Annotated in this window: 54 protein-coding genes and 6 tRNA genes (2 of these 60 only partly in view); 27 read left to right on the forward strand and 33 right to left on the reverse strand. The window is 58.0% G+C overall.

The window, feature by feature from the left end; all coding sequences use genetic code 11:
• The 5 genes in view from RSQ48_RS03000 to RSQ48_RS03020 are tightly spaced (at most 1 nt apart) and all read left to right on the forward strand, a layout consistent with a single transcriptional unit that may run on beyond the window.
• Window positions 1-534, forward strand: the 3' end of a protein-coding gene (locus RSQ48_RS03000) for a heme lyase CcmF/NrfE family subunit (protein WP_003803787.1). Its footprint begins 1,434 nt before the window's first position; only the last 534 of its 1,968 coding nucleotides appear in the window; the start codon falls outside the window, past its left edge; the stop codon is at window positions 532-534.
• Entirely contained in the window at window positions 531-1,061 is a 531-nt protein-coding gene (locus RSQ48_RS03005) for a DsbE family thiol:disulfide interchange protein (protein ID WP_003803786.1), read from the forward strand. The genes RSQ48_RS03000 and RSQ48_RS03005 overlap by 4 nt, the downstream gene beginning before the upstream one ends.
• Window positions 1,058-1,531: a cytochrome c-type biogenesis protein CcmH gene (locus RSQ48_RS03010; RefSeq protein ID WP_415302153.1), complete on the forward strand. Its 474-nt coding sequence runs from the start codon at window positions 1,058-1,060 to the stop codon at window positions 1,529-1,531. The genes RSQ48_RS03005 and RSQ48_RS03010 overlap by 4 nt, the downstream gene beginning before the upstream one ends.
• Window positions 1,528-2,403, forward strand: a complete 876-nt coding sequence (gene ccmI / locus RSQ48_RS03015; protein WP_003803784.1) for a c-type cytochrome biogenesis protein CcmI — start codon at window positions 1,528-1,530, stop codon at window positions 2,401-2,403. The genes RSQ48_RS03010 and ccmI overlap by 4 nt, the downstream gene beginning before the upstream one ends.
• Window position 2,404: 1 nt before the next feature.
• Complete coding sequence (locus tag RSQ48_RS03020; protein ID WP_003803783.1) at window positions 2,405-3,142, forward strand: cytochrome c biogenesis CcdA family protein; 738 nt, start codon at window positions 2,405-2,407, stop codon at window positions 3,140-3,142.
• 59 nt (window positions 3,143-3,201) lie between these two features.
• Here the strand turns inward: RSQ48_RS03020 and RSQ48_RS03025 are convergent, their stop codons facing one another.
• The 4 genes from RSQ48_RS03025 to RSQ48_RS03040 all read right to left on the reverse strand — a co-directional run bounded on the left by RSQ48_RS03025 (window position 3,202) and on the right by RSQ48_RS03040 (window position 6,164).
• On the reverse strand, window positions 3,202-3,951 hold the full coding sequence (locus tag RSQ48_RS03025) for an SDR family oxidoreductase (protein WP_131071289.1): 750 nt from the start codon (window positions 3,949-3,951) through the stop codon (window positions 3,202-3,204).
• 224 nt (window positions 3,952-4,175) lie between these two features.
• Window positions 4,176-5,240, reverse strand: a complete 1,065-nt coding sequence (ada, locus tag RSQ48_RS03030; protein ID WP_059318801.1) for a bifunctional DNA-binding transcriptional regulator/O6-methylguanine-DNA methyltransferase Ada — start codon at window positions 5,238-5,240, stop codon at window positions 4,176-4,178.
• A gap of 219 nt (window positions 5,241-5,459) precedes the next feature.
• Window positions 5,460-5,654: a heavy-metal-associated domain-containing protein gene (locus RSQ48_RS03035; protein WP_003803780.1), complete on the reverse strand. Its 195-nt coding sequence runs from the start codon at window positions 5,652-5,654 to the stop codon at window positions 5,460-5,462.
• 72 nt (window positions 5,655-5,726) lie between these two features.
• Entirely contained in the window at window positions 5,727-6,164 is a 438-nt protein-coding gene (locus RSQ48_RS03040; RefSeq protein WP_003803779.1) for an Ivy family c-type lysozyme inhibitor, read from the reverse strand.
• Between the two features lie 325 nt (window positions 6,165-6,489).
• On the opposite strand from RSQ48_RS03040, the gene RSQ48_RS03045 reads away from it, so the two are divergent.
• The 7 genes from RSQ48_RS03045 (at window position 6,490) to serA (ending at window position 13,786) form a co-directional block, all read left to right on the forward strand.
• Entirely contained in the window at window positions 6,490-7,659 is a 1,170-nt protein-coding gene (locus tag RSQ48_RS03045) for an ABC transporter substrate-binding protein (RefSeq protein WP_003803778.1), read from the forward strand.
• Between the two features lie 20 nt (window positions 7,660-7,679).
• The gene (locus tag RSQ48_RS03050; RefSeq protein ID WP_003803777.1) at window positions 7,680-8,600 is read left to right on the forward strand and encodes a branched-chain amino acid ABC transporter permease; all 921 of its coding nucleotides are present in this window, start codon (window positions 7,680-7,682) and stop codon (window positions 8,598-8,600) included.
• Window positions 8,601-8,603: 3 nt separating this feature from the next.
• Complete coding sequence (locus RSQ48_RS03055; protein ID WP_003803776.1) at window positions 8,604-9,566, forward strand: branched-chain amino acid ABC transporter permease; 963 nt, start codon at window positions 8,604-8,606, stop codon at window positions 9,564-9,566.
• Complete coding sequence (locus RSQ48_RS03060; protein ID WP_003803775.1) at window positions 9,563-10,381, forward strand: ABC transporter ATP-binding protein; 819 nt, start codon at window positions 9,563-9,565, stop codon at window positions 10,379-10,381. Before RSQ48_RS03055 ends, RSQ48_RS03060 begins: the two co-directional genes overlap by 4 nt.
• Entirely contained in the window at window positions 10,374-11,078 is a 705-nt protein-coding gene (locus RSQ48_RS03065) for an ABC transporter ATP-binding protein (RefSeq protein ID WP_059318648.1), read from the forward strand. Before RSQ48_RS03060 ends, RSQ48_RS03065 begins: the two co-directional genes overlap by 8 nt.
• A 274-nt stretch (window positions 11,079-11,352) precedes the next feature.
• Window positions 11,353-12,354 carry a cytochrome-c peroxidase gene (locus tag RSQ48_RS03070; RefSeq protein WP_003803773.1) on the forward strand — a complete coding sequence of 334 codons (1,002 nt, stop codon included), beginning with the start codon at window positions 11,353-11,355 and terminating at the stop codon, window positions 12,352-12,354.
• A 223-nt stretch (window positions 12,355-12,577) separates the two neighbouring features.
• Window positions 12,578-13,786, forward strand: coding sequence for a phosphoglycerate dehydrogenase (serA, locus tag RSQ48_RS03075; protein ID WP_003803772.1), 1,209 nt, complete (start codon window positions 12,578-12,580; stop codon window positions 13,784-13,786).
• Window positions 13,787-13,892: 106 nt separating this feature from the next.
• Here the strand turns inward: serA and RSQ48_RS03080 are convergent, their stop codons facing one another.
• A complete protein-coding gene (locus tag RSQ48_RS03080) occupies window positions 13,893-14,345 on the reverse strand; it encodes an RrF2 family transcriptional regulator (protein ID WP_003803771.1) in 453 nt (150 codons plus the stop codon).
• A 2-nt stretch (window positions 14,346-14,347) separates the two neighbouring features.
• On the reverse strand, window positions 14,348-14,752 hold the full coding sequence (locus RSQ48_RS03085; protein ID WP_003803768.1) for a group III truncated hemoglobin: 405 nt from the start codon (window positions 14,750-14,752) through the stop codon (window positions 14,348-14,350).
• A 344-nt stretch (window positions 14,753-15,096) separates the two neighbouring features.
• On the opposite strand from RSQ48_RS03085, the gene RSQ48_RS03090 reads away from it, so the two are divergent.
• A complete protein-coding gene (locus tag RSQ48_RS03090; RefSeq protein ID WP_003803766.1) occupies window positions 15,097-16,116 on the forward strand; it encodes a glycosyltransferase family 2 protein in 1,020 nt (339 codons plus the stop codon).
• 124 nt (window positions 16,117-16,240) lie between these two features.
• Window positions 16,241-17,911 carry an ArnT family glycosyltransferase gene (locus RSQ48_RS03095; protein WP_230406252.1) on the forward strand — a complete coding sequence of 557 codons (1,671 nt, stop codon included), beginning with the start codon at window positions 16,241-16,243 and terminating at the stop codon, window positions 17,909-17,911.
• Here RSQ48_RS03095 and RSQ48_RS03100 read toward each other — a convergent pair.
• A complete protein-coding gene (locus tag RSQ48_RS03100) occupies window positions 17,850-18,227 on the reverse strand; it encodes a GtrA family protein (RefSeq protein ID WP_039943765.1) in 378 nt (125 codons plus the stop codon). The genes RSQ48_RS03095 and RSQ48_RS03100 overlap by 62 nt on opposite strands.
• 66 nt (window positions 18,228-18,293) lie before the next feature.
• Between RSQ48_RS03100 and RSQ48_RS03105 the strand changes: the two genes are divergently transcribed.
• The gene (locus RSQ48_RS03105) at window positions 18,294-19,052 is read left to right on the forward strand and encodes a ChbG/HpnK family deacetylase (protein WP_100214885.1); all 759 of its coding nucleotides are present in this window, start codon (window positions 18,294-18,296) and stop codon (window positions 19,050-19,052) included.
• A gap of 9 nt (window positions 19,053-19,061) precedes the next feature.
• Here the strand turns inward: RSQ48_RS03105 and RSQ48_RS03110 are convergent, their stop codons facing one another.
• Entirely contained in the window at window positions 19,062-19,658 is a 597-nt protein-coding gene (locus RSQ48_RS03110; RefSeq protein ID WP_059318651.1) for a GNAT family N-acetyltransferase, read from the reverse strand.
• A gap of 50 nt (window positions 19,659-19,708) precedes the next feature.
• Between RSQ48_RS03110 and RSQ48_RS03115 the strand changes: the two genes are divergently transcribed.
• On the forward strand, window positions 19,709-20,050 hold the full coding sequence (locus RSQ48_RS03115) for a TIGR01244 family sulfur transferase (RefSeq protein ID WP_003803759.1): 342 nt from the start codon (window positions 19,709-19,711) through the stop codon (window positions 20,048-20,050).
• An 87-nt stretch (window positions 20,051-20,137) separates the two neighbouring features.
• Window positions 20,138-20,599 (forward strand): universal stress protein, encoded by a 462-nt coding sequence (locus tag RSQ48_RS03120; protein ID WP_003803758.1) that lies wholly within the window; start codon window positions 20,138-20,140, stop codon window positions 20,597-20,599.
• Window positions 20,600-20,764: 165 nt separating this feature from the next.
• On the opposite strand, the gene RSQ48_RS03125 is transcribed toward RSQ48_RS03120, so the two are convergent.
• The 5 genes from RSQ48_RS03125 to RSQ48_RS03145 are packed head-to-tail and all read right to left on the reverse strand — an operon-like array spanning window position 20,765 to window position 26,920.
• Window positions 20,765-21,016 carry a formate dehydrogenase subunit delta gene (locus RSQ48_RS03125; RefSeq protein WP_301606728.1) on the reverse strand — a complete coding sequence of 84 codons (252 nt, stop codon included), beginning with the start codon at window positions 21,014-21,016 and terminating at the stop codon, window positions 20,765-20,767.
• A complete protein-coding gene (gene fdhD / locus RSQ48_RS03130; protein WP_003803754.1) occupies window positions 21,013-21,879 on the reverse strand; it encodes a formate dehydrogenase accessory sulfurtransferase FdhD in 867 nt (288 codons plus the stop codon). Before fdhD ends, RSQ48_RS03125 begins: the two co-directional genes overlap by 4 nt.
• A gap of 31 nt (window positions 21,880-21,910) precedes the next feature.
• Entirely contained in the window at window positions 21,911-24,835 is a 2,925-nt protein-coding gene (gene fdhF / locus RSQ48_RS03135; protein WP_219235659.1) for a formate dehydrogenase subunit alpha, read from the reverse strand.
• Window positions 24,836-24,848: 13 nt separating this feature from the next.
• Entirely contained in the window at window positions 24,849-26,417 is a 1,569-nt protein-coding gene (locus tag RSQ48_RS03140; RefSeq protein WP_003803749.1) for a formate dehydrogenase beta subunit, read from the reverse strand.
• Window positions 26,414-26,920 (reverse strand): formate dehydrogenase subunit gamma, encoded by a 507-nt coding sequence (locus tag RSQ48_RS03145; RefSeq protein ID WP_003803748.1) that lies wholly within the window; start codon window positions 26,918-26,920, stop codon window positions 26,414-26,416. Before RSQ48_RS03145 ends, RSQ48_RS03140 begins: the two co-directional genes overlap by 4 nt.
• Before the next feature lie 201 nt (window positions 26,921-27,121).
• On the opposite strand from RSQ48_RS03145, the gene RSQ48_RS03150 reads away from it, so the two are divergent.
• The 3 genes from RSQ48_RS03150 to mobA all read left to right on the forward strand — a co-directional run bounded on the left by RSQ48_RS03150 (window position 27,122) and on the right by mobA (window position 30,147).
• The gene (locus RSQ48_RS03150; RefSeq protein WP_039943870.1) at window positions 27,122-28,228 is read left to right on the forward strand and encodes a substrate-binding domain-containing protein; all 1,107 of its coding nucleotides are present in this window, start codon (window positions 27,122-27,124) and stop codon (window positions 28,226-28,228) included.
• Between the two features lie 69 nt (window positions 28,229-28,297).
• Window positions 28,298-29,551, forward strand: coding sequence for a GTP 3',8-cyclase MoaA (gene moaA, locus RSQ48_RS03155; protein WP_131071296.1), 1,254 nt, complete (start codon window positions 28,298-28,300; stop codon window positions 29,549-29,551).
• Window positions 29,552-29,565: 14 nt separating this feature from the next.
• Window positions 29,566-30,147 (forward strand): molybdenum cofactor guanylyltransferase MobA, encoded by a 582-nt coding sequence (gene mobA, locus RSQ48_RS03160; protein ID WP_081050097.1) that lies wholly within the window; start codon window positions 29,566-29,568, stop codon window positions 30,145-30,147.
• A gap of 218 nt (window positions 30,148-30,365) precedes the next feature.
• Here mobA and glp read toward each other — a convergent pair whose 3' ends face one another.
• The 7 genes from glp to RSQ48_RS03195 form a co-directional block, all read right to left on the reverse strand.
• Window positions 30,366-31,571, reverse strand: a complete 1,206-nt coding sequence (glp, locus tag RSQ48_RS03165) for a gephyrin-like molybdotransferase Glp (protein WP_131071297.1) — start codon at window positions 31,569-31,571, stop codon at window positions 30,366-30,368.
• A 103-nt stretch (window positions 31,572-31,674) separates the two neighbouring features.
• The gene (gene moaB / locus RSQ48_RS03170; RefSeq protein ID WP_059318656.1) at window positions 31,675-32,205 is read right to left on the reverse strand and encodes a molybdenum cofactor biosynthesis protein B; all 531 of its coding nucleotides are present in this window, start codon (window positions 32,203-32,205) and stop codon (window positions 31,675-31,677) included.
• Window positions 32,198-32,677, reverse strand: coding sequence for a molybdenum cofactor biosynthesis protein MoaE (locus RSQ48_RS03175; RefSeq protein WP_059318657.1), 480 nt, complete (start codon window positions 32,675-32,677; stop codon window positions 32,198-32,200). Before RSQ48_RS03175 ends, moaB begins: the two co-directional genes overlap by 8 nt.
• Window position 32,678: 1 nt before the next feature.
• Complete coding sequence (gene moaD, locus RSQ48_RS03180) at window positions 32,679-32,963, reverse strand: molybdopterin converting factor subunit 1 (RefSeq protein ID WP_003803738.1); 285 nt, start codon at window positions 32,961-32,963, stop codon at window positions 32,679-32,681.
• Between the two features lie 35 nt (window positions 32,964-32,998).
• The gene (gene moaC / locus RSQ48_RS03185; protein WP_003803737.1) at window positions 32,999-33,502 is read right to left on the reverse strand and encodes a cyclic pyranopterin monophosphate synthase MoaC; all 504 of its coding nucleotides are present in this window, start codon (window positions 33,500-33,502) and stop codon (window positions 32,999-33,001) included.
• 80 nt (window positions 33,503-33,582) lie between these two features.
• Window positions 33,583-34,221 carry a response regulator transcription factor gene (locus RSQ48_RS03190; protein ID WP_003803736.1) on the reverse strand — a complete coding sequence of 213 codons (639 nt, stop codon included), beginning with the start codon at window positions 34,219-34,221 and terminating at the stop codon, window positions 33,583-33,585.
• Window positions 34,218-36,185, reverse strand: a complete 1,968-nt coding sequence (locus tag RSQ48_RS03195) for a PAS domain S-box protein (RefSeq protein WP_131071299.1) — start codon at window positions 36,183-36,185, stop codon at window positions 34,218-34,220. The genes RSQ48_RS03190 and RSQ48_RS03195 overlap by 4 nt, the downstream gene beginning before the upstream one ends.
• A gap of 115 nt (window positions 36,186-36,300) precedes the next feature.
• On the opposite strand from RSQ48_RS03195, the gene RSQ48_RS03200 reads away from it, so the two are divergent.
• From RSQ48_RS03200 to RSQ48_RS03220, 5 genes are all read left to right on the forward strand, one after another.
• On the forward strand, window positions 36,301-37,284 hold the full coding sequence (locus tag RSQ48_RS03200) for a TRAP transporter substrate-binding protein (protein ID WP_003803732.1): 984 nt from the start codon (window positions 36,301-36,303) through the stop codon (window positions 37,282-37,284).
• A 118-nt stretch (window positions 37,285-37,402) separates the two neighbouring features.
• Complete coding sequence (locus RSQ48_RS03205) at window positions 37,403-38,038, forward strand: TRAP transporter small permease (protein ID WP_003803728.1); 636 nt, start codon at window positions 37,403-37,405, stop codon at window positions 38,036-38,038.
• A complete protein-coding gene (locus RSQ48_RS03210; RefSeq protein ID WP_415302154.1) occupies window positions 38,035-39,360 on the forward strand; it encodes a TRAP transporter large permease in 1,326 nt (441 codons plus the stop codon). Before RSQ48_RS03205 ends, RSQ48_RS03210 begins: the two co-directional genes overlap by 4 nt.
• Window positions 39,361-39,745: 385 nt before the next feature.
• Window positions 39,746-40,255 (forward strand): peroxiredoxin, encoded by a 510-nt coding sequence (locus RSQ48_RS03215; RefSeq protein ID WP_003803725.1) that lies wholly within the window; start codon window positions 39,746-39,748, stop codon window positions 40,253-40,255.
• Between the two features lie 166 nt (window positions 40,256-40,421).
• Window positions 40,422-41,921: an MFS transporter gene (locus RSQ48_RS03220; RefSeq protein WP_415302155.1), complete on the forward strand. Its 1,500-nt coding sequence runs from the start codon at window positions 40,422-40,424 to the stop codon at window positions 41,919-41,921.
• A 101-nt stretch (window positions 41,922-42,022) separates the two neighbouring features.
• Here RSQ48_RS03220 and RSQ48_RS03225 read toward each other — a convergent pair whose 3' ends face one another.
• The 3 genes from RSQ48_RS03225 to bioB all read right to left on the reverse strand — a co-directional run bounded on the left by RSQ48_RS03225 (window position 42,023) and on the right by bioB (window position 45,078).
• On the reverse strand, window positions 42,023-43,039 hold the full coding sequence (locus RSQ48_RS03225; protein ID WP_415302156.1) for a BMP family protein: 1,017 nt from the start codon (window positions 43,037-43,039) through the stop codon (window positions 42,023-42,025).
• Window positions 43,040-43,208: 169 nt separating this feature from the next.
• Window positions 43,209-44,060 carry an EamA/RhaT family transporter gene (locus RSQ48_RS03230; protein ID WP_415302157.1) on the reverse strand — a complete coding sequence of 284 codons (852 nt, stop codon included), beginning with the start codon at window positions 44,058-44,060 and terminating at the stop codon, window positions 43,209-43,211.
• Window position 44,061: 1 nt separating this feature from the next.
• Complete coding sequence (bioB, locus tag RSQ48_RS03235; RefSeq protein WP_003803719.1) at window positions 44,062-45,078, reverse strand: biotin synthase BioB; 1,017 nt, start codon at window positions 45,076-45,078, stop codon at window positions 44,062-44,064.
• 288 nt (window positions 45,079-45,366) lie between these two features.
• Here bioB and RSQ48_RS03240 point away from each other — a divergent pair, with 288 nt between their 5' ends.
• Complete coding sequence (locus tag RSQ48_RS03240; protein WP_003803716.1) at window positions 45,367-45,789, forward strand: acyl-CoA thioesterase; 423 nt, start codon at window positions 45,367-45,369, stop codon at window positions 45,787-45,789.
• On the opposite strand, the gene RSQ48_RS03245 is transcribed toward RSQ48_RS03240, so the two are convergent.
• The 10 genes from RSQ48_RS03245 to RSQ48_RS03290 form a co-directional block, all read right to left on the reverse strand.
• Window positions 45,766-46,248, reverse strand: coding sequence for a DUF3293 domain-containing protein (locus RSQ48_RS03245; protein ID WP_003803714.1), 483 nt, complete (start codon window positions 46,246-46,248; stop codon window positions 45,766-45,768). The genes RSQ48_RS03240 and RSQ48_RS03245 overlap by 24 nt on opposite strands.
• Window positions 46,249-46,437: 189 nt before the next feature.
• The gene (locus RSQ48_RS03250; protein WP_415302158.1) at window positions 46,438-49,509 is read right to left on the reverse strand and encodes an efflux RND transporter permease subunit; all 3,072 of its coding nucleotides are present in this window, start codon (window positions 49,507-49,509) and stop codon (window positions 46,438-46,440) included.
• The gene (locus RSQ48_RS03255) at window positions 49,506-50,591 is read right to left on the reverse strand and encodes an efflux RND transporter periplasmic adaptor subunit (RefSeq protein WP_131071303.1); all 1,086 of its coding nucleotides are present in this window, start codon (window positions 50,589-50,591) and stop codon (window positions 49,506-49,508) included. The genes RSQ48_RS03250 and RSQ48_RS03255 overlap by 4 nt, the downstream gene beginning before the upstream one ends.
• 52 nt (window positions 50,592-50,643) lie before the next feature.
• Window positions 50,644-51,255 (reverse strand): TetR/AcrR family transcriptional regulator, encoded by a 612-nt coding sequence (locus tag RSQ48_RS03260; RefSeq protein WP_059318664.1) that lies wholly within the window; start codon window positions 51,253-51,255, stop codon window positions 50,644-50,646.
• A gap of 393 nt (window positions 51,256-51,648) precedes the next feature.
• Window positions 51,649-51,725: transfer RNA gene (locus RSQ48_RS03265), tRNA-Asp, on the reverse strand.
• 23 nt (window positions 51,726-51,748) lie between these two features.
• Window positions 51,749-51,824 (reverse strand) — tRNA-Glu (locus RSQ48_RS03270).
• 25 nt (window positions 51,825-51,849) lie between these two features.
• Window positions 51,850-51,925 (reverse strand) — tRNA-Ala (locus tag RSQ48_RS03275).
• A 125-nt stretch (window positions 51,926-52,050) separates the two neighbouring features.
• Window positions 52,051-52,127, reverse strand: a tRNA-Asp gene (locus tag RSQ48_RS03280).
• Window positions 52,128-52,150: 23 nt separating this feature from the next.
• Window positions 52,151-52,226 (reverse strand) — tRNA-Glu (locus RSQ48_RS03285).
• Window positions 52,227-52,252: 26 nt separating this feature from the next.
• Window positions 52,253-52,328 (reverse strand) — tRNA-Ala (locus RSQ48_RS03290).
• A gap of 557 nt (window positions 52,329-52,885) precedes the next feature.
• On the opposite strand from RSQ48_RS03290, the gene RSQ48_RS03295 reads away from it, so the two are divergent.
• Window positions 52,886-55,222, forward strand: partial view of an EAL domain-containing protein gene (locus RSQ48_RS03295; RefSeq protein WP_415302159.1) — the 5' portion only. 486 nt of this gene lie beyond the right edge of the window; only the first 2,337 of its 2,823 coding nucleotides appear in the window; the start codon lies at window positions 52,886-52,888; its stop codon lies off the right edge, out of view.

Genomic DNA, 55,222 nt, shown 5'->3' on the forward strand with positions numbered 1-55,222 from the left:
GTGTTCTCTCAGCCGCGCAGCTGGCTGGGCCAGCATCTGGCTCATATCGGCGTGGCCGTCTTTGTGCTGGGAGTGACCATGGTCAGCCACTACGAGACAGAAACCGATGTCTTGTTGCAGCCTGGCCAGACGGCGCAGGTGGGCGCGTATGACGCGCGCTTTCAGGGCGTGCGTATTGTGCCCGGCCCGAACTACTCGGCCGAGCGTGGCACGGTGGAGCTGCTGCAGGACGGCAAAGTAGTGTCGACCTTGTACCCGGAAAAGCGTACCTATCTGTCCTCGGCTTTGCCCATGACGGAATCGGCGATCAACGCCAATGGCTTGCGCCATATTTACGTGGCGCTGGGCGATAACTTTGAGCAGGGTGGCTGGAGTGTGCGTCTGTACTACAAGCCCCTGGTGGACTTTATCTGGCTAGGCTGTTTGCTGATGGCCCTGGGCGGTGGACTGGCAATAAGTGATCGACGCTATCGCGCCAGGCAAACCCGTGCCGCTGTGCAGAGCAAAGCCATGAATACGCAGGTACAGGCATGAATCGTTTTACTGTTCCTCTGATTGGCTTTGTCCTGTTGCTGGTTTTTCTGGGCATCGGTCTGACGTTAAAGCCGAGCGAAGTGCCTTCACCGTTACTGGACAAACCTGCACCCTCTTTCAGTTTGCCTCAGTTGCACAATCCCGAAGTCAGCTTTTCGGGCGAGCAGATGAAGGGTCGTGTCTGGCTGCTGAATGTGTGGGCGTCCTGGTGCTATCCCTGTCTGACCGAACACCCCTTTATCAAAGAGCTGTCCACTGAGCACAAGGTGCCGGTGGTGGGGTTGAACTACAAGGACGTGCCTGAGGAAAGCCGCGAGTGGCTGCTGCGCAACGGCAATTCTTACGAAGTGTCCGTTATGGACAGGGATGGCCGCGTAGGCATTGATTTTGGCGTGTATGGCGTACCGGAGACCTTTGTCATCGACAAGCAGGGCATTGTGCGCTTCAAGCATATCGGCCCTGTCTCGCGTGAATCCATGGAGGAGACCTTATTGCCCTTAATCCGTCGTTTGGAGCAAGAGCCATGATGATGCGTGTATGGATGGCCGCTTTCCTTGCCAGTATGTGGCTGCTGGTACCCACCGCTCAGGCGCAGTCTGACGCGCAGGGAGTTCAGGAGTCAGTGATGTTGGAAATTGCTGCTGAGCTGCGTTGTCTGGTGTGCCAGAACGAGTCTATTGCGGCTTCGCGTGCCGAGCTGGCTGTGGACTTGCGCCATCAGATCATGGAGCAGTTGGGGCAGGGCCGCAGCCCGGATCAAATCCGCTCGTATATGGTGGACCGCTACGGCGACTTCATCTTGTATCGCCCTCCCTTCAAGTCCACCACGGCACTGCTCTGGCTGGGACCAGCCCTGTTGTTACTGACTGGCTTTCTGGTTTATGCCTTTACCCTGCGCCGTCGACGCCGTGCGGGTGATGAAACGGCCCTGACGGATGAGCAACGCCGTCAAGCCGATGCCCTTTTGCAGGGTTCTTATCGGGATGAACAATCGTGACTATTGTTTTTTATAGCGTAGCCGCGCTGCTGGTACTGCTGTGTGCGGCCTATCTGATGCTGAGCGTCAAACGCAAGCCAGCCTTGCAGCGTGTGGTTGAACACAAGCAGGCGAACCTGGCGATTTTGCGCGAGCAGTTGAAAGAAATTGAGCGGGACAAGCAGGCCGGTGTCTTGTCCGCTCAAGATTTCGAGCAGGCGCAGATGGATTTGCGTCAGCGCGTACTGGAAGAGAGCGAAGGGCTTAAAACGGAGACTGTTCAGCACACTGGCGCCCCCAGGCTGGCCTGGACCCTGATGATCAGCATCCCGATTGCTGCCATCGCCCTGTACTTTTATCTGGGTAACCCGGTGATGCTGGACCCTGCCGCCGTGCAGCAACAGGCTAACGCACAGCCCGTGGATATTGAGGCCATGGTGGCCCGTCTGGAACAGCGTCTGAAAGAAAACCCGGATGACCCGGGGGCCTGGTTGATGATGGCCCGCTCGCACCGTTACTACGGTCGTCATCAGCAAGCGGCAGAGGCCTATGCCAAAGCCATGCCGGTGGTGGACGGAGACCCGACGGCACTGGCTGAATATGCCGAGTCCATGTTGCTGGCTGGAATCGACACCCTGGATGGGTTGCCCGGCCGTTTGGTCAAACGTTCCCTGGATCTGTATCCGGAAGAGCCCTTGGGCCTGATGCTGGCGGGGGCTGCGGCTTTGCACAAGGAGCAGTATCCGGCCGCCATCGATTACTGGCAGCGTTTGCTGGCGCAGTTCCCGCCCGATTCGGAAACCGCCAAGGTCGTGAATCAGGGCTTGCAACTGGCGCGTGAGCGTATGCGTATGCCAGCGAACTCGGAACCGGAACCTGCCGCGGCTCCCTGATATGGAAATAGCGTCTCTGGATTTGGGCCTGATTGCCCTGATAACGGCGTTTCTGGCGGGCATGGCTTCGTTTTTGTCCCCCTGTGTCTTGCCTTTGGTTCCCGGCTACCTGTCCTATCTGGCCGGGGACGGCCAGGTATATACCCAGGTCAAGCGCAGCCAGTTACTGGGCCGCAGCGTGTGCTTTGTTGCCGGCTTTTCGCTGGTGTTCATTGCCTTGGGGGCCAGCCTGTCTTACCTGGGCCAGCTCTTGATGGCCTACCGCTATGAGTTGAATGTGGCGGCAGGCGTGATGGTGGCCTTAGCCGGTTTGAGTGTGATGGGTGTGCTGCGCATGCCCATGAGTCTGCAACGGTACTACCGTTTTGAGTCCGGTAAAGCGGCGGGCCCCGGTGGCGCAACGCTGATGGGGCTGGCATTTGGATTTGGCTGGACTCCCTGCATCGGCCCGATTCTGGCTGGCATTCTGATGATGGGGGCCAGTACCGCCAGCGCAGGCAAAGCCAGTATCCTGCTGTCTGTATATGCGTTGGGCCTGGGTGTTCCCTTCATTCTGGCCGCGTGCTTTTTGACGCCCTTTTTGCAGCGCATGACGCAAATTCGCACGATTGGACGCTATGTGCGTTGGGGTGCGGGTCTGGTGTTGATTGTGATGGGCTGGGCCATGGCAAGCGGTGAACTGGCCCGTTTTGCGATCTGGGTGCTCAAAACATTCCCGGTGTTAGGACAACTGGGCTAAGCCTTTGTCCGCCGGGAGTCCGTGCAGGGACTCCTCTGTGCTCAGGACGCAGTGCGGCGTCACTTTACGGCGGCATTGCCGCCATCCGCGAACAGGGCTGATCCGGCAACAAAACTGGACAAGGGGCTGGCCAGAAAGAGCGCAGCGGACGCAATTTCGTCTGCTTGGGCGATGCGCTTCAGGGCATGCAGCCCCGCTGCCCATTCCTTGGTGCTGGGGTCTCCGGCTATGTCTGTATCGGTGCCGCCAGGCAAGAGGGCATTCGCCCGTATGCCTTGAGCCGCATAGTCAGCCGTAATGCCTTTTACCAATCCCATGAGTGCGGCTTTTGAAGCCCCGTAGGCCGCCATGCCAGGAAGGCCCGCGCTGGTGCCGACAAAGCTGGAGGTGAAAATCAGTGAACCGCTGCCACGCGTGAGCATGGCCGGAATCTGGCTGCGGGCCCCTAGAAAGGCTGCGGTCAGATTGGTCTGGAGTGTGTGTTGCCATTCCTCAGGGCTTATCGCCACCAGAGGTTTGAGGGGGCCGATGATGCCGGCGTTATTGACGGCGATGTCCAAACCGCCGAATCGGTTCAGGGCGACTGCAACCAGCCGCTCATGGGTTTGGGCCTGAGTAATGTCGCCGACCACCAGCTCGACCTCTCCGCCATCGTGCCGGATGGTGCTGGCAAGTTCCTCAAGCAAGGCACCACGTCTTGCCGTCAGAACCAGTGCCGCCCCGTGGGCCGCAAACATCAGTGCCGTGGCGCGTCCGATACCCGACGATGCCCCCGTGACAATTGCCACTTTGCCATCCAGTAAAGCCATTTGTGAAACCTCCCACTGGGTTCATTGAGAGCTCACATCGTAATGATCCTGAGCTCGCGCGGAACTCCGTTTCTTGTTCTCGAATTCGGCAGGCTCAAGGCGTGAAGGAGACGGTTCGCATGACAGGCCTGGTGGCCGTGGCGTCGTGTTGTTTGGCAGGTATTGCAAGCGCGGGTATCTGTCCTGACCGAGGGAGCCGCAGTTGCCGGGCAGTTGGCCCGTCCTCAGTCTTGTGCCTCGCGGCGCAGCAGCTCGCGTTTGCGTTCCACGCCCCAGCGATAGCCTGCCAGATCGCCGTCGCGTCGTACGACGCGGTGGCAGGGAATCGCGACCGCAAGGTGGTTGGAGGCGCAGGCCTGGGCCACCGCGCGTACTGCCTTGGGTGAGCCGATGCGATCAGCAATCTCGGTATAACTGGCCGTAGCGCCGGATGGGATCTCGCACAGCGCACGCCAGACACGTTGCTGAAAGGCGGTGCCTTGCACATCCAGGGGCAAGTGCAAACCGATCGATGGGTTCTCGACAAAACCCACCACTCGGGCGATCAATTGCTCGAACTTAGCGTCGCAGCCAATCAGTTCGGCTTTGGGAAACTGGTCTTGCAGGTCGCGCAGCAATTGCTCGGGGTCCTCACCCAGCAAGATAGCGCAGATGCCGCGCTGGCTCTGAGCGACCAGGATGGCACCCAGCGAGCATTGGCCCACAGCAAAGCGGATGACGGCCCCGGCGCCGCCAGCCCGGTAGTCGCGCGCGCGCATGCCCAGCAATTGACCGGAGGCCTCGTAAAACCGGCTGTTGGAATTGAATCCACTGTCGTAGATCGCATCGGTAATGGAGGTGTTTGGGCTGCTCAGTTCTTTGCGCAGTCGGCGTGCCCGGGCGGCCGAGCTGTAGGCTTTGGGCGTCAGACCGGTTTCTGCCTTGAAGAGTCGATGAAAGTGAAAGGGGCTTTTGCCAACTTGCGCGGCCAGCTCTTCCAGTGACGGTGGGGTGTCCGAGGCCTCGATAAGACGGCAGGCGCGTGCGACAAGGGCCGCCCGCTCGGCGGCAGCGCTGCTCTGGTCTTTACTGGGATGACGGCTGCAACGGTAGCCGGCCGCCTCAGCCGCTTGGGCAGAATCGAAGAATTCAACGTTTTCACGTTTGGGCAGCCGACTGCCGGCACTTGGGGGACAGTACACGCCCGTTGTGCGCACGGCATAGACAAAATGGCCGTCGGCGGCGGCATCCCGCGCTTGTACGGCCGCCCAGCGCTGCTCGTCGGTTTCGTAAGCAAGGTCCGTCTTCATGGCAAAAGCCCTGTCAATGTTGATGACGACGCCAGAATACGCGGGTCTTTCATCGCCAGCACTCCGATTCTTGCGGTCAACGGCGGGTACCTCGGCCAAGGTGGCTGTTGTGATGCCAACCTTGCCAACAGGTGTTCTTGCTCCAGGCAGAGCACAAAGGCCGGTTGATACCGGCCTTTGTGGTGTGAATGCGTGGGCTGTGCGCCCGGCGCTGTGTGTTTACACCGGGCTGGGCGTGTAACCCGCTTCTTCAATCACTTTCAGGGCTTGTGCGCTATCCAGACCCTGCACGGTGACCTGATGTTTTTCCAGGTCCGTGCTGACCGTGGCTTGAGGCGCAACGGCCTGAATGGCCTCAGTGATGCTGCGTACACAGTGGCCGCAGGTCATGTCGGGAACAGAAAAGGTGGACATGGCTGACTCCTTGGATAAAAACAATGAAGCGAGCTTAAGGCTTGCCACAGGGGCAAGGTCAAGCCCTGTTTCCTAAAACAGGGCCGGTGCCATCAGACGGATCTGGTCAAGTTCCGGATTGCCCAGCCATTGAATTTGGCTGCTGTCCAAACCTAAGCCTGCTTCCTTGTTCTCCACGAACGCACCCTGGGTCAGGGTCTGCTTTTCCGTATCCATTAGAACGACATAGCTGGCACGGGGGCAGTCATGTGGTTTGCAGCCGGAAAAGACTTGATAGTCGCGTCCATCCAGAGAAACGGTTTGGCCTGGTGAGGCGGTGCCGAAGTCCTTGACCCAACTGGCATTGTTGGCCACGTCCTGCATCAGCTTTTGGTATTGCTGGGCGACGTGCGGATTGGACTTGGCCAGATCTGCCAGATAAACGGATTCCGGGGACTGTGCATGGCTCAGAAAGGGAAGGAGCAGGGCGCTGCCCAGGACCAGGCGGCACAGGGAATGGGAAATACGCATGGGATCTCCAAGAATGAGGCGAGCGCCCAGTTTAGCAGCCGACTAGCGGCGATACTGTTAACAAAATCAAGGAAAACGTGCATAAACGACGGTGTCCGCAGTCGTTATAGTGCTTATCCGTCCCTGCGATTGGCACAGGTTCGTGTTTCCTGTCGCATGAGCAGGATTTCGAGGAGGTGTAGGTAAAAACCACAGCTTGCCAGCAAAATTGTTTCATAACTAAACTATTTATAAATGAACGGTTGGCGTGGTTGCATTTGTGGTTCGATCTGCTGTGCATCTTAGATAAAGACAGCCTATAAGCGCGGTGGCGCAAGGAGATAACATGAAAGGTATTGCATTGACCGTGGCCTTGGCTGCGGCTTTTGGCGGTTCTTTGGCTCAGGCCGAAACCATCAAGGTGGGGATGGCAATGGACACATCGGGTCCGTTTGCTGCCGTGGGGGGCGAGGTTCGTGACGGTTTCAATCTGGCCATCAAGCAACTGGACGGCAAGCTGGGCGGCTTTCCGGCCGAGTTCATCCAGCAGGATATGGCCGGTAATCCCGACCAGGCCCGCCAGTTGGTCAATCGTTTCGTGCAGCGTGACAAGATCGACTTCTTTACCGGGCCTGTCGGCTCCAACGTGGCGCTGGCTGTCGCTCCTGCTCTGTTCTCGGCCAAGGTGCCTTACCTGACCAGCAATCCAGGCCCCAGCCAACTGGCCGGCGCAGGCTGCAATCCTTATTTCTTTGGGGTGTCCTATCAGAACGATGCGTTTGACGAGGCGGCCGGCAAAGTGGCGGCAGACCGCAACTACGAGAAGATGTTCATCATTGCTCCTGACTATCCAGCCGGCAAGGATCATCTGAACGGTTTCAAACGTGGGTATGGCAAACCGGTCAGCGATGAGCTCTACACCAAGCTCGGTCAGATCGACTACTCGGCAGAGCTGGCCCAGATTCGTGCCGCCAAGCCTCAGGCTGTGTTTTTCTTTCTGCCCGGCGCCATGGGCATCAACTTCATCAAACAGTTTGTGGCGGCTGGCCTGAACAAAGATGTGGTCTTGCTGGGCCCGGCTTTCTCGGGTGACGAGGACATTATCCCAGCCGTGGGCGAGCCGATTTTGGGCATGCTCAATACTGCGCAGTGGTCGCCTGATCTGGACGTTCCGGCCAACAAGACCTTTGTGGAGGAGTTTCGCAAAGCCTACGACGGCCGTTACCCCTCGGTGTATGCCGCGCAGGCCTATGACGTGATTCTGGCGATCGATGCCGCAGTCAAGCAAGTGGACGGCAAAGTCTCGGACCGTGAGGCGGTGCTCAAGGCATTGAAAGCGGCCGACTACAACTCGGTGCGTGGCCCCTTTACCTACGGCAACAACAACTTCCCTATCCAGGCTTATTACCTGCGTGAAGTGGTCAAGGACCAGGATGGACGTCTGGTCAACCGTATGGTCAGCAAGGTGTTTGACTCCTACCAGGACGTCTACGCCAAAGATTGCAAACTTAATTAAGATTCACAGGTGGTAAAAGCATGTCGCTCATTCTGATTAGCGAGCAATTGCTGAATGGTTTGCAGTTTGGTTTGATGTTGTTTCTGATTGCCGCGGGCCTGACATTGGTCTTTGGCATTATGGATATCATGAACCTGGCCCACGGCTCCCTCTATATGGCGGGAGCCTATGTGGCCGCGGAAACCATGCAGCGTACAGGGTCTTTTACCGCCGCCATTGTGGTGGCGGTGGCAGTGACAGCCCTGGTCGGTATTGCCCTGGAAATTCTCATTCTGCGCAAGCTGGTCACTCGTGACCACTTAGCTCAGGTACTGGGAACCTACGCCGTTATTTTGATCGCCAACGATGTGGTCAAAATGATTTGGGGGCCAACCCCCGTAATGTTGAATATGCCCGCCTTGTTGTCCGGGCCGGTAGAACTCTTGCCTGATTTCCTCTATCCCGCCTTCCGTCTGATGATTATTGCGGTTGGTCTGGTGATGGCGCTGGCCTTGTATGCCTTCGTGACCAAAACACGAGCCGGTGTGCTGGTGCGGGCAGGCGCCTCCAACCGGCAGATGGCCACCCTGATGGGTGTGCGGGTGCCTATTTTGTTCCTGGGCGTGTTCACGCTGGGCGCCGCCTTGGCTGCGCTGGCCGGTGCGCTGCTCGGCCCTATTACCGCGGTTCAGATCGGTATGGGCGAGGATATTCTGATCCTGGTTCTGGTCTGTATCGTGATCGGTGGGATCGGCTCGATTCGCGGCGCTTTTGTGGGCGCTCTGCTGGTGGGGATGGTCGATACTGCTGGCCGTGCGTTCCTGCCCATGTTGCTGCGTAATATCTTCCCGGCTGACGTCGCTTCCAGCGTCGGGCCTACGATTGCTGCCATTTCGATTTACGTTCTGATGGCGGTGGTTCTTGTTTTCCGTCCTTCGGGCCTGTTCCCGGCGCGAGGTTAATGTATGTCTACTTCGCGTATTTTGTCGGCCCTGGTGCTGCTGGCTTTGCTGGCCTTTCCCTTGATTGCACCGATGTATGGGCTTGAGTTCTACATTTCGTTTGTTCGCCGCATTTTTATCTATGCCCTTGCGGCCAGTGCCTTGAATTTGGTGCTGGGCTATGGCGGGATGGTGGCGCTGGGTCATGCCGCCTTTTTTGGGGCAGGGGCCTACACCGTCGGTATTCTGGCCACAGAAGGTGTGCAAAGCGGCCTGGTCGCCTGGCCTGCTGCCATGCTGATCTCCGGTCTGCTTGCGTTCCTGACGGGGGCGGTGTCGCTGCGTACCCGTGGTGTGTACTTCATCATGATTACCCTGGCCTTTGCCCAGATGATCTTTTATATGTTCATCTCCTTGCGCCAGTACGGGGGTGAGGACGGCCTGAATATGTATAGCCCCTCGTCGCTGCCCGGAATCGATCTGAGCAATGACCTGAGCTTTTACTACCTGGTTCTGGCTATCCTGCTTGTGGTTCTGTTCCTGTTCAACCGTCTGGTCAATGCCCGTTTCGGACAGGCCTTGATGGGCACCCGTGAAAACGAAAGTCGCATGACGACCCTGGGTTACCCGGTCTATCGCATCCGTTTGACGGCGTATACCCTGAGTGGCGCCATCATGGGCCTGGCCGGCGCCTTGCTGGCGAACCACAACCTGTTTGTCTCGCCCAGCCTGATGAACTGGACCCAGTCGGCCGACCTGATCATCATGGTGCTGGTCGGGGGGATTGGACTGTTGTATGGCGGTGCGCTGGGGGCGTTCGTGATGTTGGTGCTGGAAGAAATCCTGCGCAACTGGACGGAGTACTGGCATATGCCGCTGGGTATTTTGTTGCTGCTGGTGGTGTTTTTCGCACCCAAAGGACTGGCCGGACTGGTACGTGTCCGTTCGGCTGCTGATCCGGCAACGGCCGCCAAGGAGCAAGCATGACGAACACGATAGCCGCCGCCAAGGCGGGCAGCGGCACAGCCGCTTTGCAAGCCCGTGGTCTGATGAAGCGCTTTGGTGCTTTGCAGGCTACCAATGATGTTTCCCTGGATCTGGTTCCCGGTGAAATCCATGGTCTGATCGGCCCGAATGGGGCCGGTAAATCGACCCTGATTCACTTGTTGTCGGGTACCCTGAGCCCGGACTCGGGGCAACTCTTGCTGGGAGGGCGCGATGTGACGGCCCTGTCCGGTCACCAGCGCGTTGCCGCTGGGCTGGCACGGTCCTTCCAGATCACGAATATCTTCAAGAACTACACGGTACTGGATAACTTGGTACTGGCCCTGCAGGCCTGTAGTGGCAGCAGTTTCCGCTTCTGGCGTGCGCGGCAGACGGAAACCGAGCTGTATGAACAAGCCCGTGCCCTGGCTGCCGAATGCGCCATTGATGCCTCGCTGCTGCATACCCAGGCCGGTGTTTTGCCGCATGGCGAGCAGCGCAAGGTGGAGTTTGCCCTGGCCTTGGCCAGCCGGCCGCAAGTCCTGTTGCTCGATGAGCCTATGGCAGGCATGGGGCCGGACGAAACGCTGCGTTTGACCGAGCTGATCGAGACCATGCGCGGCAAGGCCACCATGTTGCTGGTCGAGCACGATATGGAGGCGGTGTTCCGCCTGGCTGACCGGATCTCCGTGCTGGTGGCTGGCCACATTATTGCGACTGGTACTGCGGCCGAGATCCGCGACAACGAGGCGGTGCGCCAAGCTTATCTGGGCGACGATGACACGCCAGCTCCAACCAAGGTGGAAAGCCATGCTTGAAACGACTCAATTACAAAGTGGCTATGGCGCCAGTCAGGTGCTGTTTGGGGTGGATCTGTCCATTCGCAGCGGTCAGGTAGTGACAGTGCTGGGTCGCAATGGCATGGGCAAGACCACCTTGCTGAAAACCATTCTGGGCCAGTTGCCCGTGCGCGGCGGCGATGTGAAGTTCGACGGCCAGTCCATTGCAGGCTGGAATCCGGACCGTATCGCCCGGGCCGGTATCGCCATTGTGCCTGAAGGGCGTCAATGCTTTCCCAACCTGACGGTGGCCGAGCACCTGACGGCCTTTGCCTGCAATCGCAACCCCAAGGCGCACAAAACCTGGACGCCTGAACGTGTCTATGATTTTTTCCCGCGTCTGCGGGAGCGTGCGTCCAATATGGGCAATCAGCTCTCGGGTGGTGAGCAACAAATGCTGGCCATTGGCCGTGCCTTGGTCACCAACCCCAAGCTGCTGATTCTGGATGAAGCATCCGAAGGTCTGGCGCCCAAGGTACGTGAGGAAATCTGGAACTGTCTGGCCGTGTTGCGTGAAGAAGGGCAGACCATCTTGCTGATCGACAAATATGTCGAGCGCCTGATGGCCTTGTCGGATCACCACATTATTCTGGAACGGGGCAAATTGGTCTGGCAGGGAAATTCTGAGGCACTGGGAGCGGACCGCACGTTGTGGACACGCTATCTGGGCGTGTAAAAAACACAATTTGCAATAATTGTCCTCAAACCGCCTGTTCATTCACAGGCGGTTTTTTTGTCTCAGACTTTGGAGTTTCATAGGAGCGGCTTGTCAGGCAGGGGGACTTTTCACCGAAAGTTCCCTAACGATCTGAAGAAAGATTCTTTCCTTGCGATGTATCAATGTGTAATGAAATGGCATTCCTTACGATGTCCATAAGGCCAGCAGGGTTATGCGTCCTACCCGGACTCCTTACTGGCAGGAAGCTCTGTCATCCCATAAGGAAGTTGTTATGAAATTACGCCTGTTCACTCTCTCTGCTCTGGCTGCCGGTTTGTTGCTTGGCACTGCCGCGCAGGGCCAGGAAAATGAACCTGTACAGCCCATCCCTGCCGCCGTTGTCACGGACCCTGCACGGGTGGAGCTGGGTAAAAAGCTGTGGTTTGAGCCCCGTTTGTCACGCTCGGGTTTTATCTCCTGTAATTCCTGCCACAACCTGAGCATGGGGGGCACGGACAATATCCGCACCTCTATTGGGGATCGCTGGCAGGAAGGCCCGATCAACTCACCGACTGTCCTTAACTCCAGCCTGAACCTGGCCCAGTTCTGGGATGGTCGAGCCAGCGATCTGAAAGAGCAGGCCGGCGGCCCCATTGCCAACCCGAAGGAAATGGCATTTACACATGAACTGGCCATGGAGTTTCTGAGCTCGATCCCCGAGTACAAGGCCGAGTTCAAGCAGGTATTTGGCAAGGACGATTTCGGTATTGATGAAGTCACCTCGGCGATTGCGGCGTTTGAAGAAACCCTGGTGACCCCGGACTCCCGCTTTGACTTGTGGTTAAAGGGTGACAAAAAAGCCATTACAGATCAGGAACTGGCCGGTTATCAACTGTTCAAAGGCAGTGGCTGCGTGGCTTGTCACAATGGTCCCAACCTGGGCGGCACCTCTTTCCAGAAAATGGGCCTGGTCGAACCCTACCAGACCACGAACCCTGCAGAAGGTCGTGCAGCTGTAACGGGCAAGGATGCCGACCGTTTCAATTTCAAGGTGCCCACGTTGCGTAATGTGGAGTTGACCTACCCCTACTTCCATGACGGCGCGGTCAATACTCTGACCGAAGCGGTCGACACCATGGGCCGGCTGCAGCTGGGACGCAGTTTCACTGCGGAAGAAAATGCCCAGATCGTGGCGTTCCTGAAAACGCTGACGGGCAAGCAGCCTGAAATCACGTTGCCTATTTTGCCCCCATCGCGTGATAACACACCCCGTCCGGTGCCATTTGGTTCCTGATAGGGAGCTGTTCCGCGGCGGCCGCTAGTGATCCGGCGCCGCCTGTACGACTAACCCAGGACTTGGAAGCAGTTTTCCAAGCCTGGGTTTTTGCTGTTGGGCGCGGATTGAGGGTCCGGTTCTGCCCTCCGTCCAGCAATCCCCTGTTGCTATTGTTGATGCTCACTCAGTCAGGTCAAAAAAATAGTACCATTTAGATACTATTTAAATGACTGGAACCATCATGAGTCGCATTGTCCTGTTTGAGAACATTCATCCTAGCGCCCGTGAAGTTTTTGAGGCGGCGGGCTTGACCGACATTCAGACCTACAAGGGAGCCTTGTCGGGTCAAGAGCTGCTGGAGGCTGTCAAAGGCGCAGAAGTTGTGGGCATCCGTTCCCGCACTCAGTTTGACCGCCGGGTGCTGGAACAGGCAGACCAGCTCAAAGTGCTGGGCTGCTTTTGTATCGGGACCAACCAGGTGGACCTGGAGCAGGCTCAAAACCGCGGTGTCCCGGTCTTTAATGCGCCGTTCTCCAACACGCGCTCGGTTGCCGAGCTGGTGCTGGGTGAGGCCATCTTGTTGCTGCGTCGTATCCCCGAGAAAAACCTGCGTGTGCATCAGGGCTTTTGGGACAAAAGCGCCGATGGTGCCTTCGAGATTCGCGGCAAGACGCTGGGTGTGATTGGTTACGGCAATATCGGCTCTCAAGTCGGCACCTTGGCAGAGGCCTTGGGTATGCGCGTGCTCTATCATGATGTCGAATCCAAGCTTCCTCTGAGCAATGCGCGTGTTTACGGCAGCTTGAAACAGATGCTGGCTGAATCTGATGTAGTGACCTTGCACGTTCCCGGTGGCCAGGGAACGCAGAACATCATGAATGCCGAGACCATCGCGGCCATGAAGCCGGGTTCCATTCTGATCAACGCCTCGCGCGGTACGGTCGTGGACATTGATGCCTTGCATCAGGCGCTGGTCAGTGGCCATCTGGCAGGGGCGGCGCTGGACGTTTTTCCAGTCGAGCCGAAAAGCGTGGACGAGCCCTTGAAGAGCCCGTTGATCGGTATGCCCAATGTTATTTTGACACCGCATATCGGCGGTAGCACGCAGGAGTCGCAAGAGAATATCGGCCGTGAAGTGGCGGAAAAGCTGGTCAGTTATCTGCGCAGTGGTGCGACCAAGGGGGCCGTGAATTTTCCGGAGGTGTCGTACTACGACATCCAGGGGGCGGTTCGTTTGCTGCATGTCCATCGCAACGTGCCGGGGGCGATGGGCAGCCTGAACAATATTCTGGCTCAGCACGGCATTAACATCACTCGTCAGCAACTGCAAACGCAGGGCGAGTTGGGTTATGCCATGACAGACCTGGATCGTGTGCCTGATCAGGAGGTGCTCGATGCAATCCGCGCGCATCCCGGCACGGTTCGTAGCGATTTGATTTTCCCGGCGTAAGACGAGCCCTTAGATCGTGCAAATGGCCCCGGATTCCAAGGAATCCGGGGCCATTTGCCACCTGCTGCGCTGCCACCTGCTGACTAGCGCTCTCCTGTGTGCCCGCTCAGGCGGAGTGTAGGGACCGGGTTGGCCAGGCGATGGTCTGTTCGGGGCTGCTGCCCGGAACAATAATGTCACGCAGGGTGTAATTGTCCAGATAGCTCAGGAACTGGACCAGGGCCTGCTTGAGAATGCTGCTGAGATTGCAGCGCCCACTCAGAATGCAATGGGTGCCGCTGCCCAGGCATTCCACGACGGCAAGATCTGTTTCGGTGTAACGGACCAGCTCGCCCAGATTGATGTCCTCGGCAGGGCGTGCCAAGCGCATCCCACCATTTTTTCCTCGCTGCGTCTGAATCCAGCCGCCCTTGGCAAGCAGATGGGTTACTTTCATCAGGTGGGCCTGGGAAATCTGGTGGTACTGGGCAATTTCCGCGATGGTGCAGAGCCTGTCTTCATTCTGGCCCAGATACATCAATTGACGCAGGGCATAATCGGTAAGATTGGTCAGACGCATGATCAGGGCAGTTGCAACTCTGTGGCTACTTGGGTGGGGTTGTGCTGGAACTGGTAGCCAAACCAGAAGCTGCGGGCGATGCGCTGGGCATATTCCAGTGCCAGCTCGGCCATGGCCCGGTTTTCACGCTCCTGGCAGGTTTCTTTGAACAGACGCAACCATTGTTCAAAGTGACTGGCTTGAATGTGCTGGAGCGACAAGTGCTTGGCCATCGGGTTGCCATTGAAGCCGTCTGTCTTGAGCAGCAAGGAGGACCAGAACTCCTCCATGACGCCCAGATGCGTATCCCAATCCTTGATGCGTTCTGAAAAAATCGGGCCAAGAACATCGTCCATCCGGATACGGTCATAGAAATCCCAGACCAGATCATGAATTTCCTGGCGGGTACATAAAGGATTGAGAGCCATAATATTTTGAATTTAAAGATATATATTTTATCTATCTTATTGGCAGCGCTCGCCGGGGTCAAGCCGGAAAGGAAACATCTGGTTTACACACATTGCTGTGCTTGATTTCACGCAGATTCAACGCCTGTGTCCCTACACTCGACTGCAGTTTCAGAAGTGTAGATGTAGCGTTCTGAACGCTTGGCCGGTTAAGCCGGCAGGGCAAAGGTGGATCAGGTTTTGAACAGCGTTCTTTATAAAACACAAGTATCACGGAAGGTAAATTGCACTAGGCGGGCTGGCAAGCTACGATTACTTTTTGTTGGCTGAATCCTATTTTGTTACAACATGGTGCGCTAGGAATAATGATTACAAAAAGACAGGCCCAAACGCTTTCTTGCGTCATCCCTGGTTTGAATGAAGCAGAAAACCTGCCCGCTTTGCTGCCGGTTCTGGTGGCGAAGTTGCGCGAACTGGTCCCGGATTTTGAAATCATTTTCGTCGATGATGGCAGCACGGACGCAACCCCGTTGGTGGTTGAGCAGTTGCGGCAAACCTATCCTCAACTGGTGTATCTGCAGTTATCCCGCAACTTTGGCAAAGAAGCGGCGTTGACGGCAGGTCTGGAGGCCAGTCGCGGGCAGGTCGTGGTGTGTATGGATGCGGATTTGCAGCATCCCCCCGCCTTGATTGAAGCCATGTTGGAGCGTTGGTCCACGGGTCTGGAAATGGTCTATGCCGTGCGCGAAACCCGCGATGACGAGACCTGGATGAAGCGGGCTGGCACCAGCTTGTTCTACAAGCTCATGCGTACGTCCAATGGCTTGCGGGTGCCACGCGACGCGGGGGATTTTCGCCTCATGGATCGTTGTGTGGTCGATGCCTTGTTGGCCTTGCCCGAGCGCAGCCGTTTCATGAAAGGCTTGTTTGCCTGGGTGGGCTTTCCTTCCGAACCTATTTATTACTCGCCTGCGGAGCGTCTGCATGGTGTTAGCCGCTTTCGTCCTGCAAAGTTGTTGCGCTTTGCCGTGGACGGTCTGACGGCCTTCACCACCTGGCCGCTGCGCTTGCTAAGTTTGCTAGGTGCGATACTGGCCATGCTGTCATTCAGTTATGGCTTGTTCATTATCTTTAAGCATTTGCTCTATGGCGATGCGGTGCGGGGCTGGGCCAGCTTGATTACGGTGGTGCTGTTTTTTGCCGGCGTGAACATGCTGTCGCTGGGTGTGGTGGGCGAATATGTCGCCAGCATCTTTGCCGAGGTCAAAAACCGGCCCTTGTATCTGGTTCATCGCCGTCGGGGGCAGGGCTTGTCCTCCGTTCCCGTGCCGTCGCAAAGCCAGGAGCCGAACGCCTCCCAGCGTCAGGCTCCATCAGGGGATTGAAGGTGATTTTTGCCGTTTAATGGGCAAAATGCCGTCAAATGTAATTGAACGCTACAACGATATTCTGATTCATGTCGACAGCCACGATAGTGGCTGCCTCACTCTCTTGGTTTGACCGTGAACGATGAGTATCGATAATTCATTTTCCCCTTCTGGCGCAACGGTCCCACATGGGCAGTCTGATGGGATGGCCTGCTGGCTGCGCCGTGGCGTAGAGCGCCTGGGTACGCTGCCCAGCGCCTGGGTGGGACTGCTCGCACTGCTGTGGTTCGCTCTGACGCTGGGAGTCTACCCCTTGCTGATTCCGGACGAAGGACGCTATGTGGGTGTTGCCCTGTCCATGCTGGAGTCCGGTGACTATCTGGTGCCGCGTCTGGATGGTTTGCCTTTTTTTCATAAGCCACCGCTGCATTACTGGCTCACCGCCTTGAGTCTGAAAGTGCTGGGCGTCAATTTTGTCGGCGCCCGTCTGGTCCCGGCCCTGATGGCCGCGCTGCTGATTGCCGGAATGCATGCCTTTTTGAAGCGTCATGCCAGTCGGCAACATGCCGCCTGGACGGCTTTGATCCTGACCAGCAGTCCTTTGCTGTTCGGCGCTTCCCACTACGCCAATCTGGATATGACAGTGGCGGCCTTGATCAGCAGCTGTGTGCTGCTTGGTGCACATGCCGCCTTGCAAATGGAGCAGGGACGCGCCTATCGGCTGGCATTGATGGGGCTGTATGTCATGGCGGGTCTGGCCTTTCTGGCCAAAGGCCTGATCGGGATTCTGATTCCCGGTGGCGTGCTGGTGTTCTGGTTGCTGGGGCGTGGTCAGTGGCGCGTCTTGCTGCGGCTGTTTTCCTGGACCGGCCTGGGCCTGCTGGCATTGGTGGCCACGCCCTGGATGTGGGTCATGCAAGCCCGCTATCCGGGATTTTTCGACTATTACATCGTCTACCAGCATTTCCAGCGCTTTCTGGAAACGGGTTTTAACAATCCGCAACCCTTCTGGTTCTACTTCGCCTTGATGCCGGTGGCCACCTTAGGGTGGACGCCCTTTTTGTTCCGGCGGGGTCGAGGCGCCGACCACACGCCGGATGGCTTGGGGGCGGTACGGGGGCTGATGTTGTCGGCTTTGCTGACAGTCCTGATTTTTTTCTCCATACCCACGTCCAAGCTGCTGGGCTATGTGCTGCCCGCCATGGGGCCCTGGGCTTTTTTTCTGGCCGATGGTCTGATCCGCCAAAGCCAGCGGGAGGGGGAAGCGAAAGTAGCGCGTTTTGCTGTCGGGAGTGTGGCGGTTTGCCTCACGGTCTGTCTGGTCGCGGTATTGACCATGGTGCTACGTCCACAGGTCAATAGTCAGGCCTTGGGCCGCGTTCTTGCCGCCCAGTACCACAAGGGAGATCGTATCGTTTATCTCAATGACTACCGCTACGATCTGGGGTTTTATGTACCGGGCATGTCGAACGTCAGTGTGATGGGCCGTTGGGATGATCCGGAGATCATGCATACGGATAGCTGGCGTAAGGAGCTAGTGGAAGCGGCACGTTTCGAGCCTCATCGCGGGGCGCAGATATTGATAGACCGGCCAACCCTGCGCCAGCAGTTGTGCCGGGACCGGGCAGCCGTAGTGTGGCTGATCGGTGCGCCTGACGCGGTGCGCCAAAGCCAGGTGCTCAACCATGCCCAGCGCCTGTATGATGACCAGCGCATCGCCTTGTGGCGCTTTGATAGCGATGAGTACGAGCTTATGTGCGGCGAAACGCCCACAGTCGCCCAGCCAGAAACGTCAGCACCGCCAGGCCAATAAGAATCAAGCCCAGCAGCAGGTCGTAACGCAGGCCGGAGTGATTCAGCAAGAAAGCGTAGCTGGCTTCGTTCACGGCGAAGCCAGCAGCCGACACCAGAAAAAAACGGGATAGCGCGGGCAGGAAACGGGCATTCTGGGACCGGAAGGTCAGCCAGTAATGGCCACCAAATGACACCAGAAAGGCAGTCAGCCAGCCAAAAAGATTGGCCAGCAAGGGCGACAGGCTCAGCGTTTGCACCAGGGCGATTACAATCCCCCAGTGCGTGAAGGCGGCCAGGGTGCCGACCAGAATGAACAGAATGATTTGACGAGACATAAAGCGAAAGCGGAGCGAGCGGTGGCCAAAGACAGGCAGATCAGTATATGCGCGGATGATTTCGGCATGGCCCAGGCTGTAGACGAGGCCATCTTGAGCTTGGCCCAGGCCCGGCGCCTGACAGGAACCTCCTGCCTGGTCGATGGGAACAGCTTTATACAAAATGCTCCAGCGCTGCGTCAGAGTACCTTGCAAAAAGGCTTGCATCTGAATTTTACCGAGTTTGCCGGACAAGCGGGTGTTTATGCGATGCCGCTCAAGCAGGTCATTATTCGCAGCCTGCTGAATCGTCTGGACAGCCAGAAGATCAAGGACAGCGTGGCCCGCCAGCTGGATAAGTTTGAGCAGGTGATGGGACAGGGGCCTGACTACATTGATGGGCACCAACATGTGCATCAGCTACCCATGATTCGTGAGGCCTTGTTGGCCGAAGTGGAGCGTCGCTATGCCGCCCGCTTGCCCTGGCTGCGCTATACCGGCGCTGATCGACTGGCAAGCGGCTTTGCGTTCAAGGACCGATTCAAGGCACGGATTATTGCGGCCCTCGGTTCCAGCCAGTTGTCACGCTTGGCCCGGGCCCGGGGGATCACCTTGAATACCGGCTTTACCGGTGTGTACGATTTCCAGGGAGGCAGGCAGCGCTACGGTGAACTGGTCAGGGCCTGGCTGGCTGTCATGCAGCATGGAGACAGCATGATGTGCCACCCCGCGCTACGCAGCGTGCCTGATGACCCGGTGGGCGCACAGCGGCTGGCGGAGTATGAGGTGCTCGCCAGCCCGCAGCTGCAACAATGGCTGGATCAGTACAGTCTGAGAATCGCCTGAACCGGGTTGCTAGACTTGGGTGGCAGGCAGGCTGTGGCTGCCTTCTCCCAGGCTGCGCTGCATGATGACCACATCAATCCATTGCTGGAATTTATAGCCCACCGCCGGTTGGGTGCCGACATGGGCAAAGCCCAGTGAACGGTGCAATGCGATGGAGCTCCGACTGTCATGGCCGGCGATAATAGCCACCATTTGTCGCCAGGGACCTTTTTCGCACTCCATCACCACTTGTTCCAATAGCGCCTTGCCCAGGCCTTTGCCAATCTGCCCCTGAGCCAGATAGATGGCGTTCTCTACCGTGAAGCGGTACGCAGGGCGGGATCGGTAGCTGGTGGCATAGGCATAACCGACGATTTGCCCATCCAGTTGTGCGACCAGCCAGGGTAGGCCCAGCTCCTGCACCTGGGCAAAACGGCGACGCATTTCCTGTTCGTCAGGCGGGCTTTGTTCGAAGGTCGCCGTACTGTGCAGCACATGATAGGCATAGATGGCTTGCACCGCCGCCATGTCTTCCAGACTGGCGGGGCGGATCAGCAAGGTGCTGGCCTGGCTGCCTTTAGGCAGGGACGAGGCGAAAGGGGCTTGCGTACTCTCGGGGGGGAACATACTATTTTTCCTTTGAACTGATTTAGTTTATCCCGACTTCAGGAGTGTCTATGTCCTTTCCACACCAGTTTTTGACCGAGCAATTGGCCGTCGCCCCTCAGTTGTCGGGAGAGGACATGCAAGCGGTAGCCGATGCGGGCTTCAAAAGCGTTATTATCAACCGGCCTGACCTGGAGGGCGGCCCCGATCAGCCTTTGTCAGCTGATGTGATGAAGGCCGCTCAGGCAGCAGGCTTGCAGGTAGAGTATCAGCCGGTGGTCGGTAGTGCCATTACCCCTGCTGATGTTGCCCGTTTTGGCCAATTATTGGAAGCCTTGCCAGCCCCGACCCTGGCCTATTGCCGCACCGGCACACGTTGTGCCGTATTGTTTCGCGCATTGAACGAAACCTGACCTGGCTCAAGGTTCAGGTGTTTATCCGCTTGTCCTGCGTCTGTAAGCAGCGCTAAGCTATCTGTCTCCATTCAAAGGGGTTATGCCATGTTCAAGAAAATTCTGATTCCAACTGACGGTTCCGAGCTCTCCTCTCAGGCAGCCAACAAGGGCGTGACCTTTGCCCGCCAAATGGGAGCCGAAATTCTGGCTTTGCACGTGACGCAGCCGTTTGCCGCCACGGTGGGTTTTGATGGTATGGCCGCGGCTTACGCCATCACCGACGAAGACTACGACAAAACCGCCAAAGAACAGTCACAAAAATACCTGCAGCAGATTTTGGATCGTGCCGAAACCGCGGGTGTAAAGGCGACCGGTAAATCCGTGTCCAACTTTAACGTGGCCGACGGTATTGTGCAGGTCGCCGAGCAGGAAGGGTGTGATCTGATTTTTATCGGCAGCCACGGCCGCAGTGGTCTGTCCCGCCTGTTGCTGGGCAGTGTCACCATCAAGGTGTTGAACATGGCCAAAAACACCGTACTGGTGTATCGCGTCAAAGAACACGACTGATCGTTTTCAGGTCCCTAAAAAAACCCGCCCAGGCGGGTTTTTTTATCTTCACAGCCTGCCGTGGCCAGGCCTGATCCGCGCGTTTACTGAAGAGGTATGGCATCAAAAAAGCCAGCCTGGGGGCTGGCTGTAGGCACAGTGGCCGCAGGCTTGCGCAGAGCCGGTTTATTGCTGGCGCGGCTCTAGCTGCTGCCTGTGCGTGAGGACAGCTTGCAGCACGATGGCGGTCAGCTCGCCATCTTCACTTTTGCCATTCGGGTGCTGCTCTACAAAATCCAGCAGGGAGCGACGCATGCGCGGGTCCCAGAATTTCTGTATATGGTCGGCAATTTCGCGTAGACTCTGCTCCCGATTGCTCAGGGTTTCAAAGAACTGGCCGATCTGGTTGGCCATGGGAATCAAAGGGACAATATTCATGGTGAGGTGGCCGAGGCAGACTCGGCAGAATTCAGGTAGTGGGGATGGCTGTACAGCGTGAAGCTGCGGTCACGGGCAAAGGCGGCCAGCATGACGCCCAGTTCATCGGCAATCTGTACAGCATAGGTGGTGGGGGCGGAGACGGCCACCACGAAACTGATGTCCATGGCAGCGGCTTTCTGGACCATCTCGAAGCTGGCACGGCTGGAAATCAGCACCATGCCAGAGCGGGGATCAATATCGTTGCGCAGCAGGTGTCCCAGCAGCTTGTCCAGCGCGTTGTGACGGCCAACATCTTCGCGAACGGCCAGGATATCGCCTTGCAGATTGCACCAGGCAGCGGCGTGAGTGGCCCCGGTCAGGCCATGCAAGGGCTGGCTGGAGCGCAAGGCATCCAGAGCCCGGAAGATGGCGTTGGCATCGGGCCGGTGATGGGGAGCTTGCAGACGGGGCAGCGCCCGGCGTACCTCGTCCAGGCTTTCCAGGCCGCACAGACCACAGCCTGTACGGCCTGCCAGCTGACGGCGGCGTGCCTTTAACTGATGCTGACACGCACTGGCAATCTCGATCTGCAACAAGCTGCCACGTTCGCCTTCCAGCACATCCACGCTGCGTATATCGTCTGCATCGCGGATGATGCCCTCGGTCATGGAAAATCCGTAGGCCAGATCTTCCAGATCGCTGGGACTGCATAGCAAGGCGCTATGGCTGATGCCATTGAATTCCAGGGCAACGGCTTGTTCGCGGGCCAGCATGTCCTGGTCCTCCTGGGGCAGGTTTCCGGTGTTGGCTTGCGCCGGGGTACGCGCCTGCCGCCATACGGTGGCAGGGGCACTGGCATCACGAAAATCTGCCTGGCTCACGTGGCAACTCCTTAAGGTCGGTTAGTACGCATCATACTTTCGCGACCGCCGGGGCATGCTCCGGCGAGCAGGGGTGATCCTCCGGGTCTGGCAGGTCCGCGGCGGGGACAGTCTCGCCTTGCAGGAGGCGCTGCTGAATCTCGTTGAAGCGGTTCCAGCGGTTTTGCCACGCCGAGTCGGACGTGACGCGTTGAATCTGCACAGCCGTCACTTTGTACTCGGGGCAGTTGGTGGCCCAGTCCGAATTGTTGGTGGTGACCACATTGGCGCCCGACTCGGGAAAGTGGAACGTAGTATAGACCACCCCTGGCTGCACCCGTTCGGTGACCGTTGCACGCAAGACCGTCTCGCCCGCCCGGCTCTTGACCGAGACTTTGTCACCACTGCGAATGCCTCGGTCCTCGGCATCTGCCGGGTGAATTTCCAGCAAATCTTCGGCATGCCAGGCGACGTTCTCGGTACGGCGGGTCTGAGCGCCCACGTTGTACTGCGACAAGATGCGACCGGTGGTCAGCAGCAAGGGGAACTTGCGGCTGCTGCGTTCTTCAGTCGGGACGTACTGGGTCAACATGAAGCGCCCCTTGCCTCGCACGAATTGGTCAATGTGCATGGTGGGGGTGCCATCCGGGGCCTGTTCGTTGCAAGGCCACTGCACGCTGCCGCCCAGTTCCTGAATGCGCTGGTAGGACACGCCGGTAAAGGTGGGGGTCAGGCGGGCGATCTCGTCCATGATCTGGCTGGGGTGATCGTAGCTCATGGGGTAGCCCAGAGCTCGGGCCAAGGCGCAGGTGACTTCCCAGTCGGCCATGCCGGCTTTGGGCTCCATGACCTTGCGCACGCGCGAGATGCGGCGCTCAGCGTTGGTGAAGGTGCCGTCTTTTTCCAGGAAAGACGAGCCAGGCAGGAAAACGTGCGCGTATTTGGCGGTTTCGTTCAGGAACAGATCCTGCACCACCACACACTCCATGGCGGCCATGGCGGCGGCCACGTGCTGGGTATTGGGGTCTGATTGAACAATGTCCTCGCCCTGGCAGTACAGCCCCTTGAAACTGCCACTTAAGGCGGCCTCAAACATATTGGGAATGCGCAGCCCAGGTTCGGACTGCAGGGGCACGCCCCAGGCCTGTTCAAATTGCTGGCGTACGCTTGTGTCGGAGACATGACGGTAGCCGGGGAACTCATGCGGGAACGAGCCCATATCGCAGGAGCCTTGCACGTTGTTCTGACCACGCAGCGGATTGACGCCCACGCCTTCGCGCCCCACGTTGCCGGTGGCCATGGCCAGGTTGGCAATGGCCATCACCGTGGTGGAGCCCTGGCTGTGCTCGGTCACGCCCAGACCGTAGTAAATCGAGCCGTTGCCGCCGGTGGCGTACAGACGGGCTGCACCACGGATGTCGTCCGCGGACACGCCGCAGATCTCGGCCATGGCTTCTGGCGAGTTCTGGGGCTGGCTGACAAATTGGCGCCACTCCTCAAAAGCGGCCGTATCACAGCGTTCGGCCACGTAGGATTCGTTGACCAGATTCTCGGTAACGATGACGTGAGCCATGGCGGTCAGAATGGCGGTGTTGGTGCCGGGGCGCAGCGGCAGGTGGTAATCGGCCTGGATGTGCGGCGAGCTGACCAGCTCGGTCTGGCGCGGGTCAATCACGATCAGGCGTGCGCCCTGGCGCAAGCGTCGTTTCAGGCGCGACGCAAAGACGGGGTGTGCCGCGCTGGGGTTGGCGCCGATCACAATCACCACATCGGTGTGCATGACCGAGTCAAAGGTTTGGGTACCCGCCGATTCACCCAGTGTCATTTTCAGACCATAACCGGTCGGAGAGTGACAGACGCGGGCGCAGGTGTCCACGTTGTTGGTACCAAAGGCGGCGCGAACCAGCTTTTGCACCAGATAGGTCTCTTCGTTGGTGCAGCGCGAGGAGGTGATACCGCCCACGGCGTCACGACCGTGCTGATCCTGAATGCGACGGAACTCGGAGGCGGCGTAGTTGAGAGCCTCCTCCCAGGACACTTCCTGCCAGGGGTCGGTGATCTTCTTGCGAATCATGGGGTTCAGGATTCGATCCTGGTGCGTGGCGTAACCCCAGGCGAAACGACCTTTCACGCAGGCGTGGCCACGATTGGCCTTGCCGTCTTTCCAGGGCGTCATGCGAATGACCTTGTCGCCCTTCATTTCGGCCTTGAAGCCACAACCTACGCCACAGTAGGCGCAGGTAGTGATGACGGCGTGTTCGGGCTGACCCAGGTCGATGACAGATTTCTCCATCAGCGAAGACGTGGGGCAGGCCTGGACGCAGGCACCGCAGGAGACGCAGTCACTGCCCAGAAAATCATCATTCTGGCCGGCAGTGATGCGCGACTCAAAGCCGCGCTTGTCTACGGTCAGCGCGAAAGTGCCCTGTACTTCCTCACAGGCACGTACGCAGCGATTGCAGACAATGCATTTGCTGGAGTCATAGGCAAAGTAAGGATTGGAGTTGTCGGTGGTGTCGTCCAGATGGTTGGCGCCGTCAAAGCCGTAGCGCACGCTGCGCAGGCCCACGACGCCGGCCATGTCCTGCAGCTCGCAATTGCCGTTGGCAGGACAGGTCAGGCAGTCCAGCGGGTGATCGGAGATGTACAGCTCCATCACGTTGCGGCGCAGCTTGTGCAAGGTGTCGTTTTCGGTCTGCACGACCATGCCTTCTTCCACTAGCGTCGTGCAGGAGGCAGGGTGGCCGCGGCGGCCTTCGATATCCACCAGACACAGGCGACAGGAGCCAAAGGCTTCCAGTGAATCGGTGGCGCACAGTTTGGGAATGTTGATGCCAGCCAAGGCGGCGGCATGCATCACGGAAGTGCCCACGGGCACTTCAATCAATTGGCCATCAATGGTCAGCTTGACCATCTCGGTCTGGGTCGAGGCTGGGGTGCCCAGGTCACGTTCGCGTACGGCGACTGTTTCTTTCATGGTGATCTCCGTCTTAGACCTTGGCCAGGTCCTGCTCGGTTTGCGGGGCCAGTCCAAAATCCTGGGGGAAGTGTTCCAGCGCGGACAGGACGGGGTAAGGGGTCATGCCGCCCAAGGCGCACAAGGACCCGGAGAACATGGTGTCGCACAGATCGCGCAGCAGCTCGACATGGTTGTCCATGTCTTCGCGGCGACGGATCTTCTGGATGGTTTCCACGCCACGCGTGGAGCCGATCCGACAGGGAGTGCATTTGCCACAGGATTCGATGGCGCAGAACTCCATGGCGTATTGCGCCATGTGGGCCATATCCACCGTATCGTCAAAGGCCACCAGACCACCGTGACCGACCATGGCATTGATCTTCATGTAGGCTTCGTAGTCCAGAGGGACATCCCACTGATGCTCAGGCAGATAAGCACCCAATGGGCCACCGACCTGGACCGCACGTAAGGGACGACCGCTGGCGCTGCCGCCACCGTAGTCGTACAAGAGTTCACGTAGCGTGACGCCGAAGGCTTTTTCCACGAGGCCGCCGTTTTTCAGATTACCCGTCAACTGGAACGCCAGGGTGCCGCGCGAGCGGCCCATGCCGTAGTTCTGGTAATAGGCACCGCCCTTGGCCAAAATGATGGGCACAGAGGCCAGGGACACCACGTTGTTGATGACGGTGGGTTGACCAAACAAGCCTTTGATTGCCGGCAAGGGTGGTTTGACTCGCACCATGCCGCGCTTGCCTTCCAGGCTGTCGAGCAGGGCGGTTTCTTCGCCACAAATATAGGCTCCTGCCGCTTTGCGCACTTCCAGATCGAACTCGCGCCCGCTGCCCTGTATGTTCTTGCCCAGCCAGCCTGCTGCACGCGCTGCCTCAATGGCTTCGTTCAATGCTTGCACCGCCAGCGGGTATTCGGAACGCACATAGATGTAGCCATAGGTCGCACCGACGGCCAGACCAGCAATCGTCATGCCTTCTACCAGGCAAAGCGGATCGCCTTCCATCAGCATGCGATCGGAGAACGTGCCCGAGTCGCCTTCGTCGGCATTACAGACAATGTATTTCTGCTGTGCCGGGGTGTTCAGTACCGTGTTCCATTTGATGCCGGTCGGGAAAGCCGCACCGCCCCGACCACGCAGGCCGGAGTCAGTGACTTCTTTCACAATGGCGGCCGGCTCCATGGCCAGCGCTTTGCTCAAACCTTCAAAGCCACCACAGGCCTGATAATCGGCCACGCTGACCGGATCAATAATGCCCACGCGGGCAAACGTCAGGCGTTCCTGATTCTTCAGGTAGGGGATGGCGTCCGTCAGACCGTGACACAAGGTATGTGCACCGCCTTGCAGGAAACCAGCGTCAAACAGGCCAGGCAGATCCTCGGTCTGGACAGGGCCGTAAGCCACACGGCCTTCTGCCGTTTGCACTTCCACCATGGGCTCCAGCCACAGCAAACCGCGCGAACCATTGCGCACAATTTGCACATCCAGACCGCGTTCCTTGGCCTGGGCCGCCAGTTGCCGGGCGAGCTGATGCGCACCCATGGCAACCGCCGCGGTATCGCGCGGAATATAAACGGTAATGGTGCTCATGATTGGGACTCCGGGCGGCTTAGCAGCGCGTCCAGCTTTTCGGGCGTAACGCGTGCGTGGGGAACACCGTCCAGCATGACGGCAGGAGACTGGGCGCACAGGCCCAGACAGTAAACAGGCTCCAGCGTGTACTGACCGTCCTCGCTGTTTTCATGAAAGTCACAGTTCAGACGGCGGCGGGCATGAGCGCTCAGTTCCAGTCCACCCCGCGCCTGGCAAGCTTCGGCCCTGCAGATTTCCAGGGTGTGAGTTGCGTGGGGCTGGCTGCGGAAATGGGCGTAAAAGGAGATCACGCCATGAATTTCTGCCCGTGACAGGGCGAGCTGCTCGGCCAGCACCGGCACCACGGAATCTGGAATACAGGCTAGCCGGTCCTGAATCGTGTGCAATATAGGCAACAAGTTACCTTTTTGACCGGCGTGCTCCTGCACGGCCTGCAAGGCAAGCTCTTCAGGTGTCAGGCCGGACCGGGCCTGTTCCTGCGCATGGGGGGTAGTTTGCATGTCCTGTGTGCGCGGTGCCCGGAACGGGAGCCTGCGCCTCCATATTTTTATGCACAGCCGTGCATATTATTTGATTGTGTTTTCCCCCGTAATCTAACCACTTAAGTACGTAACTTCAATAAGCAATTATTCGCATATATAATGTTTGGTACATGCAGCACAGAACATAAATACGAAAACACGACCGGTCTTAAAAAACACATGACCAAACAAAAATTCAAAGCCCGGCTGCGCTCTGAATGGATTCTGGAAAATGCAGACGGCGTTGAGCTTCCCATGGGAGACGTGCTGCGTCTGTTAGGTGCCATCGAACGATTGGGGCATCTGGCCGGAGCCAGCAAGGAATGCCGGTTTTCCTATAGACATGCCTGGGGCTTGTTGCGCAATGCTGAAAAACAGTTTGATGCGGCCCTGCTGGAGACGTCCCGCCGCAAAGGCACCAAGTTGACCGAGTTCGCCCAGCGTTTGCTGTGGGCGAACCGGCGTCTGGATGCGCGCCTGACGCCAACCCTGGAGAGCATGGCTTCCGAGCTGGAAGAGGAACTGGGTCGTTTGTACGCTCAACCCTTGGACCGTCTGCGGTTTCAGGCCAGCCATGGATTTGCGATTGAAGGCTTGATGCGCTTTGCCAACGAACGCGAGGGTTTGCCTCTGGAGCTGCGTTACCGCACCGCGATCGAGGCCTTGGCCTCATTGGAGCGCGGGGATTGCGATCTGGCCGGCTTTCAGGTGCCAGTGGGTGAGTTTGAGGCGGCGGCTTTGCGCCGGTACGGACAGTGGCTGTCACCGGCGCGTCACCGACTGATTTTTCTGTCTACCCGACGCACAGGCCTGTTTGTGGAAAAGGGCAACCCCAAGAACATCACGGGCATGGCGGATTTGCTGCGGCCCGATGTGCGCTTTGTAAACCGGCAGATGGGTTCCAGCACCCGCTTTCTGGCTACCTTGCTGCTGGGTCAGTTAGGGGTAAACACGAATGCGGTGCTGGGCTTTGAAACAACAGAATTGACGCATATGGCGGTGGCAGCGCATGTGGCCAGTGGCATGGCCGATACCGGCCTGGGCGTGGAAACGGCGGCCAGCCGTTGTGGGCTGGAGTTCATACCCCTGGCGCAGGAACGTTACTTCATTGCGCTCGAGCAGGAGTTGCTGGATAAGGCTCCTATGCAGCAATTGATGAACGTGATTGGCGGTTGCGCGTATAGTCAATTTATGGAAGATCTGGTGGGTTACGACCCACGGGGGCTAGGTCAGATCATGACGCTGGAACAGGCATTTGGGCGGGCTGCCGATTTGCTTTGGCGTTAAGCCCCTTTGCATGATGAAAACACACACCATGAGACGGGGACGAACCCTGTCCTTGAAAAAGAGAACACCATGAGCGATGAGCATGGGCCAAAACGTGAGCCTCTGTCTGTAGACGGCGCTCAGGCCAGGCCATATCAAGAGGCGAGTTCTTCGGATTCGGAGATCGCTTTTCCTGGGCGAGGCGATACGCCGCCCTCTGGATCGGAGCTTGCACAGGCGGTGCTAGCCCGCCCTGAGCAGACGCCGCAAACGGGCCGTGTCGACGCGTCCCGTCGCCCTACCGTGCGGTTTGCGCCGGTCGAGGGGCAGCCCCGGGACAAACGTCAGCGTCCCTTGCGTGATTTGCGCATTTCCCTGACGGACAAATGCAACTTCCGCTGTACCTACTGTATGCCGCGGGAGGTATTTGGTACGGACTACGAGTTCCTGCCCCATTCTTCCCTTCTCAGTTTTGAAGAGATCGAGCGGGTGGCACGACAGGCTGTGTCGCTGGGCGTGCGCAAGCTGCGGCTGACAGGAGGCGAACCGCTGTTGCGACGAAACATCGAAGTGCTGATCGCGATGCTGGCCAAGCTGCGCACCCCGCAGGGTGAGCCGGTGGAACTGACGTTGACAACCAATGGCACTTTATTGGGTCGCAAAGCCCAGTCCTTGAAAGAGGCGGGCTTGAATCGTGTCACTGTCAGCCTGGATGCGCTCGATGACGCCCGTTTCACGCAGTTAAGTGACAGTGGCGTTTCCGTCTCCACGGTGTTGGAAGGCATTGCCAAGGCGCAGGCGGTAGGCTTGAGCCCGGTCAAGGTCAATATGGTGGTGCGCAAAGGTCTGAATGACGATCAGATTCTGCCCATGGTGGAACACTTCAAGGGTTCGGGCCAGATCCTGCGTTTTATTGAGTACATGGATGTGGGCACCAGCAACGGTTGGAACCTTCAGGAGGTGGTCAGCGGAGCGGAGATAGTGGCACTTATCCAGTCCCGCTTTGCGCTGGAGCCCGTTGCGGCACAGTATCGTGGGGAAGTCGCCAGTCGCTGGCGTTTTAAGGATGGCTCTGGAGAGGTGGGGGTGATTACCAGCGTGACCCAACCTTTCTGTGGCGACTGTTCGCGCATGCGTCTTTCCCCGGAAGGGCGTCTGTTTCTGTGCCTGTTTGCGTCTCAGGGGTATGATGTGCGGGCGCAATTGCGCTCGGGCGCGTCCGACGAGCAGTTAGCCGCCTATATGCACGGCGTCTGGACCGGACGGCAGGACCGATATTCCGAGATTCGTGGCGAGCAAACCACGAGTCGTGACCGTATAGAAATGAGTTACATCGGCGGATGATAAGCACACAGGACATGAGCGGTATCGTGCTGGCAGGCGGGCGGGCCCGGCGATTTGATTTGTCGGGCCAGATTGATAAAGGCTTGTTGCTCTTGCAGGGCCAGCCGCTGGTTCAGCATGTGGTTCGTCGCCTGCGCCCGCAGGTCGGCCCTGTATTGATCAGTGCCAATCGCAATCCTGAGCAGTATGTGCATTGGGGCCGCGTGGTCCCCGATGCGCTTGAGCTGGAGGGCTATCTGGGCCCCCTGGCCGGTCTGGCCAGTGTGCTCGATCAGGTCACCACACCCTGGGTCTTGTCCTGTCCGGTCGATTTGCCTTTTGTTCCCAGCGATCTGGGTAAACGCCTGAGCAGGGCCGTAGAAGAACAGGGTGCCGTTGCCGCTTATGTGCAGGCCGAACGCAGCCACCCCCTTTGCCTGTTGCTGCGTGCCGATCAGGCTGCGGTGCTGAAAGCGTATTTGCTCAGTGGTGAGCGTCGTGTCATGAATTTTCTGCAGAGCATAGGTGCGATAGCGGTGGATTTGCGCGATGCCCCCGAACATGCCTTTTTCAATATCAATACGCCACAGGATCTGGATCAGGCGCAAAGCTGGTAGGCCTGTTGGGGCTCCTCTGTTTCCCCTGAACGCATACATGCAGAAAAGAGGGGGTGATAGGGTCGTTCACGTATCCGCGTGTCCTGACGTGAACGCGTTAAGGGCAGAGTGTCTGTCGCGGCGACATCCGAGAATTGCGTCAACACACGGCATAAAAAAACCGCCCCGAGCAGGGCGGTTTTGTAGGGCCAAGCCAAAAGCGGAATGAGCCCCTGAAGCTAGGCCTGCCACTGGCTGTATTCATAGAGCCGAACGGCATCACCCGGCACTACGGTGGTGTCTGCGGGGATGCGGGCCAGTGCCTGGGCCCAGGGCAGAGAACTGATCACGCCAGAGCCCTGGTTGCCGAATGGACGCACCAGCAGGCGGCCCAGCTCGTCGTTGTCCACCTGTACCCGGATAAACTCTTCGCGGTCACCCTTGAATTGGCGCTCGCCTTGCAAAATGCCGAAGCGTGTGGCGGGCAGTGCGTCTTTGCGGCCTTGCAGGCGGCGAATCAGCGGAGAGACCATCAAGGAAAACACAGCGTAGGAAGAGACCGGGTTGCCGGGCAGGCAGACCAGCGGCTTGTTGTCGATGTAGGCCAGCGCCAGGGGTTTGCCAGGCTTCATGCGCACTTTCCACAGATCCAGCTGTCCGCCCATGCCTTCGATGGCAGGTTTGACAAAGTCTTTCTCGCCGACGGATACACCGCCGACTGTCAGAACTAGGTCGCAGCGTTGCAGCAAGTCTTTCAAGGCGTCCTGAATAGCGTCCAGCGTGTCTTTGGCATGGACGGCGTGCACTGACTCCACGCCCAGCGCCTGCAGTTGCGCACGCAGCATGGGGGCGTTGGAGTTGTAGATCTGGCCGGCTTGCAAGGGCTGTCCGGCAGGAGTCAGCTCGTCGCCTGTGGTCAAAATGCCGACAGTCAGTTGTGGATAGACCGGTAGCTGAGCGTGGCCTTGCGCCGCCAATTGCGCAATATGGGCCGCAGTCAGTTTGGTACCTGTGGTGATCAACACGTCACCCATGCGCATGTCCTCGCCCCGGCGACGGATGTTCACGCCAGCCACGGGCATTTCCAGAATGCGCACCCCGTGCTCATCTTCCTGGCAGTTTTCCTGAATGACGACGGTATCGGCGCCGGCTGGCAACATGCTGCCGGTAAAGATGCGGATCGCCATACCTGCTTGCAAGGGTTCGGGAATATCCCCGGCATAGCAGCGTTGCTGAATGGGCAGTTCCTTGCCCTCGACAATGTCGCTCAGGCGCAGCGCATAGCCGTCCATGGCACTGTTGTCGGCGGGCGGCATGTCCAGTTGGGCGGTGATGTCCTGAGCCAGAATACGTCCCAGGGCGTGGGCCAGTTCGCAGTGCTCGGTTTGGGTGGGGGCTTGTCCCGCTTGGGCCAGGCGCTGCTGAGCTACGTCAAATTCGATCATAGGATTGGATACAGTCGATAAAACAAGGTCGTGGCTGAAGCAGGGGAGGGGCAGGCCCCAAATAACCGTTTGGGGGTGCGGATGGCCCCGGTGCTTTCAGGCTTTAAGGGGAATGCGGTTCCAGATACTGGGAGGCAAAATTGCAGGGACGATGACGGCTGTCCAACTGTTCTTTCAGGATATTCTCCCAGGCCAGTGCGCAGGCGCCGCCCGAACCGGGAAGGCAAAATATCAGCGTGCGGTTGGCCGTTCCCGCCAAGGCATCGGACTGCAAGGCCGAGGAGCCAATATCCTGATACGACAAATACCGGAACTGCTCGCCAAAGCCGGTAATGACTTGATCCAGTAACGGTGTTACCGCCGCAATGGTGGATTTTTTATGGCTGAAGCCGGTACCGCCATTGCAAAGGATGACATGGATGTCGGGGTCTGCAATCCATTGGCTCAAGATGGCGCGAATGGCATAAATATTGTCTTTGCTGATGGCGCGCTGCACACAATGGTGACCGCTTTCGCTCAGGCTGCTTGCCAGGTAATCGCCCGATGTGTCCTCGTCGGGGCCACGGCGCTCTGAGATGGTCAGAACCGCCACGTTCAAACGTGCGGCAGGTCGGTCGGTCTGGGCTTTAGACATGCTTGCTGGTGTCCGCAGTAGTGTTCCAGGAATCGGTTTTTCGGGCGTCGCTGTCGCGCTGCTGCACCCAGAAACGCTGGCCGTCGGCCAGGGTTTCGCGCTTCCAGAAGGGCGCACGGGTTTTGAGCACATCCATGATGAACTCGCAGGCGCGAAAGGCATCGCCGCGGTGGGCGCTGGTGACCCCAACATAGACAATCTGTTCGTTCAGATGCAGTTCGCCTACGCGGTGCACGACCAGCGTATCCAGAATGGGCCAGCGCTGACGCGCCTGCTCGCACACGGTTTCGATTTCGCGCTCGCACATGCCAGGATAGTGTTCCAGGAACAGGGATTCGGTGGCGGTGCCATCGGCCTGATCGCGTACATAACCTGTAAATGTCACCATGGCACCGGCCTTGCCACCTGCCGTGGCACGCAGCTCGGCATTCAGGGCCGCCACATCAAAGTCTTCGGTCTGGATACGTACCATTTTAACCTCCGGTGACGGGCTCAAAGACGGCCACTTCATCGCCGGGGCGCACAGGGTCGGTGGGTTTGGCGTGAAACTGGTTAACCGCTACATGCAGTCGGCCGGCCATGTCGCTCAAATTTGGGTGGCGCTCCAGCAGGGCATCGGTCCATTGCTGGACGGTGCCTTCCTGCGGCCAGTCCCAGGTTTCCTGACGCTGGCCGGTGCGTTCGGCTACCTGGGCAAAGTACAGGACACGTAATGTGGAGCTCTCCGGTCTGTTGGTCGGGGTCAAAGGGCTTGTCATGCTATCTCCGTGAAAGGGCTTAGGGTCAACAGGCCCTATACCGAGGCCGTCCAGGTCCCGCTTTTGCCGCCGGTTTTTTCCAGCAAACGGGTCTGCTCAATCACAATGCCTTTGTCAGCCGCTTTGCACATATCGTAAATCGTCAGCGCCGCAATCGAGCAGGCGGTCATGGCTTCCATTTCGACGCCCGTGGTGTAGCGGGTCCGGCAGGTGGCCAGTACGGCAATGGTGCCCGCTGCGGCATCGCTTTCAAACTCAATGCCGACAAAATCCAGGGGCAGACTGTGACACATGGGGATCAGTTCAGCGCAGCGCTTGGCGGCCAGAACCCCCGCCACGCGTGCGGTGTTCAGCACCTCGCCTTTGGCATTGTGCTGGGCCGACAGCAACTGGTAGGCGGCCGGGCTCAGGCGAACCACGGCGCGGGCAGTGGCCGAGCGGGCGGTGGCCGATTTATGGCTGACATCGACCATCTGAACCTTTCCATCCTCATCCAGATGGGAAAGGTGCAAATCAGTATTTTCGGTAGTGGTGCTCATGATCGCTCCGGAGACCGGGCCTAGTGCGCGGTTCTAATTGTTTATGGTTGCATTATATACATCCGCAGCGCGGGCCCCGCCTAAGGCCCTGGAGGGGGGCGGTCTTCGCGCAAGCGTGCTGGATCGAGCAGACGCGCCAGTTCGATCAGGGTGCGCGACTGCATTTTTTCCAGAGCTCGTGCGCGGTGGACCTCCACGGTGCGCATGGTGATGCTCAACTCCTGGGCAATCTGTTTGTTCAGACGTCCTTCCAGGGCCAGCGCCAGCACTTCGCGCTCGCGCTGGGAAAGGGTATCGAGCCGCTCTTCCAGCGCCTGCTCATCGTCCCGCTCTTGCTGACTGGCTTCGTAACTGCGCAACACATCCAGAACCCGATCCACCAGATCGTTGTCATTAAAGGGCTTTTCAATAAAGTCGGCCGCGCCTTGTTTCAAGGCTGATACGGCCAGCGGCAGGTCGCCATGACCTGTCAGAAAGATGACAGGCAGGCAGGACTGGCGGTCGCGCAACTGCTCGAATACCTCCAGCCCGGACAGGCCCTCCATGCGGATATCAAGCAAAATGCAGCCGTGGGTGTCAGGACCCAGGGCAGCTAAAAAAGCCTCGCCGCTCTCCCACTGTTCGGTATGGACCTGCCGAGTGGAAAACAGCCAGGACAAGGCATCGCGGATGGCTGGGTCGTCGTCCACGATATGGACCAGGGGAGCGCGCTTAGTCATAGTTCGATCAGGGGTAAGGAAAACAGGAAGGTGGCACCGTGGGGAACCCCGTTTTCAAACCAGAGTTTGCCATGGTGCAGCTCCACAATGGAGCGGCAAATATTCAAACCTATGCCCAGGCCCTGGGCTTTGGTCGTGGTGAAAGCCTGGAAGACCTCGGCCATGATCGTCGCTGCCACGCCGGGTCCTTGGTCGGCCACCATCACCAGCACCACGCCATTGCTGGCTTGCATGGTCACTTCCAGAATGCGCCGTTCCGGCTCCAGGCCTGACATGGCTTCGGCCGCATTGCGCAGCAGGTTGAAGATCAACTGCTCCAGCAGAACCTTGTCGCCCATGACGGGTAGCCGCTCGGGGTGGGAGGGCACAATCAACTGGATCTGGTGATGGCGCAGGCCCGCTTTGGCCATGGCCAGGGCACCCTGCAGGGCATCGGGCAGATTCAGGGGACTGAGCTGCGGATCTCGCTTGCGCACGAAATCATGGATACGGTGAATGATCTGCCCGGCGCGACGCGTCTGGTCAGCCAGACTCTCCAGCCCGCGTCGCAGCTGCCTGGGGTCCAGCGGCTCTGCACCCAGCAGGTTCAGGGAGCCAGCCGCATAGCTGGCAATGGCCGATAGGGGCTGATTCAGTTCATGGGCCAGCGTAGAGGCCATCTCGCCCATGGTGATGAGCTTGGCTGTGTGGTGCAGTTGTTCAGACTGTGAACTGGCCAGGGCTTCGGCCTGCTTGCGCGAGCTGATGTCAATGATGGAGCTGATCCAGCCTACATGCTGTTCCTGGGCATCAATCAGGGGGGACTCAAAAACCTGCACATCGACGCGAGAGCCGTCGGGTCGTTGAAACTGGGTGTCAAAAACCTGCACGGCGCGGGTGGACTTGAGGCGGTCCCGGCGCTCCAGGGTTTCATCCATCATCTCCGGCACCCACCAGGGCATGGGCGGGGCCAGGCCAATAATGTCCTCACTGCGGCGGCCGACCAGCTCGCAAAACGCGGGGTTCACGTACAGCACCTTGCCGTCCAGATCGCGGGCGCGCATGCCAGTGACCATGGAGTTTTCAATGGCGCTGCGAAAGGCCTGCTCTTGCATCAATGCCAGTTCCGCATCACGGCGCTTGCGGGCGTAGTGGTGCTGCATGGCCAGGTTCACCACAGCCAGCAAGGCCAGGCCGGCGATGACGGTCATCAGCAGTGTGAACGTGGGAATGTTTTGCTGCGGGTATGGGATCATCAGCAAACGCACCCCATGCAAGGGAGGGTCCACCGACATGGCATAGCGCAGCTCGCTTGGGCCGGGCTCGCCTTTGGAGCGCGTGGCCAGCGTCTGGTCGCCCTGGTCAATCAGGGAAACATGGTACTGCTCGGCAATCCACCAGGGCACGTTTTCCATCAGGATGGTCGCCAGGGAGAAAGTGGCCCGCAAGGTGCCGACAATCGCATTGTCCTCGTAAATGGGAACCACCAGATCCAGCACGCTTTCCTGGTGCTCGCTGGAGTAATAGGCTGGCAGCCAGGTCGAGGTTCTGGGTGTGCTGACGTGGGCCGCAATACGGGTGTCGGCGCCGGGTGGACGTACCAGCAAGGTCGTGCCAAAGCGGTCCTGGATGGCCACTTTCAGCAGGTCAGGATGAATCGTCTTGAAATGCTGCAATTGCGTTAAAGCCGTCTGGGTGGTGATGGGTGGGGAGTGCATTTCAATTTCGCTGGCAATGCGGCTTAAATTGTTTTCGTGCGAGCGCAGTTGAAAGGACAGGGATTGTTCCACCCACAAGGCATTGCGGATCAGTTCATTGGATTGCTCATCCGTGCGCTCCTTGTTGACCGCCCAGGCAAATACGCCCATCAGCAGCACAATAATCAGGATGGCCAGAATCGGCACATAGCTGCTGAGCGGGTGAGGGGTCAGGGTACGCGAGGCAGCCTGGCGTATGAATCCGGACGGGCGAGCAAGACGCATCATGGCAAAAGGTTTCGGATTTCCACAATAGATAATTCGGGACCGCTTTTTTAAGCTACACGCTTTCACGCAAATCAATCAATAACACGTGTCGGCTCCCCACCGACCGGAGGCAACCATGAAAAAGACCCTTGTGGCCAGCGTGCTGGCGTCCGTGTTTCTGTCCGCGCCCGCCATGGCCAACCCCCTGATCATCAAGTTCAGCCACGTCGTATCGCCCGATACGCCCAAGGGCAAGGGGGCCGTGCGCTTTAAAGAACTGGCCGAAAAGTACACCGAGGGCAAGGTGGTTGTCGAGGTTTACCCAAACTCGCAACTGTACAAAGACAAGGAAGAGCTCGAAGCCCTGCAATTGGGCGCGGTACACATGCTGGCACCGTCGCTGGCCAAGTTTGGTCCTTTGGGTGTGCGCGAATTTGAGGTGTTTGACCTGCCATTCATCTTCAATGACCGCAACGATCTGCGCAAAGTCACCGAAGGGCCCGTGGGCCGCATGCTGCTGGATAAACTGGAGCCCAAGGGCATCAAGGGCCTGGCTTACTGGGACAACGGGTTTAAGGTCATGAGCGCCAACAGCCCGCTGAAAAGCGTGGATGACTTTCTGGGCCTGAAAATGCGCATCCAGTCCTCCAAGGTGCTGGAAGCCCAGTTCAAGGCACTGGATGCCGTCCCCCAGGTGATGGCGTTCTCCGAGGTCTACCAGGCCTTGCAAACGGGTGTTGTGGATGGCACCGAGAATCCGCCTTCGAACATGTACACCCAGAAAATGCACGAAGTGCAAAAGCATGCCACCGTGTCTAACCACGGCTACCTGGGTTACGCCGTGATTGTGAACAAGAAGTTCTGGGAAGGCCTGCCTGACGATATTCGTCAAGGCATGGAAAAAGCCATGAGCGAGGCCACGGTGTATGCCAACGACATTGCCGAGCAAGAGAACAACGACTCCATGAAAGCCATGGAAGAGTCCGGCAAGACTCAGTTCTACCAGCTCAGTGATGCGGAGCGCGAACAATGGGTCAAGCAACTGCGCCCTGTTCATAAGGAAATGGCTTCGCGTATCGGTCAGGACGTGATTGACGCTTTCTATAAAGCCACCGAATAAGAGCAGCGTCATCTGATTGTCTTATACAGGTCTGATTCAGACCTGTTCTTCCTTTCTTCCCGCTCTCTGTTTGCGCCAGCCCGGTTCCGGGCGGGCCAACTGTAGTCTGGAGCTACCCATGTTTTTACGATTTCTGGACCGCTTTGAGGAAATGTTCATTTCATTTCTGATGGTGGCCGCCGTAGTGATTATTTTTGTAGCGGTCTGCCAGCGCTACTCGGTCAGTCTGTTGGCGGACCTGGTGGCCTGGTCGCGGGCTCAGGGCTATGAGTCCGTCATGGCCATGGCTCGTTCTACCTATCGAAGCGTGGCCGGCATCAACCTGCTCTGGGCACAGGAGCTGTGCATTTACCTGTTCGTCTGGATGGCCAAGTTCGGCGCTGCTTATGGCGTGCGCATTGGCATCCACGTGGGGGTGGACGTGTTGGTGAACGCGGTGGGACCGCGCTGGCGTCATCTGCTGGTGGTGATTTCTCTGTTGTCGGGCGCTTTGTTCACCGCGATTGTGGCCTGGATCGGTGGCAGCTTTGTCTATGGCATTGCCCAGACGGCCCAGGTGTCGGCTGATCTGGAAGTGCCCGTGTGGATTGTGTATCTGGCTGTGCCGGCAGGCTCGTTGCTGATGTGCTTTCGCTTTCTGCAGGCCTTGATGAACTTTATTCAGACGGGGCATTTGCCCAATCACGAGCCGGTGGCGGATCTGGTGGCTGAAACAGAGCGCGGTCTGTCTGAATCTGAAGGAGCGCGCGCATGACCGCCCTGATTATTTTTGCCATGCTGGCTGTCCTGCTGCTGACAGGCATGCCCGTATCGATTGCCCTGGGCCTGACGGTGATGGGATTTCTGTTCACCATGACCGAAGTTCCGATGGACAGTATTGCGCTCAAGCTGTTCACCGGGATTGAAAAGTTCGAGATCATGGCGATCCCGTTCTTTATTCTGGCGGGCAGTTTCCTGACTCATGGCGGGGTCGCCCAGCGCATGATTCGTTTTGCCGCCTCCCTGGTGGGGCACATGCCCGGTGGCATGGGTCTGGCGGCCGTGCTGGCCTGCGCCTTGTTTGCATCCATCAGCGGTTCGTCGCCGGCGACGGTGGCGGCCATTGGTTCCATCATGATTCCGGCCATGGTCAAACAAGGCTATCCGGCGCAGTTTGGTACCGGGATTGTGGCAACGTCGGGCGGTCTGGGCATTCTGCTGCCACCGTCGATTGTGATGGTGATGTACGCCGTGGCCACCAGTGGCATGATGGTGGAAGGTCCGGACGGCGCCAAAGTGGGCACAGCTTCGATCGGTCAGCTGTTTATTGCCGGCGTGGTTCCAGGTTTGATCCTGGCATTCCTTCTGGGGGCAACGACCATGTTCCGTGCCTGGAAACTGGACTACCCCCGTATGCCGCGTGCCTCCTACAAAGAGCGCTGGCGTGCCTTCCTGGACTCCATCTGGGGCCTGATGCTGATCGTCATTGTGATGGGCGGTATCTATTCCGGTGTCTTTACCCCCACCGAAGCGGCCGCCATCAGTGCCGTGTACGCCTTTGTGATTGCCGTCTGGGTCTATAAGGATGTGAAGCTGCGTGAGGTAAAACGCATTGTGCTGGAATCGGCAGCCATGAGCGCCATGCTGCTGTACATCATCACCAATGCGGTCATGTTTGCCTTCATCCTGACCTCCGAGCAGATTCCACAGGCGATTGCCGAATGGATTGTGTCGCAGGGCATGGGCCTGATCGCGTTCCTGCTGTTTGTGAACGTCTTGCTGCTGGTGATCGGCATGGTGATGGAGCCCTCGGGTCTGATCTTGATCATGGCTCCCATCCTGTTCCCGGTTGCCATGAAGCTGGGCATGGACCCGGTTCACTTTGGCATCATGCTGGTGGTGAATATGGAGATCGGGCTGGCCACACCGCCGGTCGGTTTGAATCTGTATGTGGCCTCCAGCATATCGAAGCTGGGGCTGACCGAAGTGACCAAGTCCACGGTGCCCTGGTTGCTGACCGGTTTGGTCTTCCTGCTGATGATTACCTTCATTCCGGAAATTACGCTTTGGCTGCCCCGCATGATGGGATGGCTGTAGGAGTCCTGATTGCTATCCGCGGTCAGGGCGGGGTGAGCCCATAATGGGGCAGCATGGCGTTATGTCGTCTGTGTAAAACGTGAATCACCCTGAAGGCCGGGCGACAAGCCCGGCCTTTTTTGTGGGCGGGCGTTTTGGAGGCGGGCAGATTGTTTTTGTGCAGCGGCTGCTTTGGTGTGTGTTGAAACGGCCTGATGTCAGAGTCGTCGGCTGCTGGCGTCTTGCGCTTATTGCATGACCGGGCTCTGTTGAATGGGTTTCCCCCGGCATGTAGGCAAGTGAAACGTACTGATAAGTATTATTTGCCTATTGGCGCGGCCAGTCTATTAGTATCATAGGTTGTTCGGGCCGCCATGCTGGCGGTATTTATTCATACGGAGACCTTATGTCCATTTCAGTCGGTGAGCGCGTTCCAGACGCGACCCTTAGCGAGTACATTGAAACCGCCACGGAAAGCTGCCCTATGGGCCCCAATAACTTTCAGGTGGCTGATCTGGTTAAAGGCAAGAAAATTGCCGTGTTTGCCGTTCCAGGCGCGTTCACTCCCACCTGCTCCGAGCAGCACCTGCCCGGCTTTATCGCCAAGGCAGAGGCGTTCAAGGCGGCTGGCGTTGATGAGATCTGGTGCGTGGCGGTAAACGATCCTTTCGTGATGGGCGCCTGGGGCAAGTCCCTGAACGTCAATGGCAAAGTTCGTTTGCTGGCCGATGGCAGCGCGGTCTGGACCAAGAAACTGGGTCTGGAATTTGACCTGACCGCCAAAGGTCTGGGCGTTCGTTCCAAGCGTTTTTCTGCTTTGCTGGACGACGGCGTTGTCACGCAGCTGAACATTGACAACGACGGTGGCCTGCACACAACGGATGCAGACACCCTGCTCAAACAGGTACAGTCTTAAGTATCTGATCCCGCGCCAGTCCGGCGTGGCGTGGGAGAGAAGGCTTACAAAGCGCTGGCTGCAAGCTGGCGCTTTTTTTTTACCGTGCTTCTGTCGCGATATCGGTGCCGACACCTGAACGATCGCGATGGCCTGGGCGGTTCTGCAGTTTTTTTAGGATGTGTGGATGCTGACATCGGTGGGTGCGTTCTCGTCCCTGTATTTTGCGACCCTGATGCTCTTGCTCAGCTCGGGCCTGTTCAATACCTTCATGGGGGTGCGCCTGACGGCCATCTCGGTGTCAGAGGTGTGGATCGGCGGCCTGATTGCCGTGTATTACCTGGGTCTGGTTTTTGGCGCCCGTATGGGACATCGCCTCATCATGGGGGTAGGCCATATTCGGGCCTATGCGGCCAGCGCGGCTATTGTCACCATTTGTGTGCTGCTTCAGATTCTGATCGACTCCATGTACGTCTGGTTGTTGCTGCGCTTTTTGGCGGGCGCGGCCATGGTGGTGCAGTTTATGGGGATTGAAAGCTGGCTGAATGAGCAAAGTGACAACAGCCAGCGCGGTACGATTTTTGCCATCTACATGGTGTTTTCCAGCCTGGGTACGGTGCTGGGACAGTTGTCCCTCACGCTGTTTCCCCATTTGAATTACGAGCCCTTGGTATTTGTGGCCATTTGTTCGGCCTTCAGTCTGGTGCCCGTGGCCATTACCCGCCGCAGTCACCCGCCTTTGCAGGTACCAGCGCCGATCAATGCACGCTATTACGTTGATCGAGTGCCCCTGTCCATGATGGTGTTGCTGGTTGCCGGTATGCTGACGGGTGCTTTTTATGGTCTGGCACCGGTGTACGCTGTGCGCGTGCATTTAAGTAGTGAGCAGGCTGCCTTGTTTGTGGCGGTGTCGGTGGCCGCGGGCGTTCTGGCGCAATGGCCGGTAGGTTGGCTGGCGGATCGCATGAGCCGCGTCAAGCTGATTCGCATCAATGCCATTTGTTTGCTGGCCCTGGCCATTCCATTATGGGGCTGGTTCGAGGTGCCGTTTTGGTTTTTGCTGATCTTCTCGGCCATGTTCGGGGTGCTGCAATTTACCCTGTATCCCTTGGGGGCGGCGTTTGCCAATGACAACGTCGATCCGGAGCGGCGCGTAGGTCTTAGTGCCATTCTTTATATGGTGTATGGGCTGGGGGCCTGTGTGGGGCCGCTGCTGGCCGGTGGCCTGATGACCTATATCGGCAGCAATCTGTATTACATCTTTGTGGCGGTCTGTGGCTTGTCGCTGGTCTTGCTGGTTCGTCCGCAAAAGGTACTGGGTGACCACTTGAGCCAGGATGCTCCCACCACTTTTGTGCCCATGCCCGACAGTTTGCAAAGCTCGGCAGCCGCCGTGGCGCTGGACCCACGCGTGGATATCAGCTCTGACGTGTCGCACGACCCGGTGTTCGAGGATCTGCCGCCCGTTCAAGAGCGGGTGCCCGCAACGATGGAAAGCACGGCCATGGAGCGCAAGGAGGGGGATGAATCTGCAGGGGCGACACATACAGAGAAAGACAAGGGGGGTGATCCCGTCGTGGGCAGCGCCGCAGACTTGGATGGCTCTGGGAAGCAGATCGATACGGGAAGCCCGGGACACGCCGAAGACGCAGAGAGCAAGCGTACATCGTCAGATCCGGGTTCCTGAGCCCTCGCCAGAATCGGACATGGTGTTGTAGCCTTTTCAAGCATGATTCATTCATGAAAAAACCCAGGCCACGCCTGGGTTTTTGTAGGCCTGCCTGAATCTTAAATCTGGAATTCAGGCCCGTTAAATTCGGCCTCAACCTCAATCTTGCCGCTCAGAATGTCCTGCTGCAGCGCTGCAATACGCTGGCGCACGACATCCGGGGTATCGGGAGCCATGATCAGCCGTACCGCATCAGGCTGTTGCAAGCCCACCTTAAAGATCTTGCCGGACTCGAACTTGTTTTCGCTCAGGTCCTTGCATGCTTGAAAAACGCCAATGCCTACATCCGCCCAGGCCGAACCTATAAACACATCGGGTTCGCGAGCCACCCAGTCAATCACATTGCCGATCTGCTTGATGCCCAGTTCACGGCAGGCCTGCGTTGTGCCGCTACGTCCTTTGTTCAGCATGGTGTAGATGATGTCTGCTCCGGCTTTGGCCTGAGCCTGGGTGACGCGGGCGGCCAGCTCAATATCATCCTGATTGCCGGAGAAATTTGTCAGCAGCTTCACCTCCGGATTGGCGTGCTTGACGCCAGCCGCATAGGACGCACGGGCGCGTAAGCCCGGTGGCACCCGTATCCCGGACTGGTGTGCCACCACGCCGGTTTTCGTCATCAGGGCTGCATAGGCACCGGCCAGCCAGGCGGACTCTTCCTGACGAACGTCGTAACTGCTCAGATTGCTGGCGGTAACCGCTCCTTGGGTGATCACCAGGCGGATATCAGGAAACTCCTTGGCGACAGCCAGTGCGGCGTCGGTATTCTGACCTCCGTGAGCGATCAGCAAGTCAGGTTTGTAGTGAGTGGCCAGTTCACGCAAGGCGGCCATCTGCGCCTGGGTTTCATTGGCAACCTGGTCTTTGTAATGGCCGCTAAGAGCGAGCTGATCCATGGCTTTTTTAAAGCCTTGGTAGCCCGCCTGCATGAAGCCGTTGTCATCGATGTGGCCGCAGAACAGGGCAGCGACCACCGGTTTGCTGGCAGCCAGAACGCGGCGGCTGAGCCAAGGCGTGGCCAATGTGCCCGCTGCAGCGCAGGTGGCCAGTAGTAATTGGCGGCGTGTTAATCCGGTCATGATGATGTCTCCTGGGTAGTCTCCGACGTGAGCGTCGGTAGAATTTGTTTTTTCTAATCTACAGGAGATGAAAAGCAGTCGTGCCCCGTCGCTTTAAATGTCAATCATATGGCTTTTCTTATAGTGCGGTTTGCCGGGCCCCGATGGGCTTGGCCCGGCAGGGGGCTGTTTAACGGGGAATCAGCGCGACGATGGCTCCTATGGCCAAGACAACACCCACGATATTGAGCGCACTAAGCTTTTCTTTGAAGAAACCGGCTCCAATGAGGGCTCCCAGCGCAATCACGCCGATGTTCATGGCAGAAAACACCAGAGTCGGGTTTTCGGGAAAGAGCTGATGGGCCCGAATATAAAAGAAAATATTCCCAAAATTCAGTGAACCCAGTACCAGTCCGGCCAGCAGGCTACCTTTGTGCCATTGGCAGCGCTTGATCAACAGCCAGCACAACATCAGCACACCCGCCAGGGAAAAGGACACAACCAGGCTGCTGGAGAAGGCAGCGCCCGCTTTGGAGAGCTGCTTGAACAGAATGTCGATCACGCCATACCCTAACCATACCGCCAGCAGCATCAGGGCAGGGTGCCCGGATCCCGGCTCCTGACTGCTGGACGAGCGGGGGCGTATCAGCAAACACAGCAGGGCAGTCAGGGCCAGGGCAATACCCAGCAGTTTCTGGCCGCCCATGTGTTCGCCAAACAGAAGAAAAGCAGCCAACAAGGGTAGAAACAGCGACAGTCGCTGGGCAGCGTCACTGAGTACGATGCCAGCCTGTCGGACGGCGGCCGCCATGAACAGAAAGACACTGGGCAGCAGGACGCCCAGCGCAATCAGAATCCACCACGGGGTAGCAGGATTGAGCAGGCTGCTCGGATGGGGTTGCAACAGTACCACGCTTAAGGTGACTGCTACGCCGTAGTTGACCATGATGGCCTGAGCCACATCGATCTGCCGCTGGCGAGCGATCTTCAGCAAAATGGAAACGGCAACACTACACAGAATACTGGCGAACAGGGTCAGCATGTCAGAGAGCCTCGAGCATGGCGCGTGGTCGGGTCTGTTCCAGGGACAGAGGTGGTTCGGACAAGGTGGTTTTGGCAGCTTCCAGTTGCAGTCGGGCAAACAGATCCTGATCGGCCACAAACTGCGGATTGCCAGTCGTCAACAATTGCTCGCCGTAGAAAATCGAGTTGGCTCCGGCCATAAAGCACAGTGCCTGGGTGCTGTCGTCCATGGTTTCGCGGCCGGCAGACAGGCGTACGGCGCTGGTGGGCATCAGGATGCGGGCAATGGCGATGGTGCGCACAAACTCGAAAGGGTCCAGGTCCTCGACCTGATCCAGAGGCGTTCCGGGCACTTTAACCAGTTGATTGATCGGCACGGACTCGGGGTAGGGGCGCATATTGGCCAGTTGAGCAAGCAGACCGGCACGCTCGCGCCGGCTCTCGCCCATGCCAATGATTCCGCCGCAACAACTGTTCAATCCGGCTGCGCGGACACGTTCCAAGGTGTCCAGCCGGTCTTGGTAGGTGCGTGTGCTGATGATCTGTCCGTAGAATTCCGGCGAGGTGTCCAGATTGTGGTTGTAGTAGTCCAGTCCGGCCTCTTTAAGGCGTTCGGCCTGGCCTTCTTTGAGCATGCCCAGGGTGACACAGGTTTCCAGTCCCATGGCTTTGACAGCGCTGACCATATCAATGACTTGATCCAGCTGTTTTTCGGTGGGGGAGCGCCAGGCAGCGCCCATGCAAAAGCGTTGCGCTCCTTGTGCCTGGGCCGCACGCGCGGCTTCCAGCACCTTCTCCAGAGGCATCAGGGGTTCGGGTTCCAGCTCGGTCTGGTACTTGGACGACTGTGGACAATAGGAACAGTCCTCGGGACAGGCGCCTGTCTTGATGGACAGAAGGCTGGAGAGCTGGATCTGATTGGCAGGGTGGTGTTGTCTATGGACAGTCTGTGCCTGGAATACAAGGTCCATAAAAGGCAACTCGTACAGCTCCATGATGCGACGGATCGTCCAGGGGGCGGGGGTATTTACAGACATGGCAGGCTACCTTATTCAGTGACGCGGCTATGCTAGGTTCTCCCTCACTGAAAGACGACTTTGCCGCCCTGTCGATAGCACGCCATTGTCGGGCTGACTGGCTTGTTTTCATGTTAATTGAATGAAAATGCGCATAATTTCTTCTAATTTTCATTATTTATGTTGATGCAAATTGTTTCCATCCAAATATTTGCAAAATGTTTCAATGGCTGATTGACAGGCTGATTGCCCAGGGTTCGAGGTTTTTATCCGCGCTAAACTAAGGGGAAAATTTGTCAAAGGATCAACATGCATGTGTTCGAGCGCCGCATCACCGTGGAGTGGGGTGACTGCGATGAGGCCGGGATTGTTTTTTATCCCAATTATTTTTATTGGTTTGACAGCACGTATCAGGCCTGGCTGCGGCAAGTGGGGTTGAGTCAGCGTATTTTGCAAAGTGAGTACGACGCGGTGACACCACTGGTGGATGTGGGCGCCAATTTCCGTGCGCCGGTGACTTATGACCAGGAAATTCGTATTGGGGTGCGGGTCGTCCAATGGCAGGAGGGACGTTTCAAGATGGAATACCAGGTCTTCAATATGGACGGGGTACAGGTTGCCAGCGGTCATGAGTGGCGCGCGTGGGCGAAGGTTCTGCCCGGGGGAAAACTCAAAGCGGCGGCCATTGCCCCCGGTTTTCGTCAGCGTCTAGAGGGAGGTGGTGCTGTTTAACTGGGCCTGATTCGACGCAGGCAGGCGTTGTTGCACATCATGCAAGGCCGGCTTGCCATCGAGCGGGATGTAGACAAAAGCCAATTGCTTGAACAGGCGCGCTTGCCAGCGTGCTTGTTGCAGGCTGATATCGAGTACCAGCAGGCTGGGTTCATCTGGCCATTTACCATTGGGGTCCAGGTTGACTGCAGGCCACCAGCGCAAGTCCAGTTTCTGCAAACTACGCAGCAAACTTTCCTGGACTGCGTCGTTAAAAGCACGGCTGCAAATTTGTGCGCCTGGATTGCAGGCGGTCAAAATCGCCGCCCCACGGCTGGTTTCCTGTTGCAGTAACTGATTTAAGGTTCTGTTGAACTGGCCGATACGCACATCTATATCGCCCTGCGGGCTATGTACACGGTAGATCGCCTTCTCGAATGCGTGAGACAGGGCGGCGGGCAGGTCTTTCTGTGTAGACATAAGCTATCTTGCGTCGTTCTGTTCTCTGGACCCACAAAACAGGCAGTGGGGTGCATGGTTTCTGTGCTAAAGCCCACCCCCGGCAAAAGGCGCCCATTTTTAATGGGAGGCAGCCGGCAGAGAAAAAATCTGCCGGGCGCGGGGGGCTTGTTTCAGACCATGCATCCATTATTTACACAGTTTCAGCCTTCAAGCAAGGGATGCGACCCGTGGGTCCTGGATGCGATTCCAGATGGCATACAGGCTGGGCAAGAATAAAAGGGTCAGGATGGTGCCGATGGCTGTGCCGCCGATCAGCGTCAATGCCATGGATCCCCAGAACACGGAAAACGATAGCGGGATAAACGCCAGCACGGCGGCCAGCGCCGTCAAGATAACCGGGCGGGCGCGCTGGACGGTAGCTTCAATCACCGCATCATAGGGGGAGGCCCCTTCGGCGCGATTGGTCTTGATCTGCTCGATCAGGATGAGCGTGTTACGCATCAGGATGCCGGCCAGACCAATCAGCCCCAAAATGGCGGTGAAACCAAAGGGCTGCTGAAAGATCAGCAGGGCCGGCACGCTGCCAATCAGTCCCAAGGGGGCAGTCAGAAATACCATGATCATGTTCGAGAGCGAACGCACCTGGATCACGATGACCAGGAGCATCAGCGCAATCATGACCGGAAAGACCGGCAACAGAGCGTCGTTGGATTTCTTGGCCTCGGCGGTAATCCCGCCCATCTCGATCAGATAGCCCGGTGGCAGAGAGGCTTGCAGGGGAGCAAATGCCTCCATGACCCGGTTGGCCACTTCTGCCGGCTGAACGTGTGGAGCAATGTCACCGCGCACGGTCATGGTGGGTAAACGATTGCGGCGAGCCAACTTGGGCTCCTCCTGGATGATCTCCAGTTTCCCAATCTGTTCCAGTGGCAGGTTCTTGCCTTGGTCGTTGGTGACGGTCAGGCCAGACAGTCGGGTGGGGTCATGCCGGTTGATCGCCGAGCTGCGGGCGATGACCAGGACATTGCGCAGGTCCTCACGGTATTCCGCCACTGTCGTACCATCGAGTTGCAGCTGAATTTGCTCGGCCAGACGCTGGCGGTTCAAGCCCAGGGCTTGCAGGCGTTGCGGGTCTATATCCAGCTTCAACACGGGCACGCGTGCGCCCCAGTCCACGTTGACCTGACGCATGTCCGGGTCGGCTCGCATGATGGCCATGGCCTGTTCCGAAATGTCGCGCAACCTGTCCAGTTCGGGGCCCCGAACCAGAAACTCGACCGGATACTTGGTGGAGGGGCCAAATACCAGTTGGGTGGCGCGAACCCGTGCCTCGGGAGTCAGACCATCGGCCACCACCTGACGAAAGCGCTGCAGCAAGGCATCGCGGTCGTGATGATCCGCCGTCAGGACGACCAGACGGGCAAACGAAGGGTCCGGCAGTTCCGGGTTGTAGGACAGAAAAAAGCGTGGCGCACCCTGTCCGGCATAGCTGGTGACCAGTCGTGTTTCAGGCTGCTCGCGCAGCCAGCTTTCCACTTTGCGGGTGACGGCCTGAGTGGACTGGATGCTGCTGCCTTCGGGCAACTGCACCTCCACCAGCAGTTCAGGCCGATCGGACGTGGGGAAAAACTGCTGTTTGACGAAACCCATGCCCACCACCGCCAATATGAAGGCCCCCACCACAATACCGGCCACCAGAAACTTATGGTGTACGGACCAGGCGATCATGCGCCGCAGGCGCATATAGTTGGGCGTGTCGTAAATGGCTTGATGGCCCCCTGGGCGGGCCGCAATGGCGGGCAAGAGCTTCACGCCCATATAAGGCGTGAACGCCACGGCGACCACCCAGGAAGTCAACAGGGCGGCTGCCAGAATCCAGAAGATGTTGCCTGCATACTCTCCGGCAGAGGAGCGGGCAAACCCGACGGGCAGAAAGCCAATAATGGTCACCAGCGTGCCAGAGAGCATCGGGGCTGCCGTATGATTCCAGGCGTAGGCGGCGGCCTTCAGGCGGTCCATGCCTTCTTCCATCTTCACGATCATGATCTCGATGGCAATAATGGCATCGTCCACCAGCAGGCCCAGCGAGATAATCAGCGCGCCCAGTGTGACTCGGTCAAAGACCTTGCCCGTCATCATCATGATGACAAACACCATGGCTAGTGTCAGGGGGACGGCAGCGGCCACGACGATCCCCACCCGCCAGCCCATGCTGATCAGACACACCAGCAGCACCACACTGAGCGCGGCGAAGAACTTGAACATGAACTCGCCCACCGCCGAGGCAATATTCACCGATTGGTTGGTCACGGTCTCCAGCGAGAATCCCAAAGGCAGGGCGGCAGCAATCTCTTCGCGCGCTTTCTCGAGATCTTTGCCCAGGTACAGGCCGTTATAGCCTTCTTGCATGACCACATCCAGCAGCATGGCAAACTGCGCATTATGATGAATCTCGAAGCTGGGCGGGTCCTCGTAGCCCCGGCTGATGGTGGCAATATCGCCCAGACGCAGCGCGTGACCCTGAACATAAATATAGGTGTCGCTGATCGCCTGAACATTATCCAGTCCCGCACTGAGGCGCAGATGAATCCGTGGCCCGTCGGTACTGATGGCGCCACTGGGGGTCATGGCGCTGCGCTGCGACAGGGCCTGCAGGATCTGTTTGGGATTGAGTTGCAAATTGTGCAGCTTGGTCTCGTCCAGATCGATGAAAATACGTTCGCTTTGCTCCCCCAGGATGTTGACCTTCTTGACGCCGGGCACTTGCAGCAACTGGCTGCGTACCTTCTCCGCTTCCCGGGTCAGCAGGCGGGGCGGCAAACCAGGGGCCTGCAGCGCGAACAGGCTGAACGACACATCCGAATACTCGTCATTGACGAAAGGGCCCTGTACGCCCTGGGGCAGACTGGGCGCCTGATCCTGGAGCTTTTTACGTAACTGGTAGAACTCGCTCTGGACATCGGCCGGGGGCATGGTGTCCTTCAAGGTCACCACCATCAGGGCAGTGCCGGGACGGGTGACAGTCTCCACTTTGTCAAACCAGCGCAGCTCCTGCATGCGTTTTTCCAGGGGCTCGGCCACCAGATCCTGCATTTCCTGGGCCGTGGCACCGGGCCACAGGGTGGTAACGGTAAGAACTTTGACGGTAAACGCCGGGTCTTCTGCCCGACCCAGTTTGACGAAGGAGTAGATGCCGGACGCCGCCAGGGCGATGATCAGAAATAGCGTGATGGCCCGTTCGCGCACGGCCAGCGCGGAAAGGTTGAAGCGGCCTGTCATGGCTTGGCCTCGCGTGTTTCAGGGCGCACTTCCTGGCCTTCGTGCAAGAGATTGGCGCCCAGCGCCACGATAGGGGTGCCCGCATCGGGCCCATCGGAAAGGTAGGCGTGTTCCTGGGCCAGCTTGGCGATAGTCACTGCCTGCCAATGCACGGTGTTCTGAGCGTCGATGACCCACACGCCCGGGCCTTTGCCTGGATCGTAAAGCGCGGTGAGGGGAACCTGGTTCAAGGCATCCGCCTCCGGGGGTGTCAGGTGCACGATGGCGCTGGAACCCAGGCGGGCGCTGATGTTTTCATCGTCAAAGGAGAAGCGGGCCTGATAGCTGCGCGTGGCCGGGTCCGAGGACTGGGCCAGTTCGCGCAATCGGGCGGGCAGGCTTTGCTGGGAGTCGGTCAGCTCGATCGTGGCGCGGGTGCCCAGCGGAATATCCCATTGCTCAGGCAGGCTGACGATCACCTCTCGCGGGCCGTCCTGAGCCAGACGCAGCACGGCCTGGCCGGGACTGACAACCTGGCCAACGTCACCCATCTGCGCAGTGATAATGCCATCCGCATCTGCCTTTAGGGCGCTGTACTGATCGGCATTCCGTGCGATTTCGGCCTGTGCCTGGGCGGACTTGAGATTGGCCTGAGCGCTGCGCAACGCCTGTCTGCTTTGTTCGTGGGCCTGACGAGAGACGCCCCCCTGGTCGACCAGCAAAGACAGGCGCTTGTAATCCGATTCGGCCTGTTCGGCCTGAGCCTGGGCAGCTTGTACGGCGGCCAGACGGGCGCGGTGATCCAACTGCAGGTCCTTGGGGTCCAGCGTCATGAGGAGCTGCCCCTTTTTCACATGTTCACCGTTTTGGACATGGCGTGTGTCAATTTTGCCGCCCACCCGGAAGGCCAGTGGGCTTTCGATTCGTGCGCTGACCAGTCCCAGAAAGCGCCGTTGCTGATCCGCCTTGGCTTGAACCATGCTTTGAATCACCAAGGGCGCCTGGGTGCGCGGGTCAGCCTCCTGGGTCTGCTGGCTGCACCCCATGAGAACCAGGGCGGTGGACAAACTCAATACAGGACTAAGAGAGCGAAAGAGAGCCATGCAGGACTCCGGGTAAGTAAATAGTTGGTTGAACTGTAACTCGGGAGGTAGGTCAGGGCATCAGGCTGCGCAAAATCAGGGGAGTTACCACCAGCAAACCCTGACGCGTTTTTTCGGCCGGATGTATCTCCAGCAGCACGGGATGCAGACAGGCTGTGAGTGCAAACAAAATGCCCTGAACCACTTCGTCCAGCGGGGTACGCCGCTCGAAGTCTCCGCTTTCCCGGCCTGCGCGTACCAGTGCCGTGATTTGTGCCAGCAGATCCTGCCTGTGCTGATCGACAGTGGGCCAGTTGTTTTGCAGGGCCTCGATCACGACTTCCTGCATGCGCCCTTCTTGCAGGAACAGCTCCAGGCTTAGCTGGCAGGCGGTTTCGATAAAGTGGCGCAGCCGCTCGATGGGAGGGAGGTCACTGTCGACAATCTGCTGCAGCTGCTGATGCATGCCATGCAGCACCGAGTGGCAAATGGCCTGGCCGATAGCCTGCTTGGAGTCGAAGAAGCGATACAGGTAAGCGCTGGAGACGCCGATTGATTTGGCCAGACTCGCGACCGAGGTTTTGCGATAACCATAGAGCCGGAAATGCCTGTTGGCCTGCTCGATGATCTGTTCGCGGCGATGGTGTTCGGTCGGGCCACGCTGGCCCAGGGTGCTGACAGGCATGACTCTTGAATATTGAAGTAACGATAATGCAATACATTAACTTCCCCGGAGAGCGGGAGCAAGACAATTGCTGATTTGAATAGGGAGCAATGCAAGAGCACTAGCAAGCCACAGGCCTGCGCAGGCAGCTCGCTTGCAACTGGCGTGAGCCCTGGGCCACGCCTCATTTCCTGGAAAGGGGGCTGGGACTATCAGGGGGGGGGCATGGTACCGGTAGGAGAGCCCGATGGACGGGGTGGCCTTGGAGGAGCGGAGCGCGACCATGGTTTGACTCGGGGCGCTGGGTTGCGGCGTGCCTGGAAAGGCAGGCCTTTATAAAAGCCTGCCATGGGTTTTGCAGCAGTAAAGAAAAAAGCCTGACAGATCGAAATCTATCAGGCTTTTTGGAATTTTTGGCGGAGCGGACGGGGCTCGAACCCGCGACCCCCGGCGTGACAGGCCGGTATTCTAACCAACTGAACTACCGCTCCGCAGCGGTGCCAAGCAAAAGCTTTGGCGTCCCCTAGGGGATTCGAACCCCTGTACCCACCGTGAAAGGGTGGTGTCCTAGGCCTCTAGACGAAGGGGACAGGACTTACAACTAAACCGTCGTTTTGGTGGAGGTAAGCGGGATCGAACCGCTGACCTCTTGCATGCCATGCAAGCGCTCTCCCAGCTGAGCTATACCCCCAATTTTTCTTTACTTCATTTTTTGACTGTGCCAAAAAACTAAAGTATCGAAATAAGTGTCAGGCTTGACGAGGCTTGCCACTTCAAACTGCTAGAACCAGTCCGGGACTGATTCATAAAATCTTTTGGCGGAGCGGACGGGGCTCGAACCCGCGACCCCCGGCGTGACAGGCCGGTATTCTAACCAACTGAACTACCGCTCCGCAGCGGTGCCAAGCAAAAGCTTTGGCGTCCCCTAGGGGATTCGAACCCCTGTACCCACCGTGAAAGGGTGGTGTCCTAGGCCTCTAGACGAAGGGGACAGGACTTACAGCTAATCTTCGTTTTTTGGTGGAGGTAAGCGGGATCGAACCGCTGACCTCTTGCATGCCATGCAAGCGCTCTCCCAGCTGAGCTATACCCCCATTTCGGTGTTCTTTTTTGTTGACCACCAACGAAGAATTGAGATTATGAAGATGTTTTTGTCTTTGTGCAAGTCTTTTGAGAGAAAAAAGAAAAATAAAGCAAAAAAACTTCAAGACAGGGGGCTAAGGCAAGACGAACGCGGGTAGGAAGGGGCGAGATGGACACAAGAGGCAGGCACGGGAAACCGGGGCGAGTGCGACTTGCTCCCATCCGTATCTTTTTATTTCAAGCGGTGTTTTGTATCTTCTTTGTGTCATAACATTTCATATATGAGTCAATAGACGTAAATCGTTTCTCGACTTCACGTCGTTTTTTTGTCCCTTGCGCGGGGGGGGGGAATCCCCTCTTAGGCGCATAAATGAAGGCTCTATAAGAAATTTGCGCTGCTCGGTAATCTAATGATGTTATGCTTCGATGAGTAACATTTCACCTGCAATCATTACGTTTTGTAGGCCGATCTCTGAGCCTGCATTTTCTATTTAATGGCGCTATGTCAGCAAAGCAGTGCATATCATCACCTCTGCCTGTTCCAGTGGATGCACAAAGACGAATCAGTTTGCGTGCTTTGCTGATTTGGGTGCTGCTGGTTTGGCTGTTATTGATTTCCGCGACGGTTACGGTCATTTACAAGCAGAATCAGGCAGATATCCGCTTGCAGGCCAGCAGTGGCCTTTTGCGACAACTGTCGGATATCAGTTATTCCGTGGCGCTGGCCGCGCCATCCAGCTCCACCCCGGCCCGTTTGCGTCAGCTCGACCAGCAGTTTCAGTCTGTCGTGCAGTTGCTTCGCGAGGGAGGCATGGTCGATGGTGTGGTTCTCGTGCCGCTGGACAAACCCTTGCTGGGACTGGTCTCGCAGTTGAGCAATGAGTGGCAGCGGCGGCTGATGCGCCTGGATTTTCCGGTCAGCTCGGAGCAGGTGCTTTTACCCGCTGCCAGTCTGAATGCCGAAGATTCCCTGTTCCGGCATAACACGCAGCAATTGCTGGACGCTTTTGACGTTCTGCGTGAACGTACTCGCTCCCAGCACCGCTGGACGATGTTTTTCATGCTGGTGCTCGATGCGTTGGCGCTGTTTCTCTCTTACTTTATGTTGCGCGCCTGGGTGGCCACGCCCTTGAGGCAACTGCTCGCCCAGGGAAAGGCCTTTACCCAGGGGCATTACCGCACAAAAAGCATCAGTTCCGGTACGGATGAAACGCGCTATTTGTCGCAGATTCTGAATGACTGCGGGTTGCAGATTCAACAGCGGGATGCCCAGCTCTCCATTCAGCAGCGCAATTTATCGCAGCTCAACGCCATATGCCGCAGCGTAAGTCACAACCCTTTATTGGGTATTTACGTGAGCCGCGACGGCCGCTTTGATTTTGTTAATAAAAAGTTGGCGGAAACATTGGGATATAGTCGCGCGCAATTGCGTCAGGAGTTCACGGTGGATCAGATTTTCCTGTCTCCACGATTTCCGTCCCTGACTCATACGGTGCCCGATTCGCGTTCAGGCGGCAGCAGTTTGCGTTATGAAACACGGGCATTGCGCCATGATGGCAAATCCATTGATGTAGAGATCTGTGCCATCCCCATTCGGCTGAATGGCCGTACGGCCATGGTGGCGGTGGTGCAGGACATCACCACGCGGGTGCGTAATGAGGTGACGGGCCGCTTGGCGGCGGTAGTCTATGAGAACACCTGCGAAGCCATTGTGGTTACCGACCGCTTTGGCCACGTGGTCGATGCCAATCCGGCCTTTAGCCGCATCACGGGCTATGAGCTCGATGAAGTTCGCGGACGCAGCTTGTCGCTCCTGAATTCCGGTCGTCAAGATCGCGAGTTCTATCGCAAGATGTGGCGCGAGATTTCAGAAACGGGGCGTTGGCAGGGGGACATCTGGAACCGTCGCAAGAACGGGGAGGATTTTGCCGAGCGCCTGACGATCAGTACTGCGTGGAACCCCGACGGCACGGTGTATCGTCACATCGGCCTGTTTACGGACATCACCAGCCATAAAAAGCGTGAGGCCCAGATGTGGCGGCAGGCGCATTACGATCATTTGACAGGCTTGCCCAACCGGCAGATGTTCCAGGATCGTTTGCAACAGGCTCGCGAGCAATCCCGCCGTACTGGTTTGCCCTTCGCCCTGATCTTTATGGACCTGGACTTCTTCAAGGATGTGAACGATTCCCTGGGGCATGAGAAAGGAGACGTGCTCTTGCAGGAAGTGGCCCAACGCCTGCAACGCTGTGTGCGGGTGACAGATACGGTAGCGCGAATTGGTGGCGACGAGTTCACTGTCATTTTGTCCGATATCAGTGATGCATCGATTGTGGAACGTACCTGTCGCTGTTTGCTGGACACGATTGAGGAGCCTTTCCAGCTGGGCAAGAACTCAGTGTCTGTCTCTGCCAGCGTGGGTATCACCTTGTTCCCCGAGGATGGGGACGATGCCGGTCAGCTTTTGAAAAATGCGGACATGGCCATGTATGCGGCCAAAGCGTGTGGTCGCAACCAATACTGCCGTTTTTTACCTGCCATGAGCGAAGCGGTGGAGGCTCGCCTTCGTTTCTCCCAGGATCTGCAAAAGGCCTTGAGCGAAAAGCAGTTTCAGCTCTATTACCAGCCTATTGTGGATATGCGTACGGGACAGGTCACCCGCGCTGAAGCCTTGATTCGTTGGGAGCATCCTCAGCTCGGTCTGGTGCCGCCTTCGGAGTTCATTCCTTTTTCCGAAGACTCCGGGCTGATTGTCTTGATCGGAGAATGGGTATTCGAGACGGCTGCCCAGGCGGCTGTCAGGCTGCGCCACGAGTTGGACCCCAGTTTCCGGGTCAGCCTGAACGTGTCACCCGCGCAGTTCAAGCTCAATGGTTCTTGTGCGCGGGAATGGGTGGAGTATCTG

The sequence above is a fragment of the Alcaligenes sp. SJTW-7 genome, from assembly GCF_047716895.1.
Classification (GTDB): Bacteria; Pseudomonadota; Gammaproteobacteria; order Burkholderiales; family Burkholderiaceae_B; genus Alcaligenes; species Alcaligenes ammonioxydans.

Coding starts and splice junctions, on each gene's coding strand:
- RSQ48_RS03245 (WP_003803714.1), bottom strand. CDS start 46,248: ATGTCTACACAGAAAGACCTGCCCGCCGCCCTGTCTCACGCATTCGAG.
- RSQ48_RS03010 (WP_415302153.1), top strand. CDS start 1,058: ATGATGATGCGTGTATGGATGGCCGCTTTCCTTGCCAGTATGTGGCTG.
- moaC (WP_003803737.1), bottom strand. CDS start 33,502: ATGAGCACCACTACCGAAAATACTGATTTGCACCTTTCCCATCTGGAT.
- RSQ48_RS03040 (WP_003803779.1), bottom strand. CDS start 6,164: ATGCGTATTTCCCATTCCCTGTGCCGCCTGGTCCTGGGCAGCGCCCTG.
- RSQ48_RS03085 (WP_003803768.1), bottom strand. CDS start 14,752: ATGGCTCTCAATCCTTTATGTACCCGCCAGGAAATTCATGATCTGGTC.
- ada (WP_059318801.1), bottom strand. CDS start 5,240: ATGAAGACGGACCTTGCTTACGAAACCGACGAGCAGCGCTGGGCGGCC.
- RSQ48_RS03150 (WP_039943870.1), top strand. CDS start 27,122: ATGACCAAACAAAAATTCAAAGCCCGGCTGCGCTCTGAATGGATTCTG.
- moaB (WP_059318656.1), bottom strand. CDS start 32,205: ATGTCTAAAGCCCAGACCGACCGACCTGCCGCACGTTTGAACGTGGCG.
- RSQ48_RS03115 (WP_003803759.1), top strand. CDS start 19,709: ATGTCCTTTCCACACCAGTTTTTGACCGAGCAATTGGCCGTCGCCCCT.
- RSQ48_RS03175 (WP_059318657.1), bottom strand. CDS start 32,677: ATGGTACGTATCCAGACCGAAGACTTTGATGTGGCGGCCCTGAATGCC.
- RSQ48_RS03225 (WP_415302156.1), bottom strand. CDS start 43,039: ATGACCGGATTAACACGCCGCCAATTACTACTGGCCACCTGCGCTGCA.
- RSQ48_RS03230 (WP_415302157.1), bottom strand. CDS start 44,060: ATGCTGACCCTGTTCGCCAGTATTCTGTGTAGTGTTGCCGTTTCCATT.
- mobA (WP_081050097.1), top strand. CDS start 29,566: ATGAGCGGTATCGTGCTGGCAGGCGGGCGGGCCCGGCGATTTGATTTG.
- RSQ48_RS03105 (WP_100214885.1), top strand. CDS start 18,294: ATGGCCCAGGCTGTAGACGAGGCCATCTTGAGCTTGGCCCAGGCCCGG.
- RSQ48_RS03055 (WP_003803776.1), top strand. CDS start 8,604: ATGTCTACTTCGCGTATTTTGTCGGCCCTGGTGCTGCTGGCTTTGCTG.
- moaD (WP_003803738.1), bottom strand. CDS start 32,963: ATGACAAGCCCTTTGACCCCGACCAACAGACCGGAGAGCTCCACATTA.
- RSQ48_RS03045 (WP_003803778.1), top strand. CDS start 6,490: ATGAAAGGTATTGCATTGACCGTGGCCTTGGCTGCGGCTTTTGGCGGT.
- RSQ48_RS03080 (WP_003803771.1), bottom strand. CDS start 14,345: ATGCGTCTGACCAATCTTACCGATTATGCCCTGCGTCAATTGATGTAT.
- RSQ48_RS03190 (WP_003803736.1), bottom strand. CDS start 34,221: ATGACTAAGCGCGCTCCCCTGGTCCATATCGTGGACGACGACCCAGCC.
- RSQ48_RS03220 (WP_415302155.1), top strand. CDS start 40,422: ATGCTGACATCGGTGGGTGCGTTCTCGTCCCTGTATTTTGCGACCCTG.
- glp (WP_131071297.1), bottom strand. CDS start 31,571: ATGATCGAATTTGACGTAGCTCAGCAGCGCCTGGCCCAAGCGGGACAA.
- RSQ48_RS03210 (WP_415302154.1), top strand. CDS start 38,035: ATGACCGCCCTGATTATTTTTGCCATGCTGGCTGTCCTGCTGCTGACA.
- RSQ48_RS03070 (WP_003803773.1), top strand. CDS start 11,353: ATGAAATTACGCCTGTTCACTCTCTCTGCTCTGGCTGCCGGTTTGTTG.
- RSQ48_RS03065 (WP_059318648.1), top strand. CDS start 10,374: ATGCTTGAAACGACTCAATTACAAAGTGGCTATGGCGCCAGTCAGGTG.
- RSQ48_RS03100 (WP_039943765.1), bottom strand. CDS start 18,227: ATGTCTCGTCAAATCATTCTGTTCATTCTGGTCGGCACCCTGGCCGCC.
- RSQ48_RS03205 (WP_003803728.1), top strand. CDS start 37,403: ATGTTTTTACGATTTCTGGACCGCTTTGAGGAAATGTTCATTTCATTT.
- serA (WP_003803772.1), top strand. CDS start 12,578: ATGAGTCGCATTGTCCTGTTTGAGAACATTCATCCTAGCGCCCGTGAA.
- RSQ48_RS03255 (WP_131071303.1), bottom strand. CDS start 50,591: ATGGCTCTCTTTCGCTCTCTTAGTCCTGTATTGAGTTTGTCCACCGCC.
- RSQ48_RS03060 (WP_003803775.1), top strand. CDS start 9,563: ATGACGAACACGATAGCCGCCGCCAAGGCGGGCAGCGGCACAGCCGCT.
- RSQ48_RS03260 (WP_059318664.1), bottom strand. CDS start 51,255: ATGCCTGTCAGCACCCTGGGCCAGCGTGGCCCGACCGAACACCATCGC.
- RSQ48_RS03120 (WP_003803758.1), top strand. CDS start 20,138: ATGTTCAAGAAAATTCTGATTCCAACTGACGGTTCCGAGCTCTCCTCT.
- RSQ48_RS03090 (WP_003803766.1), top strand. CDS start 15,097: ATGATTACAAAAAGACAGGCCCAAACGCTTTCTTGCGTCATCCCTGGT.
- RSQ48_RS03200 (WP_003803732.1), top strand. CDS start 36,301: ATGAAAAAGACCCTTGTGGCCAGCGTGCTGGCGTCCGTGTTTCTGTCC.
- RSQ48_RS03025 (WP_131071289.1), bottom strand. CDS start 3,951: ATGGCTTTACTGGATGGCAAAGTGGCAATTGTCACGGGGGCATCGTCG.
- RSQ48_RS03195 (WP_131071299.1), bottom strand. CDS start 36,185: ATGATGCGTCTTGCTCGCCCGTCCGGATTCATACGCCAGGCTGCCTCG.
- RSQ48_RS03145 (WP_003803748.1), bottom strand. CDS start 26,920: ATGCAAACTACCCCCCATGCGCAGGAACAGGCCCGGTCCGGCCTGACA.
- RSQ48_RS03250 (WP_415302158.1), bottom strand. CDS start 49,509: ATGACAGGCCGCTTCAACCTTTCCGCGCTGGCCGTGCGCGAACGGGCC.
- RSQ48_RS03005 (WP_003803786.1), top strand. CDS start 531: ATGAATCGTTTTACTGTTCCTCTGATTGGCTTTGTCCTGTTGCTGGTT.
- RSQ48_RS03110 (WP_059318651.1), bottom strand. CDS start 19,658: ATGTTCCCCCCCGAGAGTACGCAAGCCCCTTTCGCCTCGTCCCTGCCT.
- RSQ48_RS03035 (WP_003803780.1), bottom strand. CDS start 5,654: ATGTCCACCTTTTCTGTTCCCGACATGACCTGCGGCCACTGTGTACGC.
- RSQ48_RS03240 (WP_003803716.1), top strand. CDS start 45,367: ATGCATGTGTTCGAGCGCCGCATCACCGTGGAGTGGGGTGACTGCGAT.
- RSQ48_RS03020 (WP_003803783.1), top strand. CDS start 2,405: ATGGAAATAGCGTCTCTGGATTTGGGCCTGATTGCCCTGATAACGGCG.
- RSQ48_RS03140 (WP_003803749.1), bottom strand. CDS start 26,417: ATGAGCACCATTACCGTTTATATTCCGCGCGATACCGCGGCGGTTGCC.
- RSQ48_RS03095 (WP_230406252.1), top strand. CDS start 16,241: ATGAGTATCGATAATTCATTTTCCCCTTCTGGCGCAACGGTCCCACAT.
- RSQ48_RS03050 (WP_003803777.1), top strand. CDS start 7,680: ATGTCGCTCATTCTGATTAGCGAGCAATTGCTGAATGGTTTGCAGTTT.
- RSQ48_RS03125 (WP_301606728.1), bottom strand. CDS start 21,016: ATGAATATTGTCCCTTTGATTCCCATGGCCAACCAGATCGGCCAGTTC.
- fdhF (WP_219235659.1), bottom strand. CDS start 24,835: ATGAAAGAAACAGTCGCCGTACGCGAACGTGACCTGGGCACCCCAGCC.
- moaA (WP_131071296.1), top strand. CDS start 28,298: ATGAGCGATGAGCATGGGCCAAAACGTGAGCCTCTGTCTGTAGACGGC.
- bioB (WP_003803719.1), bottom strand. CDS start 45,078: ATGTCTGTAAATACCCCCGCCCCCTGGACGATCCGTCGCATCATGGAG.
- RSQ48_RS03215 (WP_003803725.1), top strand. CDS start 39,746: ATGTCCATTTCAGTCGGTGAGCGCGTTCCAGACGCGACCCTTAGCGAG.